This is a genomic window from Nonomuraea diastatica, assembly GCF_004349015.1.
GTDB lineage: Bacteria > Actinomycetota > Actinomycetes > Streptosporangiales > Streptosporangiaceae > Nonomuraea > Nonomuraea diastatica.
In genome coordinates, this window is sequence record NZ_SMKP01000010.1 from 55,233 (window position 1) to 97,313 (window position 42,081).

45 protein-coding genes and 1 pseudogene (1 of these 46 cut by a window edge) are annotated in these 42,081 nt (G+C 71.1%); 19 read left to right on the forward strand and 27 right to left on the reverse strand.

All coding sequences use genetic code 11. The features are described 5' to 3' along the window. Both E1294_RS05350 and E1294_RS05355 read left to right on the forward strand, forming a co-directional pair. Positions 1-399 carry the 3' portion of a sensor histidine kinase gene (locus tag E1294_RS05350; RefSeq protein WP_132505047.1) on the forward strand. It extends 747 nt beyond the left edge of the window, so 399 of the gene's 1,146 nt are visible here — the last part of the coding sequence; its start codon lies beyond the left edge, outside the window; the stop codon is at positions 397-399. A gap of 31 nt (positions 400-430) precedes the next feature. Next, positions 431-1,095, forward strand: a pseudogene (locus E1294_RS05355) (response regulator). On the opposite strand, the gene E1294_RS05360 reads toward E1294_RS05355, so the two are convergent. The 5 genes from E1294_RS05360 to E1294_RS05380 are packed head-to-tail and all read right to left on the reverse strand — an operon-like array spanning position 1,092 to position 6,811. Further along, positions 1,092-2,096: an ABC transporter ATP-binding protein gene (locus E1294_RS05360; protein WP_132505049.1), complete on the reverse strand. Its 1,005-nt coding sequence runs from the start codon at positions 2,094-2,096 to the stop codon at positions 1,092-1,094. The pseudogene E1294_RS05355 and the gene E1294_RS05360 sit on opposite strands and share 4 nt — an antisense overlap. Further along, entirely contained in the window at positions 2,093-3,067 is a 975-nt protein-coding gene (locus E1294_RS05365; RefSeq protein WP_132505051.1) for an ABC transporter ATP-binding protein, read from the reverse strand. The genes E1294_RS05360 and E1294_RS05365 overlap by 4 nt, the downstream gene beginning before the upstream one ends. Then, the gene (locus tag E1294_RS05370) at positions 3,064-3,945 is read right to left on the reverse strand and encodes an ABC transporter permease (protein WP_132505053.1); all 882 of its coding nucleotides are present in this window, start codon (positions 3,943-3,945) and stop codon (positions 3,064-3,066) included. Before E1294_RS05370 ends, E1294_RS05365 begins: the two co-directional genes overlap by 4 nt. Beyond that, positions 3,942-4,997 (reverse strand): ABC transporter permease, encoded by a 1,056-nt coding sequence (locus E1294_RS05375; protein ID WP_132505055.1) that lies wholly within the window; start codon positions 4,995-4,997, stop codon positions 3,942-3,944. The genes E1294_RS05370 and E1294_RS05375 overlap by 4 nt, the downstream gene beginning before the upstream one ends. Next, a complete protein-coding gene (locus E1294_RS05380; protein WP_132505057.1) occupies positions 4,994-6,811 on the reverse strand; it encodes an ABC transporter substrate-binding protein in 1,818 nt (605 codons plus the stop codon). The genes E1294_RS05375 and E1294_RS05380 overlap by 4 nt, the downstream gene beginning before the upstream one ends. A 241-nt stretch (positions 6,812-7,052) precedes the next feature. On the opposite strand from E1294_RS05380, the gene E1294_RS05385 reads away from it, so the two are divergent. From E1294_RS05385 to E1294_RS05400, 4 genes are all read left to right on the forward strand, one after another. Continuing rightward, positions 7,053-7,595 carry a type 1 glutamine amidotransferase domain-containing protein gene (locus tag E1294_RS05385; RefSeq protein ID WP_132505059.1) on the forward strand — a complete coding sequence of 181 codons (543 nt, stop codon included), beginning with the start codon at positions 7,053-7,055 and terminating at the stop codon, positions 7,593-7,595. Positions 7,596-7,754: 159 nt separating this feature from the next. Further along, a complete protein-coding gene (locus E1294_RS05390; RefSeq protein ID WP_132505071.1) occupies positions 7,755-9,287 on the forward strand; it encodes an amino acid permease in 1,533 nt (510 codons plus the stop codon). Between the two features lie 65 nt (positions 9,288-9,352). Then, positions 9,353-9,580 (forward strand): FitA-like ribbon-helix-helix domain-containing protein, encoded by a 228-nt coding sequence (locus E1294_RS05395; RefSeq protein ID WP_132505073.1) that lies wholly within the window; start codon positions 9,353-9,355, stop codon positions 9,578-9,580. Next, positions 9,577-9,966: a type II toxin-antitoxin system VapC family toxin gene (locus E1294_RS05400; RefSeq protein WP_132505075.1), complete on the forward strand. Its 390-nt coding sequence runs from the start codon at positions 9,577-9,579 to the stop codon at positions 9,964-9,966. The genes E1294_RS05395 and E1294_RS05400 overlap by 4 nt, the downstream gene beginning before the upstream one ends. A 6-nt stretch (positions 9,967-9,972) precedes the next feature. Here E1294_RS05400 and lipB read toward each other — a convergent pair whose 3' ends face one another. Further along, positions 9,973-10,608 (reverse strand): lipoyl(octanoyl) transferase LipB, encoded by a 636-nt coding sequence (lipB, locus tag E1294_RS05405; protein WP_132505077.1) that lies wholly within the window; start codon positions 10,606-10,608, stop codon positions 9,973-9,975. On the opposite strand from lipB, the gene E1294_RS05410 reads away from it, so the two are divergent. Then, positions 10,607-11,047 carry an RNA polymerase sigma factor gene (locus E1294_RS05410; RefSeq protein WP_220447572.1) on the forward strand — a complete coding sequence of 147 codons (441 nt, stop codon included), beginning with the start codon at positions 10,607-10,609 and terminating at the stop codon, positions 11,045-11,047. The two genes, lipB and E1294_RS05410, sit on opposite strands and share 2 nt — an antisense overlap. On the opposite strand, the gene E1294_RS05415 is transcribed toward E1294_RS05410, so the two are convergent. Then, positions 10,950-11,696 (reverse strand): NAD(P)-dependent oxidoreductase, encoded by a 747-nt coding sequence (locus E1294_RS05415; protein ID WP_220447573.1) that lies wholly within the window; start codon positions 11,694-11,696, stop codon positions 10,950-10,952. The genes E1294_RS05410 and E1294_RS05415 overlap by 98 nt on opposite strands. A gap of 87 nt (positions 11,697-11,783) precedes the next feature. Here E1294_RS05415 and E1294_RS05420 point away from each other — a divergent pair, with 87 nt between their 5' ends. After that, entirely contained in the window at positions 11,784-12,350 is a 567-nt protein-coding gene (locus tag E1294_RS05420) for a TetR/AcrR family transcriptional regulator C-terminal domain-containing protein (RefSeq protein WP_132505079.1), read from the forward strand. Between the two features lie 17 nt (positions 12,351-12,367). Here the strand turns inward: E1294_RS05420 and E1294_RS05425 are convergent, their stop codons facing one another. The 3 genes from E1294_RS05425 to E1294_RS05435 all read right to left on the reverse strand — a co-directional run bounded on the left by E1294_RS05425 (position 12,368) and on the right by E1294_RS05435 (position 14,045). Continuing rightward, positions 12,368-12,559: a PspC domain-containing protein gene (locus E1294_RS05425; RefSeq protein WP_106243857.1), complete on the reverse strand. Its 192-nt coding sequence runs from the start codon at positions 12,557-12,559 to the stop codon at positions 12,368-12,370. Positions 12,560-12,621: 62 nt separating this feature from the next. Further along, the gene (locus E1294_RS05430) at positions 12,622-13,128 is read right to left on the reverse strand and encodes an HAD domain-containing protein (protein ID WP_165977100.1); all 507 of its coding nucleotides are present in this window, start codon (positions 13,126-13,128) and stop codon (positions 12,622-12,624) included. Continuing rightward, positions 13,125-14,045 (reverse strand): AraC family transcriptional regulator, encoded by a 921-nt coding sequence (locus E1294_RS05435; RefSeq protein WP_132505081.1) that lies wholly within the window; start codon positions 14,043-14,045, stop codon positions 13,125-13,127. Before E1294_RS05435 ends, E1294_RS05430 begins: the two co-directional genes overlap by 4 nt. Positions 14,046-14,120: 75 nt before the next feature. On the opposite strand from E1294_RS05435, the gene E1294_RS05440 reads away from it, so the two are divergent. Continuing rightward, positions 14,121-14,930: an NmrA family NAD(P)-binding protein gene (locus tag E1294_RS05440; RefSeq protein WP_132505084.1), complete on the forward strand. Its 810-nt coding sequence runs from the start codon at positions 14,121-14,123 to the stop codon at positions 14,928-14,930. Here the strand turns inward: E1294_RS05440 and E1294_RS05445 are convergent. From E1294_RS05445 to E1294_RS05470, 6 genes are read right to left on the reverse strand one after another with little or no spacing between them, the layout of a single operon-like run. Beyond that, positions 14,927-15,688 (reverse strand): ABC transporter ATP-binding protein, encoded by a 762-nt coding sequence (locus E1294_RS05445; RefSeq protein ID WP_132505086.1) that lies wholly within the window; start codon positions 15,686-15,688, stop codon positions 14,927-14,929. The genes E1294_RS05440 and E1294_RS05445 overlap by 4 nt on opposite strands. A gap of 1 nt (position 15,689) precedes the next feature. Then, complete coding sequence (locus tag E1294_RS05450; RefSeq protein ID WP_132505088.1) at positions 15,690-16,631, reverse strand: ABC transporter ATP-binding protein; 942 nt, start codon at positions 16,629-16,631, stop codon at positions 15,690-15,692. Then, entirely contained in the window at positions 16,631-17,473 is an 843-nt protein-coding gene (locus E1294_RS05455; RefSeq protein WP_132505090.1) for an ABC transporter permease, read from the reverse strand. The genes E1294_RS05450 and E1294_RS05455 overlap by 1 nt, the downstream gene beginning before the upstream one ends. Beyond that, positions 17,470-18,387: an ABC transporter permease gene (locus E1294_RS05460; RefSeq protein ID WP_220447574.1), complete on the reverse strand. Its 918-nt coding sequence runs from the start codon at positions 18,385-18,387 to the stop codon at positions 17,470-17,472. The genes E1294_RS05455 and E1294_RS05460 overlap by 4 nt, the downstream gene beginning before the upstream one ends. A 3-nt stretch (positions 18,388-18,390) precedes the next feature. Beyond that, positions 18,391-19,998 carry an ABC transporter substrate-binding protein gene (locus tag E1294_RS05465; protein WP_132505092.1) on the reverse strand — a complete coding sequence of 536 codons (1,608 nt, stop codon included), beginning with the start codon at positions 19,996-19,998 and terminating at the stop codon, positions 18,391-18,393. After that, complete coding sequence (locus E1294_RS05470; RefSeq protein ID WP_132505094.1) at positions 19,995-21,128, reverse strand: C45 family autoproteolytic acyltransferase/hydrolase; 1,134 nt, start codon at positions 21,126-21,128, stop codon at positions 19,995-19,997. The genes E1294_RS05465 and E1294_RS05470 overlap by 4 nt, the downstream gene beginning before the upstream one ends. Before the next feature lie 112 nt (positions 21,129-21,240). Here E1294_RS05470 and E1294_RS05475 point away from each other — a divergent pair, with 112 nt between their 5' ends. Both E1294_RS05475 and E1294_RS05480 read left to right on the forward strand, forming a co-directional pair. After that, on the forward strand, positions 21,241-22,122 hold the full coding sequence (locus E1294_RS05475; RefSeq protein WP_220447575.1) for a MurR/RpiR family transcriptional regulator: 882 nt from the start codon (positions 21,241-21,243) through the stop codon (positions 22,120-22,122). A 39-nt stretch (positions 22,123-22,161) separates the two neighbouring features. Then, positions 22,162-22,992 (forward strand): undecaprenyl-diphosphate phosphatase, encoded by an 831-nt coding sequence (locus E1294_RS05480; RefSeq protein WP_132505100.1) that lies wholly within the window; start codon positions 22,162-22,164, stop codon positions 22,990-22,992. On the opposite strand, the gene E1294_RS05485 is transcribed toward E1294_RS05480, so the two are convergent. After that, positions 22,961-23,272 (reverse strand): hypothetical protein, encoded by a 312-nt coding sequence (locus tag E1294_RS05485; protein ID WP_132505103.1) that lies wholly within the window; start codon positions 23,270-23,272, stop codon positions 22,961-22,963. The genes E1294_RS05480 and E1294_RS05485 overlap by 32 nt on opposite strands. 44 nt (positions 23,273-23,316) lie before the next feature. On the opposite strand from E1294_RS05485, the gene E1294_RS05490 reads away from it, so the two are divergent. Continuing rightward, positions 23,317-23,940 carry a TetR/AcrR family transcriptional regulator gene (locus E1294_RS05490; RefSeq protein WP_132505106.1) on the forward strand — a complete coding sequence of 208 codons (624 nt, stop codon included), beginning with the start codon at positions 23,317-23,319 and terminating at the stop codon, positions 23,938-23,940. Here E1294_RS05490 and E1294_RS05495 read toward each other — a convergent pair. Beyond that, positions 23,880-25,040, reverse strand: a complete 1,161-nt coding sequence (locus E1294_RS05495) for an MFS transporter (RefSeq protein WP_165977101.1) — start codon at positions 25,038-25,040, stop codon at positions 23,880-23,882. The two genes, E1294_RS05490 and E1294_RS05495, sit on opposite strands and share 61 nt — an antisense overlap. Before the next feature lie 87 nt (positions 25,041-25,127). Between E1294_RS05495 and E1294_RS05500 the strand changes: the two genes are divergently transcribed. From E1294_RS05500 to E1294_RS05510, 3 genes are read left to right on the forward strand one after another with little or no spacing between them, the layout of a single operon-like run. Continuing rightward, complete coding sequence (locus tag E1294_RS05500) at positions 25,128-25,451, forward strand: ArsR/SmtB family transcription factor (protein ID WP_132505112.1); 324 nt, start codon at positions 25,128-25,130, stop codon at positions 25,449-25,451. A gap of 10 nt (positions 25,452-25,461) precedes the next feature. Beyond that, positions 25,462-27,858, forward strand: a complete 2,397-nt coding sequence (gene hrpB, locus E1294_RS05505) for an ATP-dependent helicase HrpB (RefSeq protein WP_132505115.1) — start codon at positions 25,462-25,464, stop codon at positions 27,856-27,858. Then, positions 27,855-28,523 carry a hypothetical protein gene (locus E1294_RS05510; protein ID WP_220447576.1) on the forward strand — a complete coding sequence of 223 codons (669 nt, stop codon included), beginning with the start codon at positions 27,855-27,857 and terminating at the stop codon, positions 28,521-28,523. The genes hrpB and E1294_RS05510 overlap by 4 nt, the downstream gene beginning before the upstream one ends. Before the next feature lie 71 nt (positions 28,524-28,594). On the opposite strand, the gene E1294_RS05515 is transcribed toward E1294_RS05510, so the two are convergent. Then, positions 28,595-29,773, reverse strand: a complete 1,179-nt coding sequence (locus E1294_RS05515) for a threonine synthase (protein ID WP_132505118.1) — start codon at positions 29,771-29,773, stop codon at positions 28,595-28,597. Between the two features lie 56 nt (positions 29,774-29,829). Here E1294_RS05515 and E1294_RS05520 point away from each other — a divergent pair, with 56 nt between their 5' ends. After that, the gene (locus E1294_RS05520; protein ID WP_132505121.1) at positions 29,830-31,272 is read left to right on the forward strand and encodes an amidase; all 1,443 of its coding nucleotides are present in this window, start codon (positions 29,830-29,832) and stop codon (positions 31,270-31,272) included. Positions 31,273-31,282: 10 nt separating this feature from the next. Here E1294_RS05520 and E1294_RS05525 read toward each other — a convergent pair whose 3' ends face one another. Further along, complete coding sequence (locus E1294_RS05525) at positions 31,283-31,609, reverse strand: rhodanese-like domain-containing protein (RefSeq protein WP_132505124.1); 327 nt, start codon at positions 31,607-31,609, stop codon at positions 31,283-31,285. Between the two features lie 117 nt (positions 31,610-31,726). On the opposite strand from E1294_RS05525, the gene E1294_RS05530 reads away from it, so the two are divergent. Next, the gene (locus E1294_RS05530) at positions 31,727-32,275 is read left to right on the forward strand and encodes a TetR/AcrR family transcriptional regulator (protein ID WP_246082834.1); all 549 of its coding nucleotides are present in this window, start codon (positions 31,727-31,729) and stop codon (positions 32,273-32,275) included. Between the two features lie 100 nt (positions 32,276-32,375). Here the strand turns inward: E1294_RS05530 and E1294_RS05535 are convergent, their stop codons facing one another. The 4 genes from E1294_RS05535 to deoC are packed head-to-tail and all read right to left on the reverse strand — an operon-like array spanning position 32,376 to position 35,784. Beyond that, a complete protein-coding gene (locus E1294_RS05535) occupies positions 32,376-33,221 on the reverse strand; it encodes an aldehyde dehydrogenase family protein (RefSeq protein WP_132505128.1) in 846 nt (281 codons plus the stop codon). Then, positions 33,214-33,432: a hypothetical protein gene (locus E1294_RS05540; RefSeq protein WP_132505131.1), complete on the reverse strand. Its 219-nt coding sequence runs from the start codon at positions 33,430-33,432 to the stop codon at positions 33,214-33,216. Before E1294_RS05540 ends, E1294_RS05535 begins: the two co-directional genes overlap by 8 nt. Continuing rightward, positions 33,425-34,855, reverse strand: a complete 1,431-nt coding sequence (locus E1294_RS05545) for an aldehyde dehydrogenase family protein (protein ID WP_181958456.1) — start codon at positions 34,853-34,855, stop codon at positions 33,425-33,427. Before E1294_RS05545 ends, E1294_RS05540 begins: the two co-directional genes overlap by 8 nt. Beyond that, positions 34,855-35,784 carry a deoxyribose-phosphate aldolase gene (gene deoC / locus E1294_RS05550; protein ID WP_132505134.1) on the reverse strand — a complete coding sequence of 310 codons (930 nt, stop codon included), beginning with the start codon at positions 35,782-35,784 and terminating at the stop codon, positions 34,855-34,857. Before deoC ends, E1294_RS05545 begins: the two co-directional genes overlap by 1 nt. 197 nt (positions 35,785-35,981) lie before the next feature. Between deoC and E1294_RS52460 the strand changes: the two genes are divergently transcribed. Together E1294_RS52460 and E1294_RS05555 are read left to right on the forward strand one after the other, a co-directional pair. Then, entirely contained in the window at positions 35,982-36,128 is a 147-nt protein-coding gene (locus E1294_RS52460; protein WP_165977102.1) for a hypothetical protein, read from the forward strand. 123 nt (positions 36,129-36,251) lie between these two features. After that, positions 36,252-39,116 (forward strand): ATP-binding protein, encoded by a 2,865-nt coding sequence (locus E1294_RS05555; protein ID WP_246082835.1) that lies wholly within the window; start codon positions 36,252-36,254, stop codon positions 39,114-39,116. A 3-nt stretch (positions 39,117-39,119) separates the two neighbouring features. On the opposite strand, the gene E1294_RS05560 is transcribed toward E1294_RS05555, so the two are convergent. The 3 genes from E1294_RS05560 to E1294_RS52465 form a co-directional block, all read right to left on the reverse strand. Then, on the reverse strand, positions 39,120-39,686 hold the full coding sequence (locus E1294_RS05560; protein ID WP_132505140.1) for a TMEM165/GDT1 family protein: 567 nt from the start codon (positions 39,684-39,686) through the stop codon (positions 39,120-39,122). A 223-nt stretch (positions 39,687-39,909) separates the two neighbouring features. Beyond that, positions 39,910-40,947, reverse strand: a complete 1,038-nt coding sequence (locus E1294_RS05565) for a UDP-N-acetylmuramate dehydrogenase (protein ID WP_132505143.1) — start codon at positions 40,945-40,947, stop codon at positions 39,910-39,912. A gap of 187 nt (positions 40,948-41,134) precedes the next feature. Next, positions 41,135-42,081, reverse strand: a 947-nt coding sequence (locus tag E1294_RS52465; protein ID WP_165977104.1) for a hypothetical protein, incomplete at its 5' end; no start/stop codon positions are given.

Below are 42,081 nucleotides of genomic sequence, written 5' to 3' on the forward strand. Positions count from 1 at the left end.
GAGAGCGCGCTCCGGCCGCCGCCCACGCTGGACGACCTCGACCGGCTGCTCGACCAGACGCGCGCCCTGGGCATCGCGGTGACCAGGCACGACGAGGGCGAGACGCGGCCGGTGGAGGCGAGCGTGGAGCGGACGGCGTACCGCGTGGTCCAGGAGGCGCTCACCAACGTGCACAAGCACGCCGGGAACGCCGGCGCGGACGTGCGCATCCGCTTCGGGACCGACGTGCTGGAGGTGGAGGTGCGCAACCAGGCGCCGCGGTCGCCGCACGAGGAGCTGCCCGGCGCGGGCTGGGGCCTGATCGGGCTGCGGGAACGCGTCGAGCTGCTCGGCGGCACCCTGCGCACCAACGCCGAGGACGGCGGCGGCTTCCTGGTGAGCGCCAGGATCCCGGCATGACCCGCCCGTCCTTCAGCGCATTGAGGTGCCGGTGATCCGGGTGCTCGTCGTGGACGACGAGGAGCTCGTCCGGTCGGGGTTGCGGCTGATCCTGGAGGCCGCCGGCGACATCGCGATCGCCGGCGAGGCCCGTGACGGCGCCGAGGCCGTGGCGGCGGCGAGGCCGTGGCGGCGGCGCGGCGGCTTCGGCCTGAGGTCGTGCTGATGGACGTGCGCATGCCGGGCATGGATGGCCTGACCGCCGCCGCCCGGCTCCTGGCCGTGCCCGACCCGCCCAAGCTGGTGATGCTGACGACGTTCGACCTGGACGAGTACGTGCACGAGGCGCTCCGCCTGGGCGCGGTCGGGTTCCTGCTCAAGGACACCCCGCCGAGGGAGCTGGCCGCCGCCGTGCGTACGGTCGCGGGCGGCCAGGCCATGCTCTCCCCGTCGGTGACCAAGCGCCTGCTGGCCTCGTACGTGGAGCGCGCCCCTTCACGCGCCGAGGCCGCGCGCAGGCAGCTCGCCGGGCTCACCGGGCGGGAGGAGGACGTGATCAGGGCCGTGGCCCGCGGCCTGTCCAACGCCGAGATCGGCCGCGAGCTGCGCCTGACGGAGGCCACGGTGAAGGCGCATGTGAGCCGGGTGCTGGCCAAGCTGGGCCTGGCCAACCGGGTCCAGGCCGCCATCCTGGTACACGACGCCGACCTCGGTTAGCCGGCGGCGTCCGCGTAGTGGCAGGCGGCCTGCGCCCCGGGCACGGCCGGCAGGATGTCGAGCGGCTCCGAGCGGCACTTGCCGTCGACCCCGGTTTCGGCCGCCTTGCCGGAGGCGAGCACCTGGCAGCGGGCGTGGAAGCGGCATCCGCCGGGGATCCTGGTCGGGTCGGGTGGCTCGCCGGTCAGCACCACCCGCTCGGGCGACTCCGGCAACACCGACATCAGCGCCTGCGTGTACGGGTGGCGCGGCGCGGTCAGCACCTGCTCCACGGGCCCCGACTCGACGATCCTGCCGAGGTACATGACCGCGACCCGGTCGGCGATGTTCCAGGCCAGCCCCAGGTCGTGGGTGACGACCAGCGCCGACAGGTCGAGGTCCTCCCTCAGTTTGAGCATCAGGGCGAGGATCTCGCCACGTACGGAGGCGTCCAGCGAGGCGACCGGCTCGTCGGCGACCAGCACGTGGGGGTTGAGCGCGAGGGCGCCGGCGATCACCACGCGCTGCCGCTGACCACCGGAGAGCTCGTGCGGGTAACGCAGGAAGAACCGTTCGGGCGGGCGCAGCCCGGCTCTGGACAGCGCGGTGGCGACGGCGGTCTCCTCGTCGGCCAGGCCGTGGATGCGCGGCCCCTCCGCCACCGCCTCGTAGACGGTGTGGCGGGGGTTGAGCGAGCCCATCGGGTCCTGCAGGACGAGCTGCACCTGCCTGCGGTAGGCCTTGAGCGCCTTGGAGCCGTAGTCGAGCGCCGTGCCGCCGTACCGGACCTCGCCGGAGGTGGGCCGTTCGAGGCCGAGCAGGGTGCGGGCCAGCGTGGTCTTGCCGCAGCCGGACTCGCCGACCAGGGCCACGATCTCGCCCGCGCCGATCGCCAGGTTGACGCCGTCGACCGCGCGGGCGCGGCGGCCGCGCGCGACGAACTCCACGTGCAGGTCGCGAGCCTCCAGAAGGCTCGGCCCTGAGGTCGAGACCTTCTCCCTCGTGGCCTGGGTCTCCGTCATGAGGCATCCTCCTTCGCCCTGACGTGTACGCAGGCGGCCGTGCGGCGCTCGCCGGCCGGCCACAGCTCCACGTCGAGGGTGGCGCACTCGTCCAGCGCGACCGGGCAGCGTGGGTGGAACGAGCAGCCGGTCGGGAGCTGCATCGGGTCCGGCGGGTCGCCGCCGAGGCCCTTCGGCGCCAGCCGCGCGGCCGGGTCGCCCACCGTCGGGAACGCCGCCGCCAGCGCCTTGCTGTAGGGGTGCCTGGCGTCGTGGAACACCTCGCCTGACGGGCCCTGCTCGACGATGCGGCCCGCGTACATGACCGCGAGCCGGTCGCACACGTCGGCCAGGACGGACAGGTCGTGCGAGATCATGATGAGCGAGATGCCGTTCTCGGCGACCAGGTCCTTGATCAGGGTCAGCACCTGGGCCTGCACCATGACGTCGAGCGCGGTGGTCGGCTCGTCGGCGATGATCAGGCGGGGCGAGCAGGCCAGGGCCATCGCGATCATCACCCGCTGCCGCTGGCCGCCCGACAGCTCGTGCGGGTAGCTGCGGGCCCGCCAGGTGGGCAGGCCGACCTGGTCGAGCAGCTCGGTCACGCGCTTGCGGGCCGCTTCGGGCTTGGCCTGGCCGTGGACCAGCAGCGGCTCGGCGACCTGGTCGCCGATCTTGCGCACCGGGTTGAGCCCGTGCTGCGCGCCCTGGAACACGATCGAGGCCTCGGCCCAGCGTACGGCCCGCATGCGGCCCCACTTCATGGTGAGCACGTCCTCGCCGTCGAGCAGGATCCGGCCACCGACGCGCGCGTCCCGCGGCAGCAGCCGCAGCAGCGCCATGGCCAGCGTCGACTTGCCGGACCCCGACTCGCCGGCGACTCCGAGTGCCGCTCCGGAGTCGAGCGTCAGCGACACCCCGCGTACGGCCGGCACCTCGCCGGAGGCGATGCGGTAGGTCACCGAGAGGTCGTCGAGCTCAAGGAGGTTCATGCCGCCCTCCTCAGCCGGGGGTTGAGCACGGCCTCCAGGGCCCGGCCGACCAGGGTGAACGCCATGACGACGGCGAGGATGGCGAGGCCGGGGATGAGGATGTACCACCAGGCGCCCTCGTTGGCCGCGCCGAAGTCGTACGAGCCGCGAAGCATGGTCCCCCACGAGGTCTTGTTGGCGGAGGCGCCGAGGAAGGCCAGCGTCGACTCGGTCACGATGGCGCTGGCCACCTCCAGCGTGGTGCTGGCCAGCAGCAGCGGCGCCACGTTGGGCAGCACGTGGCGGGTCGTGATGTGCCAGTGGCCGGCGCCGAGCGCCTTGGAGCGCTCGATGTACGGCCTGGACTCCACGGCCAGCGTCTGCGCCCTGATCAGCCGGGCGGTCGACGGCCAGGTGGTGATGCCGATGGCCATGATGATCGTGAACGTGCTGCCGCCCAGGATGGCCGCCAGCACCAGGGCGGTGACCAGCGAGGGCAGGACGAGAAACCAGTCGGTGACGCGCATGAGCACGGCGCCGAGCCAGCCGCGGAAGTGCCCGGCGGCGATGCCGACGACCATGCCGATCACGATGCTCAGCAGGGCGGCGAGGAAGCCGATGAGCAGCGACGTGCGCGAGCCCCACCAGACCATCAGCAGGATCGAGCGGCCGGACTCGTCGGTGCCGAACGGGAACGCCAGGCTTGGCGCGTCGAAGTCGTCGCCGGTGGTGTCGACGACGCTGGTCACGCTCTCGTCGATGAACAGCGGCGCGATCAGGGCGAGCACCACGGCGATGACGAGCACGGCCATGCCGGCGACGCCGGCCCGGTGGCTGCGGAAGTCGGCCCAGAAGCGGCTCAGCGCCTGCCGCCTGCGGGTCGTGGCGACAGTGGTCATGCCGACCTCACTCTCGGGTCGAGCATGTGGTAGACCACGTCGGCCAGCGTGTTCATGACGATCACCGCCACCGTGATCAGCAGGAACGTGCCCTGCATGAGCGTGAAGTCGGGCACGCTGATCGCTTCGTAGAACAGCTGGCCGAGCCCCGGCCAGGTGTAGATCGTCTCGACGGTGACCGCGCCGCCGACCACGAACCCGACGCGCATGAACACCAGCGTCACCGTGGGCAGCAGGGCGTTGGGCACGGCGTGGCGGCGGCGTACGTCGTCGTCGCGCAGCCCTTTGGCCCTGGCCACGGTCACGTAGTCCTGGCTGACCTCCTCCAGCAGCGACGAGCGCATGACCAGGAGGTATTGGGCGTAGACCACGGCGACCAGCGTCAGGCACGGGAGCACCATGTGGGAGGCCACGTCGAGCACGTAGGCGAACCCGTCGGGCGCGTCCACGCTCTCGATGCCACGGAACGGGAAGATGCCGGGGATCGGCCCGATGCCCACCCCGAAGACCATCATGAGCAGCAGCCCGAGCCAGAACGTCGGCACCGACCACAGCAGCAGCGACGTGCCGGTGGAGAAGCGGTCGAACGGGCTGCCGCTGCGCCAGCCGGCCCGCGTGCCCTGCCAGATGCCGAGGCTGACCGCGATGACCAGGCCCGTTCCCGCGAGCAGCAGGGTCGGGCCGAGCCGCTCGCCGATCAGGTCGAGGACGGGCCGCTTGTACTCGTACGACATGCCGAGGTCGAGGCGGAGGGTGTCGCCGACGAAGTCGAAGAACTGCTGGATCAGCGGCTTGTCCAGGCCGAGGCGGCTGCGCTCGAGGTCGAGTTGTGCCGGGGTCATGTTGCGGCCCTGCGCCAGGCTGCGCACGGGGTCGCCGGGCAACATCCGGAACAGGAAGAACGTGCCGACGATCACCATGGCGATGCTGAACAGCGCCCCACCGGCCTTCGACAGCGCGTAGCGCAGCGTGCCGCTGCGGGTGGAACGCCCGTCACCAGGGCCCGCCGCCTGCGCGGCGGCGGGCTCTGCCGCTTCGAGCGGAGTGGTCATTCGCGCTCGTCTGCGACGCTCTTGCGCCGCCTGCTCAGGAGGAATCCGCCCAGTCCGATGACCACCACGGCGCCGACGATACCGGCGATGAGGCCGGTGTTTGAACCGCCGCCGTCGCCGCTCGTTCCGCTCGCCCCCGCGGCCTTGACGTCGACGGTGTAGAACGGCCAGTAGCCGCTGCCGCCGTACAGCAGGCCCTTGTTCTCGGGGATCGGGGTGATGCTGGTGATGCGGTCCTTGCGGTAGCCCTCGAGGTCGTTCGTGTAGTAGATCGCGATGACGGGAGCGTCGGTGTAGAGGCGCTCCTGCATCTGCTTGATGATCTCGGCGCGCTTGGGCCGGTCGAGCTCCTTCAGCTGGTCCTTGTAGAGCTTCTCGAAGGTCTCGTCACAGTAGAACGACTCGGTGCCGCCGCCCTCGCCGTCCTTGGTGGGCCGGCGCGAGCACAGGTGCGTGGCCAGCACCTCCTCGGGGTCGGGGTTGACCGACCAGCCGCTGATCGCGATGTCGAACAGGCCGGTGTAGCCCGTCTCCTCCGTGAACTTGCTGGATTCGAGCTTCTTGGTGGTCAGCGTGATGCCGATCTCCTTGAAGAAGCCGGTCAGGTATTCGGCGAGCTTGTCCTCGAGCGGGGTGTCGGTGTGGATGCTGAAGCGGAACTCCAGCTTGCGGTCACCGTCGGGCATCGTGCGGACGCCGTCGGGGCCCTTCTCGTAGCCGGCGTCGTCGAGGATCTGGTTGGCCTTGGCCGGGTCGTAGGTGACCTTGGTGTCGCCGGTGGCCTCCCAGAAGAAGTCTTGGTACATCGGCGGCACGATCGAGCCGTGGGCGGGCTTGGCCAGGCCGTCCCACACCTCGTCGACCAGCTTCTGCTTGTCGATCGCGTAGTGCAGCGCCTGGCGCACCTTGACGTCCTTCAGCGCGGGGTGGCCGTCGCCGAGGGGCTTGTCGTCGGTGGTGGTGGCGCCGTGGTTGATCTGCAGGTAGCTCGCCCGACGGCCGTCGGTGTTCCATGCCTCAATGTTGGGGTCGTTCTGGATGGCCTTGAACTCCGGCGGGTCCAGCCGGCCGATCAGGTCGATCTCGCCCTTCTGCAGCGCGGCGATCGCGGCCTGCGGGTTGTCGTAGAAGATGACCTGCAGCTCGTCGACCTTGGCCTTGCCCCGCCAGTAGTTGGGGTTGGCCTGCAGCTTGACGTACTGGTCCTTCTTGTGCTCGACCGCGAAGTACGGGCCGCTGCTCACCGTGGGGTACGTCTCGGCGTCGTGGTTGGCCATGTCGGTGACCGACTCCCAGACGTGCTTGGGCACGATCGGGACCGGGTTCTCCAGCATGGACGCCTGCGGCGACTTGAGCTTGATCGTCAGCTCCTGGCCGTTGGCCGTGACGCTCTCGAAGTTCTCCACGGCCGGGCCGTTGGCCGTCTTGGCCGCCTCGTCCGTCATGATCTTGTTGAACGTGAAGGCGGCGTCCTCGGCCGTGATCGGCTGCCCGTCGGACCACTTGGCCTCACGGATCGTGAACGTCCACGTGCGGCCGTCCTCCGACGCCGACCACGACTCGGCCAGGTCGGGGCTGGGCTGGAGCGTCTTGGAGTCGGGGACCGTGAGGAAGCCGTACATCCAGCGGTGGATCGACGTGGAGACCAGACGGACCGCCAGGAACGGGTTCATGGAGTCCATGGACTGCGTGGCGCCGACGCGAACGATCTTCTTCCCCGCCGTCGGTTCCTGAGCAAGGGCCGTTGTCGTACCCTGACCTGCTACTAAGAGCGCGACGCCCAGCGCAGCCAGGCGTGCGAACCATTTCCTCATACGTGCCTCACCTTCAGGCGGGGGGTTCCTGTGTAGAGAAAGGCACACCATACGGAGACCGTGTGTCAACGCGTGCCGGAAAATTGTTTCATTCTCGTTTCATTCGGCGGTGTAAATTTTCAGCCCGCTTGGCACACCTGTGACCTGGCATCCCTCCGCATACCCCTTGTCCGTAAGGGCGCATACATCCGAACCCATCGGATAGGGGGCGGGAAACAGCCGAAACCAAGGAGGAGATCGCATGATGCAGGGCAAGACCATCGCGTTCCTCGTCGCTCCTGAGGGAGTCGAGCAGGTCGAGCTCACCCAGCCATGGAAGGCGGTCAAGCAGGCGGGCGGCACGCCCAGGCTGATCTCCACCGCGTCCGGCCAGATCCAGGCGTTCAACCACCTGGACAAGGCCGACACGTTCGCCGTGGACGACACGGTGGACAACGTCGACGTGGGATCCTTCGACGGCCTCGTGCTCCCCGGCGGCGTGGCGAACCCCGACTTCCTGCGTACGGTGCCGCAGGCCGTGCAGTTCGTACGGTCGTTCTTCGACACGGGCAAGCCGGTGGCGTCGATCTGCCACGCGCCGTGGACCCTGGTCGAGGCGGACGTCGTACGCGGCCGCAGGCTGACCTCCTGGCCGAGCCTGCAAACGGACCTGCGCAACGCCGGCGCCACATGGGTGGACCAGGAGGTCATGGTGTGCACCGACGGGCCGAACACGCTGGTCACCAGCCGCAAGCCGGACGACCTGAAGGCTTTCTGCCAGGCCGCGACCGACGCGTTCGGGTAGGGGCGCGGAACCGACGCGGAGGGAGGGCGCCGACCTGGCGCCCTCCCTCCGGCGTGGAATGACGAGATCGAAACCCAGCCGTAACTCCTTGTCCCCTGGAGAGAAATGGTCTAGATGTAGACCAAATGGAGCGTCCTCCGTGCCCTCAGGGAGACCTCAGTGACCACTGAAGAGGATTCCAGGCGACTCGCCGAACTCGGCTACAAGCAGGAACTGGCCCGCACCTGGAGCGGATTCTCGAACTTCGCCATCTCGTTCTCGATCATCTCCATCCTCGCCGGCTGTTTCACCACCTTCGGACAGGCCTGGAACAACGGCGGCCCCATCGCCATCTCCTGGGGCTGGCCGCTGATCTCCATGTTCATCCTGATCATCGGCTTCTGCATGTCCGAGCTGGTGTCGGCGTACCCGACGGCGGGCGGAATCTACTGGTGGGCCGCCAAGCTGGGCAAGCCGATCCACGGCTGGTTCACCGGGTGGCTCAACCTGATCGGCCTCATCGCCGTCACCGCGTCCGTCGACTACGGCTGCGCGACGTTCCTCAACATCACCATCAACCGGCTGACCGGCGGAGCATGGGAGGGCACGCTCCCGCAGGCGTTCCTGCTGTTCGTGATCGTCCTCGCGCTGCACGCCCTCATCAACATCTACAGCCACCGGCTCATCTCGCTGCTGCAGAACGTCTCGGTCTGGTGGCACGTCGCGGGCGCCGCGATCGTCGTCGCCATCCTGATCTTCGCGCCGGACGACCACCAGTCGCTCGGCTTCGTCTTCGGCGGCACGAACAACAACTCCGGCTTCGGCGTCGGCTCGGAAGGGCTGCCCTTCTGGCTGTACGTGCTGCCGCTCGGCTTCCTGCTCACCCAGTACACGATCACCGGATTCGACGCCTGCGCGCACGTGTCGGAGGAGACGCAGGGCGCGGCCAAGAGCGCGGCCCGCGGGCTGTGGCGGTCGATCTTCTACTCGGCCATCGGCGGGTGGATCCTGCTGCTGTCGTTCCTGTTCGCCGCGACGAACGTGGACGAGCTCAACGCCCAGGGCGGCTTCGTCGGCGCCATCTTCGAAACGGCACTGTCGTCCCCGCTGGCCACCGCGATCTTCGCGATCTCCACGGTCGGCCAGTTCTTCTGCGGGATGAGCTGCGTGACGTCGATGTCGCGGATGACGTACGCGTTCGCGCGTGACGGCGCGATCCCCGGCTGGCGGCTGTGGTCGCGGGTCGACCGCAACCGCACCCCGGTCAACGCCATCCTCGGCGGCTGCGTCACCGCGGCGCTGATCACCCTGCCCGCCCTCTACGCCCCTCCCGGCCTGACCACGCCGGTCGCGTTCTACGCGGTCGTGTCGATCGCCGTCATCGGGCTCTACCTGGCGTTCCTCATCCCGATCTGGCTCCGCCTGCGCATGGGCGACGCCTTCACCCCCGGCCCGTGGACGCTCGGCAAGAAGTACAAAGCCCTGTGCTGGATCGCCTGCGTCGAGATCGTGATCGTGTCGATCTACTTCGTCATGCCGTTCTCGCCCGAGGGCGTGCCCGGCAACCCGGACTTCACCTGGACGTCCGTCAACTACGCGCCGATCGCGGTGGGGGTGGTGCTGATCGGCATCGCGCTGTGGTGGATGTTGTCGGCCCGCCACTGGTTCACCGGCCCCCGCCGCACGGTCGACGACGAGGTCCCCACCCCCTGACGCTCACCGTGGGTACGGCTCGCGCGGGCCGTACCCACCTGCTTGCATTCTGCTAGCATGTGTGCATGGCAACGCTCTACATCCGCGATGTCCCCGAGCCGGTCGCCGAGTCGTTGAAAAAGCGTGCGGCCGAAGCCGGCATGTCTCTGTCGGCCTACGTTGCCAGAGAGCTGGCCGATATCGCCGCCCGTCCGACCAACGCCGAGATAGTCAAGCGCCTGAAGGCGCGAGATCGCTCTCAAGGGCCTTCGACCGCCGACATTCTCGAAGCCGTCGCGGAGGGCAGGCGGTGATCGTCATTGACTCATCAGCGATGATCGAGGCACTGACCGGCCGCGAGGCGAGCATGGAGTTGCTTGACGCCCTTCAAGCAAGCGTCCATGCTCCACACCTGCTCGATGTGGAGGTGCTTTCGACTCTCCGGGGACTGGCACTGGGCGGCAAGCTGACCACGATCGCAGCAGAGCAGGCGCGGGCCGACTATCTCGCCCTCAGCGTCTCCCGTTACGAGATCAGGGGTGTCGCGGATCGGATTTGGGAGCTGCGGCACAACTACACCGCGTACGACGCCTCTTATCTCGCGCTGGCCGAGGCACTGGAGGCTCCCCTTTTCACCTGTGACGGCAAGCTGGTCGGAAGCGGGCACAACGCCGACGTGCAGGTGTTTCCGCGCGCCTGACCCCGGTCAGGAGGCTTCGAAGGCGGTGGCCACGGCCGCGCGGACGTCGCCCATCGAGGCGGCACCCAGCTCGCGCTTGAGCGAGGTCATGTCGACGTCGGGCATCCCGCAGGCGATCGCCCAGTTCCACGGCGACAGGTCGCCGTCGACGTTGAGCGCGAACCCGTGGCTGGTGACGCCCCGGCTCTGCCGCATCCCGATGGAGACGACCTTGCGGCCGGTCTCGGCCGTCCAGACGCCGGTGAGCAGCTCGGAGCCGGGCGGCGTGTCACGGCGCTCGGCCGGCAGGCCCAGCTTGCCCAGCGCCTCCACCATCCGCAGCTCCACCTCGCGGACGTAGTCGACGATGCCCTGGTCGTCGTCGAGCTTGACGATCAGGTAGCCGACGAGCTGGCCGGGCCCGTGGTAGGTGAGCTGCCCGCCACGCCCGGTCTCGACCACGGGGATGCCGCGCGTCGGGTCGGGCAGGTGGTCGAGCGGGGTGCGGCGGCCGACCGTGTAGACGGAGGGGTGGCTCAGCAACCAGAGCGTGTCCGGTCGTTCGTCCCGCTGGCGCTGCCCGACCAGGTCGGTCATGCGCTCCATAGCCTTGTCGTAGTCGACGAGCTCATCCTCGATGAGCGTCAGCGGCCTTGCCCTCATGACTTCGAGGATATGCCGCCGCCGAAGCCACACAGCACGCCCCCGATCGTCCATCCTTGTAACCCTTTGGCCGCTTCTCACCAAGCAGGGGTGTCAATCGACGAAGGGAGCATGGCCGGTGCGTCGCAAACAGCCGAAGATCGCCACAGATCCTGTGGCTTTCGAGGCCTTCTACCGGCGACATGTCGATGCGGTCACCCGCTTTCTCGCCCGCCGCGTCGACGACCCGCACACGGTCGCCGACCTGGTGGCCGAGGTGTTCGTCGCGGTTCTCGACTCGGCCCACACCTACCGGGCCGACCTGGGCACGGAGAGCGGAGCCGGGCCGCCGGCGCACGGGGTCACGCGGGCGGGCGGGTCAGGCCGGCTGCGTACGCACGCGCCGAGGGCGTCCGGCAGCCGACGATCGCCGGTGCCTCGTGGACCAGTTCGTCGTTGACGAGCGCCTCCACCATGAACAGGGCGAAGTCCACCCGGCGGGTGAGGTTGCTCTTGAGGATCGGGTCACCGACATGCCGGCTCCACACCGGCAGTCCCTGGCTCTCGCCCTCTTCCAGGTCGCTGCCCCGCACGACGGTCCAGCGGGTGTTACTGGCGAACACCCGGCGGCACGCCTCCACCTGGTCGTTGATGTCCACGGCGCGAACCAGCCGGGCGAGCCGGCCGAAGATCTTGACGAACGCCCGGAACCTGAGCCCGTACACGTCCTGCCCGTCGCGCGTGATGTGCCACCCGCACGAGAAGACCAGCCGCGCCGCCGCGGGCGCGTGGTCCATGACCGCCTGGGCGGTCCCGGCCGAGTATCCCTTGACCCCCCAGGGAACCAGCACCGTCAGCACCCCGTCGCACCCGGCGACCGCGCGCCTGATGACCTCGCGGTCGTCCGTCGCTCCTGGGACGACGGTGATGCGCCCCGCGAACTCCCCGAGTTTCCCGACGCTCCGCTCGCGGCACACGCCCACCACTTCGTAGCCGCGGTCCAGGGCGTGCCGGACCATGTAGCGTCCGAGCTTCCCGGAAGCACCGACGACGCAGACCTTCATGGTGCGCCTGTCGCCGGCGCCCGCAGATCCTTGGCGTGCGTCCATGACCTCCCCTTTCCCGCGGACACGGCGCCGCCCTCAGAACGATGCCCACCCGCGAGCCGCCGGGCCGAGCACCTCAAGGTCGAGGCCATGTCGCTCTATCACCACGTGGCCAACAAGGACGAGATCCTGGACGGAATCGTCGATCTGGTCTTCAGCGAGATCGAGTTGCCCGCCGGCGATGTCGGCTGGAGGACCGCCATGCGCCGGCGCGCGGTCTCCGCGCGCCACGTGCTCTCGCGTCACCCCTGGGCCCTGGGCCTGATGGACTCACGGCGAAATCCCGGCCCCGCGACGTTGCGGCACCACGACTCGGTGATCGGGACGCTGCGCGCGGCGGGCTTCTCGATCGCGATGGCGGCTCACGCGTTCTCCGCCCTCGACAGCTACGTCTACGGGTTCGTCCTGCAGGAGTCGAGCCTGCCGTTCAGCACGCCCGAAGAGCTCGGGGACGTGGCGGAGACGATCGTCGAGCTGATGCCCGCGGGCGTCTATCCGCACCTCGCCGAGATGGTCGCGGACCACGCCCTTCAGCCGGGCTACGCGTACGCGGACGAGTTCGACTTCGGGCTCGACCTGATACTCGACGGCCTCGAGAAGATCCCCGGCCGCAGCGGCTCCCACCGGCCCACCGTCCAGCCGGGCATCGGACAGTGAGCCGGGGTCGTCTGCGCTTAAGCCGCCCGGTAGCCCTTCGGCTCCTCGGGAACGAGGATCCACATCGCCACGTAGACCACCCAGAGCGGCCCCGGGATGAGCGAGAGCAGCAGCCAGAGGATCCGGACGAGGGTGGGAGGAAGGCCCATCTTGTCGGCGAGACCGCCGCAGACGCCGGCCAGAATCCTGTGCTCTCTTGAGCGGTACATGCTGTGCCTCCGTGTGGTTACGACTTACCCGTACAACGACCGATCGGCCCGACGGGCTCCCGTCAGGAACCCTGAGAAAACCCTGTAAGGGTCAGCCACTCGTGGGCCATGCCCAGATGTCGGCTGGTCAGGCCCCGCATCGGGTCCACATGGATGAGCAGGAAATCGGCCAGTCCCTGACGCACCCTGAGATATTCCTCATCCTCTGCCCACACCTGGTCGTCGAACCACACGAACGGCCGCCGGCCGGCGTAGGCGGCCACGTGCGGGGTCTTGAACATCTCGCCGTGCTCGCTCGGGGGGTCGGAGGTCAGCGGGATGACGGGGAGCGAGGGCAGGCCGATCCTGGGCGCGATCCAGTCGTTGGCGTACTGCTCCCACGTGGTCGCCCAGACCAGCTCGGACCCGGTGGCGATGGCCAGGTCGAGCAGCCTGCGACCGTGCCTGGGGTTGAGGTGCACGGTGTAGACCTCGCCGCCGATCGTGCACCGGTAGCGCCGGTAGTCGGGCGTCGGCCGGCCCATCGGGTTGAGCACGCCGTCGACGTCGAGCAGCAGCAGCGGTTTCACTGCAGGGCCCCGGCCCGATGTTCCTGCGGGCTGACGCCGTGGACACGTTTGAACGCCGCGCTCAGCGCGAACGGGCTGCCGTAGCCGACCTTCCTGGCGACCGAGCCGATCGTGGCGTCGGGCTCGCGCAGCAGGTCGGCGGCCAGGGCCAGCCGCCAGCCGGTGAGGAAGGCCATCGGCGGCTCGCCGACCAGCTCGGTGAAGCGCCTGGCCAGCGACGCCCTGGACACGCCCACCTCGGCGGCCAGCGCGGCCACCGTCCAGGGATGGGCGGGGTTGTTGTGCATCATCCGCATGGCCCGGCCCACCACCGGGTCGCCCATGGCGCGGAACCAGCCGGGCGCCTCGTGGGTGGCGAACCACGCCCGCAGCACCGCGATGAGCAGCAGGTCGAGCAGCCGGTCGAGCACCGCCTCCTGGCCGGGCTCGTCCTTGACGATCTCGTCGGTGAGCAGCGGGATGATCGGGCCGCCGGGCTGCACGATCAGCAGGGGCAGCGCTTCGAGCAGCCTTCTGCTGACCGCGCCCTCCAGGTTGTAGGTCCCGGTCAGCAGGACGGTGCCGCCGTCGGGGTTGTTGCCCCACGTGCGCACGCCCAGGCCCATCGCCTCGAAGAGGGACTCTCCGTCGAGAGAGGCACAGTGCTGGCCGGGGTGGATGACGACCTGCGGCTCGGTGGCGGGGTGGTCGGCCACGGTGTACGGCTCCGGCCCGCGGGTGACCGCGACCTCGCCCGGCAGCAGGCGCACCGGGGCGCGCCCGTCGAACACGATCCACGACTCGCCCGACACCTGCGCGATCACCGACAGCGGGGCCTCGTCCTGGATGCGCAGCGACCAGGGCGGATCGAGGACCGAGCGGAGCAGGAAGGCGCCGCGGGCACGCGGGCCGTCGAGGAGCGCCGCGAGCTGGTCCATGGGGTAGACGATCGCATATGGGATTGCGCTTCTCAACCATGGAGAGTCTTATGTATATGGCCGCTTATTAGAAGCATGACAATTCTGGTATTGGGCGGCACGGGCAAGACCGGCCGCCGGCTGGCCGACAGGCTCGCCGCTCTCGACCGGCCCGTCCGGATCGGGTCGCGCTCCGCCGTACCCAACTTCGACTGGCACGACCGCTCGACGTGGCCGGCCGCGCTCGACGGCGTCACGGCCGTCTACCTCTCCTACTATCCCGACCTGACCTTCCCGGGCGCCTACGACGACATCAAGGCCTTCACCGAGCTCGCCGCGCGCGGGGGCGTGCGGCGCGTGGTCCTGCTGTCCGGCAGGGGCGAGCCCGCGGCGCAGGCGAGCGAGCGGACCGTCGAGGAGTCGGGCATGGAGTGGACGGTGCTCCGCTGCAGCTGGTTCATGCAGAACTTCAGCGAGGACTTCCTGCTCGGGCAGGTGCTCGACGGCGTCATCGCGCTGCCGGCGGCGGACGTGCCGGAGCCGTTCGTGGACGTCGAGGACATCGCGGACGTGGCCGCGGCCGCGCTCACCCAGGAGGGGAACGCGGGCCGGGTGTACGAGCTGACGGGGCCGAGAACGCTGACGTTCGCGGAGGCGGCGGCCGAGTTGTCGAAGGCCACCGGCAGGGAGATCTCGTTCGTCCGGGTGACCCGCGCCGACTATCTGGCCGCGGCCGTCGCCCAGGGCCTGCCCCGGGAGGAGGCCGAGGGGATGGCCGCGTTGTTCACCGAGGTCCTGGACGGCCGCAACGCCTCCCTGGCCGACGGGATCAGGCAGGCGCTCGGCCGGCCCGCGAGGGACTTCACGGACTTCGCCACGGCGAACGCCGCGGCATGGCGGGTCTAGCGGACGACCTTGGCGGGCTCCCAACCGGGCCTGGGCACCGAGTCGAGCAGCAGCCGGGTGTAGGGGTGTTCGGGCTCGGCCAGCACCCGCGCGACCGGCCCGTGCTCGACCACCACCCCCCGGTGCAGGACGAGCGTGTCGTCGCAGAGGTGGCGCACCACGGCCAGATCGTGGCTGACGAACAGCAGGGCGACGCCCGAGTCGCGGCGCACCTGGGCGAGGAGTTCGAGGATCTGCGCCTGGATCGACACGTCCAGCGCGGCCACCGCCTCGTCCAGCACCAGCACCGACGGCTCGACCGCCAGGGCCCTGGCGATGGCCAGGCGCTGGCGCTGCCCGCCGCTGAGCTGGTGGGGCCGCGCCTCGGCCTCGCGGGCGCCCAGCCCGACCTGGTCGAGCAGCTCGCCGGCGCGTGCGCGGTCCTTGCCATGCAGCCTGAGCGCGGTGCGCAGGCACCCGGCCGCGGTGAGCCGGGGATCGAGCGAGATGTACGGGTCCTGGAACACCATCTGGATCTCGCGGGCCCTGCGCAGCCTGGCGGCCCTGCCGCGCTCCCTGACGGTGCGGGCCCTGCCGTCCACGGTGATCGTGCCCGAGTCGGGGGTGACCAGGCCGACGAGCATGCGGGCGATCGTGGTCTTGCCCGACCCCGACTCCCCCACCAGTCCGAGCGAGCCGCCCGCGGCCAGCTCGAAGGAGATGTCGGCGGCGGCCACCGCGCCGTCGAACGACTTGCACAGGGCGTGTACGGCGAGCATGTCAGACCTCCACCAGGCGGCAGGCGGCCGAGCCGCCGGACACGGTCACGGGCTGCGGCCGCCACTGCTCGCAGGCGTCGGTTGCGTGCGGGCACCGGGGTGCGAAGGGGCAGCCGGTGAACGCGTCGTCCAGCGAGGGCGGCCGGCCGGGGATCGGGCGGATCGGGCGGGGGTCGTCGAGCTCGGGCGTGCAGGCCAGCAGCCCCGCGGTGTACGGGTGGCGCGGGTCCTCGAACAGTTCCTTGGCCGGCCGCGACTCGACCATCGTGCCCGCGTACAGCACGTGCACCCGGTCGCAGAAGGCGGCGGCCAGGTGCAGGTCGTGGGTGATGAACACCATGCCGAGTTCGCGTTCGGCCTGCACCCGCCGCAGCAGCGCGAGCGTCTCGGCCTGGGTGGTGACGTCGAGCGCGCTGGTCGCCTCGTCGGCCAGGAGCAGCGCCGGGTCGGCGGCCAGCGCGGCGGCGATGACCACACGCTGCAACATGCCGCCCGACAGCTCGTGCGGGTACTTCCGCATGTGCCGTTCTGGCTCGCGCAGGCCGGCCGCGGCCAGCAGCTCCAGCGCCCGCGCGCGGGCCTCGGACTTGGGCCGGCCCAGCGTGAGCACCATGCGCTCGGTGAGGAAGTCGCCGATCCTGCGGACCGGGTTGAGCGACGAGCGCGGGTCCTGGTAGATCATCGACACCTGGGTGGCGCGCAGGTCGCGCAGCGCGTCCGGGTCCATCGTGAGCACGTCGTCGCCCGCGACCAGCACCCGCCCCGACACCGTCGCGTGCTGGGGCAGCAGGCGCAGCACCGAGCGGGCGAGGGTGGACTTGCCGGAGCCGGACTCGCCGACCAGGCCCACGATCTCGCCCCGGCCGACGGTGAGCGAGACGTCGCTGAGGATCGGCCGCCGTCCGCCCGCCTCGATCGTCAGCCCTTCGACGGAAAGCACCATCACGTCCCCCTCACGCCCATGCGGTCGGCCAGGCGCACGCCGATCACGTTGAACGACACGACCACGAGCGCGATGGCCGCGCCCGGCACCAGCACTGGCAGGAACGCGCCCTGCACGATCGCCGGCTGCCCCTCCTTGACCATCAGCCCCCAGTCGGAGGACGGCGGCTGCGCCCCGAACCCGAGGAAGCTCAGCGTGGCCAGGCTCATCAGCCCCTCTCCGAACAACACGACCAGGTAGCCGACGATCGAGCGCGCCATGTTGGGCGCCAGGTGCCGCACGCAGATCGTGAAGCCGCCCATGCCCTGCACCCGGTAGGCGTCGATGTACGGCTTGGCGCACTCGCCCAGCGCGACGCTCCTGGTGTAACGGGCGATCGTCGGCGTGTAGGCCAGGCCGAGCGCGATGACGGCCGTGGTCATCCCGTTGCCGAACACGGCCACGATCAGCACGACGAACAGCAGCCCGGGGAAGGCGTACATGACGTCGGTCAGCCTGGCCACGATGGTGTCGACCCAGCCACGGTGCCAGGCGGCCAGCGTGCCGAGCGCGACGCCGAGGACCGAGGCGATGGCGAGCAGCAGCAGCGGGCCGATGAGCGAGGTGCGGGCGCCGTACATGACTCTGGTGAGCAGGTCGCGGCCCGACTGGTCGGCGCCCAGCGGATGCCCGGGCGACATCGGCGCGAGCGTGGCGGCGAAGTCGACCCCGTCGGGCTCGTACGGCGCCACCAGCGGCGCCAGCAGCGCCGCCGCGACGACCACCCCGAGGAAGGCGCAGGCCAGCCAGTAGCCGAGGGGCCGCGCGGGCCCGGGCGAGAGCGTGGAGACGACGGTGGTCATGCCCGCCTCCGCACCCTGGGGTCGATGAGCGGCTGCAGCAGCTCGACGAGTATGGTCACCACGATGTACGCGGCGACCATGAACAACATCACCGCCTGGGTCACGGGGAAGTCGTGCGTGTTGATCGCCTTGACCAGGAGCGAGCCGATCCCGTTGAGGCTGAACGCGGTCTCGACGACCACGGTGCCCGCCAGCATGCCGGCGGTGACCAGCCCGCACATGGTCACGATCGGGCCGAGCGCGCCGCGGAGGACGTGCCTGGTGACGATCAGCCGCTCGGCCAGCCCCGACGCGCGGGCCACGGTCACGTGGTCGAGCTCGCGCTGCTCGACCATGGCCTGCCTGGTCACCCGGCTGATGATGGCCAGCGCGCCCAGCGCGAGCGTCACGGCGGGCAGCGTCAGGTGCCACAGCGACCCGCCGCCCATGACGGGGAACCAGCCGAGTTGCACGCCGAACAGCGAGATCAGCACGGCGGCGGTGACGAACGACGGCACCGAGGTGGCCAGCGTGGTGCCGGCGACGACGGCGGAGTCGGTGCGGCCGCCGCGGACCGCCGCCAGCACCCCGAGGGCGACGCCGAACACCACGAACAACACCGACGCGTACGCCACCAGCCCGAGCGTGCTCGGCAGCCGGGCCAGCATCAGGTCGAAGACCTGGTCGTTGTACTGCATCGAGCGCCCGAGGTCGCCGGTCACGGCGTCGCCCAGCCACCGCGCGTACTGCACCAGGAACGGGTCGTCCAGGTGGTATTGAGCGCGGATGGCGGCCAGGTATTCGGGTGTCAGGTTCTCCTTGCCGCCCGCCAGGAACGTGACCGGGTCACCGGGCGCCGCGTACGACGCCCCGAAGATCACGAACGAGGTGGCGAGCAGGGTGGCGACCAGCCCGGCCAGCTTGCGGACCGCCACGGCTCAGCCCTTGGCCCCGAGGTCGGCCGCCCACGGGTAGCTCATGTGCACCTGGGAGGCGGGCGGTCCGGTGACCTTGCCACCGAGCACGACCGCGTTGGGCACCTCGACCAGCGAGATCCACACCATGTCGGCGGTGAAGCGGCGCTGCAGCTCGATGATGTCCTTGGCGCGGGCCGCGTCGTCGGTGGTCTCCAGCGCCCTGGCCACGAGTTCGTCGTACTCGGGCGAGCTGAACTTGACCCAGTTGTTCGCCGAACCGGTCAGCCCGTTGTCGTAGAAGCCGATCGGGTCGGACTTGGTGATGTACCAGTCGTCGGGCACCAAATCGACCTGGGCGCGCAGCGACTTGTCGGTGTAGAAGCTACCGAACTCGGACGCGGGCACGGTCTTGATCTGCGCGGTGAGCCCGATCTTCTTGGCCGCGTCGACCACCGCGTTGGCGATGACCGTGCGGGACTGCTCGCCGTTGGTGGCCACGATGATCGGCTCCTTGGGTGAGCCCGCCTCCTGCACGAGCTTCTTGGCCTCGTCGAGCCGTGGCTGGTCCGGCGCGCCCTGGAGCTGGTCGTAGGCCGCCTGGAACGCCTCCTTCTCGTACGACCAGGCGCCGGCCCCGACCGGCACCTTCCACGGCCTGGCCAGCCCGGCGAAGCCCGACTTGGCGATGCCCGCGCGGTCGATGGCCAGCGACATCGCCCGGCGGATCTTCGGATCCTTCATCACGCCACGGTCGGTGGGCAACAACACGTACACCCGCGTGGTGGCCCCGTAGGAGACGGTGACCGCCTGGTTGGCCTGCAGAGCGACCGCGGGCCCCGTGTCGGACAGATAGGCCCCCTGCGCCTCGCCGGTGACCAGGCTGTTGACCAGAGCCGTGTCTTCGGCCCACTTGAAGGTGATGCTCTTGGTGAGCGGCTTGACGTCCTTGTTCCAGTACGCGTCGTGGCGGGTGATCGTGAGGTGGCTGCCCGACTTCCACTCCTCCACCTCGTACGGCCCGCTGCAGGCGTCGTCGTGGCCCGGCGTGCCGAACTCCTCGCCCTGCTTCTCGACGGCCTCCTTGTTCAGCACGATGCCGGCACCGCCCGCGATGGCCTGGTCGAACAGCGCGTTGGGCTTCTTGAACGCGATCGTGACCTCGTGGTCGCCGGTCTTGCTGACGGATTCGACGTCCTCGAACTCGTCGGACTCGTCCATGCCCTCGCCGGCGTGCCGCTTGAGACTCCACACGACGTCGTCGGCGGTGACCGGCGAGCCGTCGTGGAACGTGGCGTCCTGGCGCAGCGTGAGCACCATGGTCTTGGGGTCGGGCCGCTCGGCCTTCTCCGCCAGCCAGGGTTTGACCGTCATGTCGGGCTGGGTCTGCATGAGGCGCTCGCAGACGTTCGCCATGATCGTGCGGTTGTTGGTGCCGCCGTCGGTGTCGAGGTCGAGGGTGCCCGGCTCCTCGTCGATCAGCCAGACGGCGGAGTCGAGCGGGCCCGCCGCCTTGGCCGTGCGGTCGACCAGGGTGAGCTTGGCCGGGTCGGGTGGCTTGGTGGTCGCGGCGGGGCCGCCGCAGGCCGCGGTGAGACCGATGAGCCCTAGGAGGGCGAGCGTCTTCTTCACGGGGTCACTTCTCCATGCGGTCCGTCGTAGAGGTTCCAGGGCACGCGCTCGTACTCGTGGTCGCAGGGCGTGCCCGCCGCGATCAGGTAGTCGCCGGTGGTGAGGTCGACACAGCTCGACAGCAGGGTCGCCCACCGTTTCACGGCGGGCTGGGCGAGGTCGGGGTGGGTGCAGAGGGACTCGGGGTAGCCGAGGTGGTCGGACATGGCGAGCCTGATGCGCTTGCGTGCCTCGTCGGTGCCGGACGCCTCGGCCACGGCCCGCAGCCCGCCTTCGGCTCTCGGCACCCGGAACAGCGAGTCGGCCGAGCCCGGCCGGTAGGAGGCGGCCAGTTGCGGCGGCACGAACGCCTGGTAGTGGTTGCCGTGGACGAGCAGCCCGTCGGTCGGGTACATCCAGCCGACCGCACCCGGGGTGGTCTCCAGGTCGATCGCGAAGCCCTCGCGATGGGTGACGAGCGCGTTGCTCGCGATGTGGGCCCGCGACTTGGTCAGCGCCTCCAGCGCGGAATTGAGGTTGTCGCTGTCGAGCACCCTGCGCCTGATCAGCGTCTGCGGCACGCCCACCGAGTCGTCGAAGCGTCCTCCGAGCCCGTTGGCGTTGAGCGCGATGCCCGCCGAGTTGGCCCCCTGCCGCCCGACCTGCCCCGCCTCCACGTGCATGATCGCCGTCGGCTTGCCCGGCTGGACCACCCTGAGCACCATCAGCGTGCCGGACACCCCGTCACGCCAGTCCCAGTTCTGGCCCGCGTAGACGTGGCCGTCGCCGGCGGCCTCGCCCATCAGCGCGAACGACGTGCACCCGTCGGGCTCCATGGAGCTGAACGTGGTGTCGTAGATGATCTCGCCGCGCGCGTTGAGCGCCAGGACGTCGAGGAAGTCCACCCCCGCGCCCTCGGCGATGCCCTCCATCTCCTCGACCAGGTCGGGCGCGAACGCCCTGCTCGGCTCCACCCAGCGGGCCGCGCGCTGCACGACCTGCTCCCATGTCAGGCCGCTGGAGTGCCCGAACGCCTCGGCGTAGTAGGTCATCGCACGCTGGACGCGATCACGGGCCTGCTCGCCGTACTGGCGTCCCCGCTCGCGCGGAGCGCCGGAGATCTCGACGAGGGGCAGGGAAGTGAGGCTCAATGGTGCTCCTTGGACCGACCGGGCCTGTAACGTTCATTTCAGGAAGCGGCGAGTCTGTAGCGGTCGTTTCCAAGAAAGAGTAATGATCGCTACAGAGGAGTCAATAGCTGTAATGGAAAATACACACGGTCCGGTCGAGCAGCTCAGAGCCAAGGTCAGGCAGTTGTGGGACGAGCTGTCACCGGCCGAGCGGGCGGTGTGCCAGTTCCTCGTGTCCGCCTCGCCCGAGCAGATCCTGTTCGCCAGCGCCCAGGAGCTGGGCGCCGCGACCGGCACCAGCAACGCCACCGTCGTGCGCACGATGCAGCGGCTCGGCTTCGGCGGGCTGCCCGGATTGAAACGTGCGCTGGCGGCCGAGTTCACCTCGGCGGTGGCCCCCGACATACGCCTCAAGCAGCGCATCAGCCACGTCGGGCAGGACCTGTCGGGCATCTGGGAGCGGGTCTTCGACGAGGCCCGCGAACGCATCGACCACTGCCGACGCCTGTTCGACGCCGAAGCGTTCAAGAAGGCGGTCGAGCTGCTGGTCAACGCGCCGGGCGTGCTCGTCTTCGGCACCGGCGCCTCCGACCCCGCCGCCCGCCACCTGGCGCTCAAGCTGGGCCGCCGCGGCCATCGCGCCCGCGCCACCTCGGCGACCGGCTTCGCGCTGGCCGACGACCTGCTCGCGCTGGGCCACGGCGACGTGCTGGTCATCTTCCAGCCGGGCCGCCGGCTGAAGGAGATCACGGTGCTCATCGACCGGGCCCACGCGGTGGGCGCGGGCATCGTGCTGATCTCCGACGAGCTCGGAGGCGAGTTCGCCGACCGCGTGGACGCGGCACTCGCGGCGCCGCACACGCCCACGGGCATCACCGGCGAGCCCCTGACCGGCATCATCGTGGCTGACGCGCTGCTGCTGGCGCTCGACTCCCTCGACCAGACCCGCTCGGTCGAGCACTCCCATCAGCTGAGCGCACTACGCGAGCAACTGCTCGGCCCTCGTTTCCGCTAACCTCACCTCGTCACTCCCGCTTTCTCGGAAGGTTTCGTCGTGATCGGCTGGCTAGAAGCGGTGGTGCTGGGGCTGATCCAGGGGCTCACGGAGTTCCTGCCGATCTCCTCCAGCGCCCACATCCGTGTGGTCTCCGCTTTCGCAGGCTGGCGGGATCCGGGCGCGGCGTTCACCGCGGTCATCCAGCTCGGCACGGAGACGGCCGTGCTGATCTATTTCCGCAAGGAGATCTGGGACATCATCTCCACCTGGACGCGCTCCCTGTTCGTCAAAGAGCTGCGCGGCCACTGGGCGGCCCGCATGGGGTGGTACATCATCGCCGGCTCGCTGCCCATCGGCATCCTCGGCGTGCTGCTGAAAGACCAGATCGAGACCGTCTTCCGCGACCTGCGGCTGGTCGGCACCACGCTGATCGTCTTCGCCTGCATCCTGTGGCTCGCCGACCGCACCGCCCGCAACAAGCTCACGCTGGAAAAGCACCTGAGCCTCCCCCACGCCCTCGTCTACGGCTGCGCCCAGGCGCTCGCCCTGATCCCCGGCGTGTCCCGCTCGGGCGGCACGGTCACCGCGGGACTGCTCCTCGACTACCGCCGCGAGGACGCCGCGAAATACTCGTTCCTGCTGGCGATCCCCGCCGTCCTCGCCTCAGGCGTGTACGAGCTGCGGGAGATCGGCGAGGGCCCGGCCCCCGCATGGGGGCCCACCATCCTGGCCACGATCATCTCGTTCGCCGTCGGCTATCTGGCCGTGGCCTGGTTCCTGAGATACATCAGCACCCACCGCTTCACGCCGTTCGTGATCTACCGGATCATCCTGGGGTTCTTCGTCATCCTGGCGGTCACGTTGGGGTGGATCCCCGCCAACGGCTGAGGGTGCGGGGATAGCGACTGCACAGGGCGAAGACGGCGGCGAACAACGTCCAGGCGGGGACGTACGCGATCGGGTGGCCCCAGGTGCCGCCGACGAGGTCGGCGAGCGCGGCGCGGCCCTCGAAATAGCAGACCAGGCCGCCGATCGCGCCCGGGATCGCGCCCCACCAGCGCTGCCACCACACCTCGCGCGTGACCACCTCGAAAATCACGAGGGCGATCGGGCCGCCGAGGAGGAGGCTCATTCCCGGCGGGTCCGACATGAGCGTGGAGATCACCATGACCGCCACCGCGGAGCCGGCGGCGTCCCTGATTGAATGGCCCCATGGCCGGAGAACGGGGCAGGCGTCCGGGAAACCCGCAGACCAGGGAGCCGATCCTGGCGGCGGCGATCGCGTCGTTCGTGTCCCGGGGATATCCGGGCACGACGATCAGGGGCGTGGCCCGCGAGGCGGCCGTGGACCCGGCGCTGGTGATGCACTTCTTCGGCAGCAAGGACGGTCTCTTCGACGCGGCGATCAAGAAGAGCCTGCCGGTCGCACTGCTGGTCGAGGCCATGGAGGGCGACGAGGAGCACCTCGCCGAGCGGCTCGTCACGCGCTACCTGGAGTTGTGGGAGGACCCGTCGCACGGCCCCGCGCTCGCGGCCGTGCTGCACGCGGCGGCGGCCACCCCGGCGGCGGCCGACCTGCTGAAAGAGCTGATGCGCAAGGACCTGCTGACCCCGCTCGCCGGGCGTCTGTCCCGCGACCATCCCGAGGTCCGCGGGCTGTTCGCGGCCTCGCAGATGATCGGCGTGGCGATGATGCGCTACATCCTCAAGGTCGAACCGCTCGCCTCGATGCCCGCCCCCCTGGTGGCGGCCACGGTGACGCCCGTCATCCAGCGCTACCTGACGGGCGAGCTCTCCCTGGAGGAGATCACGGGCGCCGCGACGGCCCTCCTGTAGGTGGCCAGCGTGAACAGCAGTGCCGCCAGCCCCAGCCCGGTGGACAACACGATCACGCCCGTCCTGCCGTACCAGCCGAGTGCCGCGCCGCCCGCCAGCCCGGCCACGAACAACCCGAAATACTGCGCCGACGACAGCAGGCCCAGCCCGACCGAGACGTTGTCCGGCAGCGCGGCGACGGTCCTGAACTGCTGGGCGGGCGCGATCAGCCAGCCGAGCGCACCCCACAGGAACGCCCACACCAGCGCGACGGGCAACGCCAGGTTCGCGACGGGCACGAGGGCCAGGAACACGGTGGACGCGCCCAGCCCGGCCAGGATCATCCGGCGCGGCCCGTACGCGTCGGTGAGGCGCCCGCCGAGCTGGTTGCCGACGACGCCGCCGAGCCCCCACGCCCACAACACGGCCGGCAGCGGCAGGTCGAACAGCGACCCGATGTAAGTGTAGGCGGTGAACCCGGCGGCGAACACCAGCAACTGCGTGCCCAGCACCGCCAGCACCCGCCGGTCGGCCAGCGGCACGAACCGCTCCTTCAGCCGCCCCGACACCGGGATCCTGACGTCGGGCACCAGGGCGGCCACCCCGGCGAGCCCGACCACCCCGAGCCCGGTGACCAGCCAGAGCGTGGCCCGCCAGTCCGCCGCGCCGCCCAGCCAGGTGCCGAGCGGCACGCCGATCGCGGACGACACGCTCAGCCCGCCCATCACCAGCGCCAGCGCACGGCCGCGACGCTCGGGAGCACTCAGCGCGCTCGCCACGGCCGACGAGGTGGGCGTGAACATCGCGGCGCCCGCGGCGGCGAGCACGCGGGTGACCATGACCAGCGGGTACGTCGGCGCCAGCGCGGTCAACGCGTTGCCCAGGACGAACACGCCCATCCCCGTCAGCAGCAACGTCCTGCGGGACAACCGCGCGGTCACGGCGGCGAGCAGGGGCGACAGCACCGCGTACGCCAGCGCGAACACGGTCATGAGCTGACCGGCCGCCGCCGTGGAGATCTCGAGGTCCGCCGAGATGGGCGGCAACAGTCCGGCAGTGACGAACATGCCAGTGCCGATCGCGAAGTTTCCGGCAGCCAGCGGATAGAGCCGCGTGCCCAAGAGAGCCTCCCAAGAAAGTTGGACGCACATCAAACTGTCCTATAGTTTTATCGTTGTCAAACATTGCGACTGAGGTAGGGTCAGGACATGCGCCTGCTTCCGCACCCCGCGACGGAGGACATCGAGCTCACCGAGGTCCTGCGGGCGCTGTCCGACCCCATCCGGCTGGAGATCGTCGCCCGCCTGGCCGCGGTCGGCGAGATGACGTGCGGCGACGCCGGCGACCACCTCGGCGTGCACAAGTCGACGGCCTCACACCACTACCGCACGCTCAGGGAGGCCGGAGTGGTCTGCACCAAGCAGGAAGGCCGGCTCAAATACATGAGCCTGCGCCGCGACGACCTCGACGTCCGCTTCCCCGGCCTGCTCGACTCGGTCCTGGCCGCGTCCGGCGCCCTGGCCCGGCGCTGACCCGATCGTCATGAACGGCCCCGACCTGCCCATCCGTCACGTCCTGCCCGAGCTGCTCGGCACGCTCGACCGGCACCGCGCCACCGTCCTCACCGCCCCGCCCGGCACCGGCAAGACGACGGTCGTCCCGCTCGCCCTGGCCGAGACGGGGATGCGGGTGTTGGTGGCCGAGCCGCGACGCCTGGCCGTGCGCGCGGCGGCCAGGCGAATGGGGGCGAGCTACACGATCCGCGGCGAGCGCCACACGGGTGCGAACCCCATGGTCGAGGTCGTCACCACCGGCGTGCTCCTCCAGCGCCTCCAGCGGGACCAGGAACTGGCCGGGGTCGACGCGGTCATGCTCGACGAGTGTCACGAACGCCACCTGGACGCCGACACCGCGCTGGCGTTCCTCCTCGACGTACGCGACACGCTCCGGCCCGACCTGCGGCTCCTGGCCACGTCCGCCACCGCCGACGCGGGGCCGTGGTCGCGGCTGCTCGGCGGGCCCGTCGTCGCGGCCACCGGCTCCACGCACCCGGTCGAGACCGTGTGGGCGCCGCCGCCGCGCCCGGTCACCCCGCCGCACGGCCTGCGCGTCGATCCCGCCCTGCTGTCCCACGTCGCCGCGACGGTGCGCGTGGCGCTCGCGGAGCGGGACGGCGACGTGCTGTGCTTCCTGCCCGGCGTGGGCGAGATCGCGAAGGTCGCCGGGCTGCTGGCGGGGGCCGGCGTGGACGTCCTGCACGTGCACGGCCAGGCTCCGGCCCGCGTCCAGGACGCCGTGCTGTCGCCCGGCACGGCCCGGAGGGTGGTGCTGGCCACGTCGGTCGCCGAGTCGAGCCTGACCGTCCCCGGCGTCCGGGTGGTGGTCGACTCAGGGCTGGCCCGCGAGCCGCGCACCGACCACGCCCGCGGCCTCGGCTCGCTCACCACGGTCAGGGTCTCGAAGGCGTCCGCGAACCAGCGGGCCGGGCGAGCGGGCCGCGAGGCGCCCGGCGCGGTCTACCGTTGCTGGCCGGCGGCCGACCACGAACGCCTCGCCGACCACGCCAGGCCGGAGATCGTGCTGGCCGACCTGACGGGGTTCGCGCTGCAGGCGGCCTGCTGGGGCACGCCGGACGCGTCCGGCCTCGCGCTCCTTGACCCGCCGCCGGCCGCCGCGATGTCCGCCGCCGCCCGCGTCCTGGAGGCTCTCGGGGCCGTGGAAGGGCGGCGGGTGACCGGCCGGGGACGACGGATGGCGCTCGCCGGCGTGCACCCGCGCCTGGCCCGCGCCCTGCTCGACCTCGGGCCGCGCGCCGCGGAGGTGGTGGCCCTGCTGTCGGAGCAGCCTCCCCGCGAGGCGGGCGACGACCTGGTGGAGCTCTGGCGTACGGCCCGGCGCGGCGGCACCCCGTACGCGGCCCGCTGGCGCCAGGAGACCGCCCGCCTGCGCCGCACCTCCACGGGCGGCGAGACCATGGCCGTGACGGGCGGGTCTGATGACGCGCTGGCGGGGACGGCGGTGGCGCTGGCGTTCCCCGAGCGGGTGGCGCGCAGGAGCGGCGACGGCTACCTGATGGCGTCAGGCACCCGCGCCGAGCTGCCCGAGGGGTCGAGGCTGGCCACGGCTCCCTGGCTGGCCATCGCCGTCGCCGACCGCCCGACGGGTTCGGCGTCGGCCCGCGTCCGGCAGGCAGTCGTCATCGACGAGGCCACGGCCAGGCTGGCGCACCCCGTCACCACGGAGGACGAGGTGGCCTGGGTTGTCCCGCCGGGCGAGCGCCGCGGCGACGTGTCCGCCCGCCGGGTCGAGCGCCTGGGCGCGATCGAGCTCTCCTCGGCCCCGCTCAAGGACGCCGACGTCCGCGCGGCCATCCGGTACGGCCTGCGCACCGAAGACGTGCTGACCTGGACGAAACCGGCCAGGGAGCTCAGAGACCGCCTGGCCTTCTGCCACCGCGCGATCGGCCCGCCGTGGCCCTCGATGGACGCGCTCGTCGGCCTGACCGACCAGTGGCTCGAACCCGAGCTGTCCAGGGCCCGCCGCCGCGCCGACCTCGAACGCATCGACGTGGCCTCGGCGCTGCGGCGCCTGATCCCGTGGAGCGAGCGCCTGGAGCGGGCCGCTCCCGAACGCATCGAGGTCCCGAGCGGCTCCCACATCCGCGTGGACTACTCGGGCGAGCAGCCGGTGCTGGCGGTGAAGCTGCAGGAGCTGTTCGGCCGGCAGGAGACGCCGGAGATCTCCGGCGTGCCGGTCCTGGTCCATCTGCTCTCCCCAGCGGGCCGGCCGGTTGCCGTCACCGCGGACCTGGCGTCGTTCTGGCGGGACGGCTACCGATCCGTACGCGCCGAACTCCGTGGCCGCTACCCCAAACACCCGTGGCCCGAGGACCCTCTCACCGCGCCGCCGACCCGGCGCGTGAAAGGGAGCGCATCGTGACCGACCCGCTGGCCGCGGCCGTCCGCGACAACGCCGGGTGGTGCGACCTGATGTGCCGCGCCCACGGCTCCCCAGGCACGTTCACCGGCCGGGCCTGGACCAGCCGCGCCAGGACGCCGATCTTCTACCCGGACGCCGTCACGCTCTCGCCCGACGCGACGGCGGCCGACGTGCTCGGCCGCATCGACGCCGGACCCGGCGCGTCGGTCAAGGACAGCTACGCGGTGCTGGAGTTGCCGGGCTTCGAGGTGCTGTTCGAAGCCCAGTGGATCCACCGCCCCGCCCCCGAGCGGGCGGGCGCCGCGATCGCGTGGGAGGTCGTCGGCGACGCGGACACGTTGCGCGAGTGGGAGCGAGCGGCCTTCACCGGCGAGGTGACGGACCTCTTCCTGCCTGCGCTGCTGAAGGAGGCGCAGATCCTCTGCGCCAGGATCGACGGGGACATCGTATGCGGCTCGGTGCTCACCGCGAGCGGCGGGGTGGCGGGCGTCTCCAACGTGTTCGCCTCCGGCTGCGACCTGGACACCGCGTGGGCGGGCACGCTGGCCATGGCGGCCGAACTGCTGCCGGGCCGCCCGCTGGTCGGCTACGAGAGCGACCCGGAGGTCGCCCTGAGCCACGGCTTCACCCCGATCGGCCCGCTCCGCGTGTGGCTCAACCGATGAGCGCCGTCGCACCGGTGTGAACGCGCCGACCGGACGGCTCGCGTGCGGCGGTCAGGTCCGTAGGCGGGGGCTCAGCGCAGGAGATCGTCCAGGGTCGGGTTCGGGACGGCGGGGAAGCTCTCCGACCCGACTCCCACGTCCTTGAACCCGCTCGACGTGGCGATGCACACCACGGGCCCGTCGAAGTCGCGCCCGAGCCGCCGGCATCCGGCCACCCCCGCCGCCCCCGACAACTCCTGCCACATCCCCTGCCCGGCCAGGTCGCGCTGCGCGTCGCGCAGCTCCTCGTCGGTCAGCAGCACCGCCTCGCCGCCGCTGTCCCGCACGGCCAGCACCCCCCGGTGCCCGCCGACCGGCCCGGCGATGCCGTACGCGTCGCTCCGCCCGAGCTCGACGATCGCGGCGGGCGCACCGGTGGCCAGCGCCCTGGCGTGGGGGCCGCCCGCGGCGGTCTCGCAGGAGAACATCCGCGGCACGGTCTCGGCGACCCCGAGCCGCCGCAGCTCCCTGAACCCCTTCCACACCCCGTAGAGCAACTCGGCGTAGCCGGTGGGCACGAAGACGGCCGCGGGCGGCCGTCCGAGCTGCCGGAACAGCTCGTACGCGATCGTCTTGTAGCCCTCGGGCCCGAACGGGTGCCCGGTGTGCGTCACGGTCTGGTTGCTGACGGGGTGGTAGCCGAGCCGGTCGACGACCTCGCGCAGCAGCGGCCAGCGCGCCTCGATGGGCACGGGCACGACCTTGGCCCCGTACGCCCGCGCGAACGCCTGGACGGCGGGCGGCGACGTGGCGGAGGTCAGCACGATCGCGGGCAGACCGGCCCTGGCCGCGTACGCGGCGGCGGAGGCGCCGTGGTTGCCGGAGGAGGCCACGACCACGCCGGGCGCGCCCGAGGCGAGAGCGGCGCTCACGGCGACCCGGTTGAGGCGGTCCTTGTGCGACCAGGTGGGGTTGCGCGACTCGTCCTTGACGTACACGCCGTCGAACGCCACCAGCGGCGTCCCGCCCTCCCCCAGCGTGGGCGCCTCCAGGGGAGGCAGGAGCGGCGACCAGCGCGCGATGTCGGTGCCCGGCTCCTGCGCGAAAAGGCGAGGGTCGACCTGGTCGTAGTCGTAGTCGACGTCGAGCGGATAGGCGATCTCGGCGGTGCTGGTCTGCGGGCAGCCTCGGGTCAGCGGCGGGAACAGCGGATATTCGGCCGAGGGGTCACCGAGGGAGCGCTGGCGGCGGGCGAGAGACGGTCCGTTCACGCGTACGGACTCTATCCAAGCTCGCAACTCCTAGGGAAAAGCTGCACACTCTAGTCATGTTGTGGGCAGGCAGGTCCGCTGTCGAGATCGCGACGGCCGTCAGGAGCGGGGACGTCACGGCCGCGACCGTCGTCGAGGAGCATCTCCACGCCATCTCGGAACGCGATCCCAGATTACGGGCGTTCCGGCTGGTCAGAGAGCGGGCGGTGGACGAGGCACGGGCGTTGCAGAAGCGGCGCGACCTCGCGGAGCTGCCGCTCGCCGGCGTGCCGGTGGCGGTGAAGGACAACCTGGAGGTGGCCGGTGAGGCCATGCGCGTCGGTTCCAGGGCGACGCCGGACGTTCCCGCGCGGCAGGATCACGAGACGGTGGCGCGCCTGCGCGCGGCGGGCGCGGTGGTCGTCGGCCTGACGAACCTGCCCGAGCTGGGGCTGGTCGCGTTCGGCGACAGCGCCCACGGCATCGCGCGCAACCCGTGGGATCTGGCGCGCACGCCCGGCGGCTCGTCGGCGGGCAGCGCCGCGGCCGTGGCGGCGGGCATGGTGCCGCTGGCGCTCGGCAACGACGGCATGGGCTCGGTACGCATCCCGGCGGCGTGCTGCGGGGTGCTGGGCATCAAACCGGGCACCGGGCTGGTGCCGCCGCCCTCCGACGACTGGGACCGGTTGTGCGAGAACGGCCCGCTGGCCCGGACGGCGCCCGACCTGGCGCTGGCGCTGTCGGTGCTGGCCGCGGACCCGTCGCTGGCTCAGGCGTGGCGGTCGGGGCGGCGGGAGGAGCCGAGCCCGCCCATGTTGCGCTCGGTCTGGGCCGACGACGACAAGGTGTGGGAGCCGCAGCCGCCGTCCGACGGCCCGGAGCCGTTCGACCTGCGGGTGGCGTACGCCCCGCAGCCGCTGCCCGCGGGCTTGACCGTGGACAAGGAGTTCCAGGCCGCCGTACGCGCGGCGAGCGAGACGCTGCGCGTGGCCGGGCACACGGTGGTCGAGCACAGCCGCAAGCTGCCCGGCTGGCTGGGCCCGGCGTCGGTCGCGGCGTGGCTGGTCAGGGCCGCGGCGGCGGCGGACGGCCTGGACAGGGCCAGGCTGGAGCGGCGTACGCGGGCGCTGAGCCGGGCGGGCCGGGCCCTGGGCGCGCTCAAGCTGGACGGCGCGCGCGGTCGCGAACGCTGGAGCGGCTACGGCGCCGACCAGTGGTTCGGCAACGCCGACGCCGTGGTCATGCCGGCCCTGGCCGCGATCCCGCCCCTGGCCGACCGCTGGGGCAGGCGCGGATTCGTGCGCAACACGGTGACCAACGTCAGGTACGCCCCCGCCACCGGCGCGTGGAACATGTGCGGCTGGCCGGCGATCACCGTGCCGATCGCCACGCATTCGACCGCGCTGCCCATCGCGGTGCAGCTCGTCGCCCCGCCCGGCGGCGAGCCTCATCTGCTCGGCCTGGCGGCCCAGTTGCAGGCCGCCCATCCCCCGCTCAGGCCGCCGGGCCTCGGTTTCTGACGGCAGGTGGTCAGGCGGATTCGGTGGCGAGGCCGGCGCCGACCCAGTCCTCGATGCCTTCGCGGTACTTGCGGACGTTGGTGTAGCCGAGGGCGGTGAGCCGGTCGGCGACCTGTCCGCTGTTGGGGCACGCCGGGTTGGAGCAGTAGGTGACGATCGCGGCGTCGAGGTCGGGGAGCAGGGAGGGCGCCAGGTCGTCGACATCGTCCCTGACCAGTGCGACGGCGCCGGGCAGGTGCTGCTTTGCGTAGTAGTCTCCGCCCAGCGCGTCGACAACGGTCACGGTGCCCGCGTCGATCGACGCCTGCAGCTCGTTCCGGGTGATGAGTGCGGTCATGTCGCTACCTCCAGAAAATCGGACTATAGTCCGGTTGTGGCTCACGACAATATCGGACCGCAGTCCGGTTCTGCAATCCCGTTGGAACTCCTGCGCACACCACCCCCCAAGGAACGGGTGGACGCGGCACGCAACCGGGCTGCGGTGCTGGAGGCCGCCGCCCGGCTGTTCACCGAACACGGCGTGCAGGCGGTGTCGATGGACCAGGTGGCCGCGGCCGCGGGCGTCGGCAAGGGCACCTTGTTCCGCCGGTTCGGCGACAAGTCCGGGCTGGCCGCCGCTCTGCTGGACGCCCGGGAGCGTGTGCTGCAGGAGGCGATCCTGCATGGAGCGCCACCACTCGGCCCCGGCGCAGCAGCCGACGAGCGGCTCGCCGCGTTCGTCGATGCCTACTTCGCCTACCTGCTGGAGCACCTGGATCTGGTCCGGATGTCGGAGACCGCGGCGCCCGGTGCCCGATACCGGATCGGGGCCTACCGGTTCTGGCACCGCCACGTGGCGATCCTGCTCGACTCCACCCCTGACCCCGAACACACCGCCCATGCCGTGCTGGCCGCCCTGTCAGCCGAGCACGTATCCGCACTCCTGCCTGAGCTGGGCGCCGAACGGATGCGCGCCGGCCTTTTCCGCCTCGCGCGTTCAGCGATGCGACTCTCCGGAGAGTGAGCCAAGGCGGCACGGCGTGCCCGCCCTCGCCCGCCCGGCGGGACCGGCACCTCACCACGGTGTCCCCCGGCTTGAACCGGGGGGACACCGTGCATCACTGTCAGATGCCGATCGGGTGCCAGACGGTCTTGGTCTCCAGGAAGCGGGTCATCCGCCCGATCCCGGGGTCGGCCGTCCAGTCCTCCGGCGCGGGGCGCAGCACGCGCTTGAGGTTTTCCGCCGCGGCCCGCTCGCACCGCAGCGCGAGGTCGGCGTCGCCGACCCCGGTCAGGTCGAGCCCGTTGACGTCCATGTGGGCGGCCAGCCAGGGCGCCAGCTCGGCCTGCGACCCGGTGAGGATGTTCACCACCCCGCCCGGCAGGTCGGACGTGGCCAGCACCTCGGCCAGGGTGATCGCCGCGAGCGGGGACGGCTCGGAGGCCACCACCACGCAGGTGTTGCCGGTGACGATCGCCGGGGCGACCACCGACACCAGCCCGAGCAGCGGATCGGCGGGCGCCACCACGGCCACCACGCCGGTCGGCTCGGGCGACGACAGGTTGAAGTACGGTCCCGCCACCGGGTTGGCCGCACCGTGCACGGCGGCGATCTTGTCGGACCACCCCGCGTACCAGACCAGCCGGTCGACCGTCGCGTCGACCCGCTCGGCCGCCGCCCGCTTGCCGCCGCCGAGCTCCTCGGCGAACTGGCCGCGCCGGCCCTCCAGCATCTCGGCCACGCGGTAGAGGATCTGCCCCCGGTTGTAGGGGGTGGCGCCCGACCAGCCGGGGAACGCCTTGCGGGCGGCCACCACGGCGTCGCGGGCGTCCTTGCGCGAGGCGCGCGAAGCGTTGGCGAGGAAGTCGCCCTTGGCCGAGGTCACAGGGTAGGACCTCCCACTCTCCGAGCGCGGGAACGCCCCTCCGATGTACAGCTTGTAGGTCTTTCTGACGGACAACCTACTCATCGCCGCGCCCCCTCCACGTGGACTCCTGCGACATCTGGACGGGCACGAAGACCTGGCCGCACCGGCTCACGCCGCAGCGGTGGGCGAACCAGCCGGTGCGCACGGGACGCCCGACCCTGGCGAAGGCGTGCCCTTCTGTGGCCTGCGCGCGACGGGCGCGGCGCAGCCCGCACCTGGAGCCGGGCCGGCCCGGCTGGCGACGCTCACACATCGAGGTACGCCTCCAGCCCGTGCAGCCCGCCTTCCCTGCCGTACCCGGACTCCTTGTAGCCGCCGAAGGGCGAGGCCGGGTCGAACTTGTTGAACGTGTTGGCCCAGACGACCCCGGCCCTGAGCCGGTCGGCCATCCACAGGATGCGCGAGCCCTTCTCCGTCCAGATGCCGGCGGACAGCCCGTACGGGGTGTTGTTGGCCTTCTCGACGGCCTCGGCAGGCGTGCGGAAGGTCAGCACGGACAACACGGGACCGAAGATCTCGTCCCTGGCGATGCTGTGCGACTGCGCGACCCCGGTGAAGACGGTCGGCGGGAACCAGAACCCCTTGTCCGGCAGCTCGCAGGCGGGCGACCAGCGCTGCGCGCCCTCGCTCTCGCCGAGGTCGCTCAGCGAACGGATCTTCGCCAGCTGCTCGGCCGAGTTGATCGCGCCGATGTCGGTGTTCTTGTCGAGCGGGTCGCCCAGCCTGAGCGTGCTCAGCCGCCTGCGCAGCGACTCCAGCACCTCCTCGTGGACGGACTCCTGCACCAGCAGCCGCGACCCGGCGCAGCACACGTGGCCCTGGTTGAAGAAGATGCCGTTGACGATGCCCTCGACGGCCTGGTCGACGGCGGCGTCCTCGAACACGATGTTGGCCGCCTTGCCGCCCAGTTCGAGGGTCAGCTTCTTGTCGGTGCCCGCCACCGCGCGCGCGATGATCCGCCCCACCTCGGTGGAGCCGGTAAAGGCCACCTTGTTCACGTCGGGGTGGCCCACCACGGCGGCGCCGGTCTCGCCCGCGCCGGTCACGATGTTGACCACGCCGGGCGGCAGGTCGGCCTGGCGGCAGATGTCGGCGAAGGCCAGCGCGGTCAGCGGCGTCGTCTCGGCCGGCTTGAGCACCACCGTGTTGCCGCAGGCCAGCGCGGGAGCGATCTTCCAGGCCAGCATGAGCAGCGGGAAGTTCCACGGGATGACCTGTCCGGCCACGCCCAGCGGCCTGGTGCCGCCGAGCCCCGCGTAGGCCAGCTTGTCGGCCCACCCCGCGTAGTAGAAGAAGTGGGCCGCCACCAGCGGCACGTCCACGTCGCGCGACTCGCGGATGGGCTTGCCGTTGTCGAGCGACTCCAGCACGGCCAGCTCGCGAGCGCGCTCCTGGATGATCCGCGCGATCCTGAACAGGTATTTCGCGCGCTCCGCGCCGGGCAGCGCGCTCCAGACCCCGAACGCCTTGCGCGCGGCCTGCACGGCCCGGTCGACGTCGTCGGAGGACGCCGTGGCCACCTCGGCCAGCTTCTCCTCGGTCGCCGGGTTGATGGTCTTGAAGGGGGTGCCGGAACCGTCGGCGAACTCACCGTTGATGAACAGTCCGTACGACGGCTTGATGTCGACGACGTCGCGCGACTCGGGCGCGGGGGCGTACTCGAAGATCGCCATCATCAGTCCAGGGTGAAGTAGTCGGGGCCGGCGTAGCGGCCGGTGGCCAGCTTCTGGCGCTGCATGAGCAGGTCGTTGAGGAGTGACGACGCGCCCAGCCTGAACCACTCCGGCGTGAGCCAGTCGTCGCCGGCCGTCTCGTTGACCAGCACCAGTTTCTTGATGGCGTCTTTGGTGGTGCGGATGCCGCCGGCCGGCTTGACCCCCACCTGGCGGCCGGTCGCGTCACGGAAGTCGCGCACCGCCTCCAGCATGATCAGCGTCACCGGCGGTGTAGCCGCCGGTGACACCTTGCCCGTCGAGGTCTTGATGAAGTCGGCTCCGGCCAGCATCGCCAGCCAGGACGCCCGCCGGACGTTGTCGTAGGTGGCCAGCTCCCCGGTCTCCAGGATCACCTTCAGGTGGGCCGCCCCGCAGGCGGCCTTCACCGCGACGATCTCTTCGTACACCTTCATGTAGCGGCCGGACAGGAACGCCCCCCGATCGATCACCATGTCGATCTCGTCGGCGCCCGCCGCCACCGCCGCCGCGGTCTCGCCGACCTTGACCTCGAGCGAGGAGCGGCCGCTCGGGAACGCGGTCGCCACCGAGGCGACCTTGACCCCAGCGCCGCCGAGCGCCTCGACCGCGACCGGGACGAGGTCGGGATAGACGCAGACGGCCGCCACCTTGGGCGCGTCGCCGCCGGGCCGCACGGCCTTGGTGCACATCGCGCGCACCTTGCCGGCCGTGTCGGCCCCCTCCAGCGTGGTCAGGTCGACCATCGAGATGGCCAGGTCGATGGCCTGCGCCTTGGCCGTGGTCTTGATCGAACGGGTGCCCAGCATGGCCGCCCGCTGGTCCGCGCCGACCCGGTCGACACCGGGCAGGCCGTGCAGGAATGCTCGCAACGCGGTGTCGGACGAAGCGACGTCCGTGAGCGAGGTAGTCACAGTTGACACCCTCACAGCATCGCCGACCAGGGCCTCCAGCTCCAAACCAGACCACCTTAGGGCGGTCGTGCCCCAGGTCCTAGGTACGCCTGGCGTGTCCGCGCACCAGAGATAAGGCATCCACCCGATGTGGAGGGCCGGGCCTTAGGACGAGTCTTGAGGGTGTCAGGAATAAGCACGAAAAAGCAGGAGACACCATGAATCCCGAGATCGAGTACGAGCTCATGAAGAACCACGCCAGCGAGCTGCGCAGGACGGCCGCCGAGCACCGGCGCGTACGCGAGGTGCAGCGGGCGAACAAGGCCGGGCGCCGCTCGATCTTCGGCAAGCGCCGTTCCTCATGACCGCCCCACAAGCGCCCGGCCACATCCTCCCTCGTGGCCGGGCCTACGCACCCCCGTAGCAGGGCCTCCGCAGCCCCATAAAGGCGTCGAAAGCAACCGATAAGGCATGACATGCTGGATGACATGCGGGGACGATCGGTCAGTCCCGTCTTCGTCGGGCGGCAAGAGGAGCTCAAGGCGCTCTCCGAGACGTTCGACGAGGCGCTCAAGGGCACGGTGACGGCCGTACTCATCGGCGGTGAGGCCGGGGTCGGCAAGACCCGGCTCGTCTACCGCTTCGCCGAGCACTGCGCCGCCGGGGGCGCGCACGTGCTGTACGGCGGCTGCGTCGAGCTGTCCACGGAGGGTCTGGCCTACGCGCCCTTCACCGCCGCGCTCCGGCAGCTCGTCAGGGAGCGGGGGCCCGACACGGTGACCGGGCTGCTGCCCGACGGCGCCGAACGCGATCTCGCCCGGCTGCTGCCCGAGTTCGGAGAGTTCAACGGCGACGGCGAGACCGACGCCGGCCGGGCGAGGCTCTTCGAGCAGTTCCTCACCCTGCTCGAACGCCTCGCGGCGGGCCGCCCCACCATCCTCGTCATCGAGGACATCCACTGGGCCGACAGGTCCAGCCGTGACCTCATCGCCTTCCTCAGCCGCAACCTGCACACGCCGCAGGTCCTCATCGTCATGACCTACCGCTCCGACGACCTGCACCGCCAGCACCCGCTCAGGCCCGTGCTGGCCGAGCTGGGCCGGGTCAACGGCGTGCACCGGCTCGACCTGCCCCGCCTGTCGAGGGACGAGGTCGCCCAGCAGATGACCGGCATCCTCGGCGAGGTCCCCCAGTACGCCAAGGTCCAGAAGGTCTACGAGAGCAGCGAGGGCATCCCGCTGTTCGTCGAGGCCCTGCTGGACGGCGGCGAGGACTGCACGGTTCCCGACTCCATGCAGGACCTCATCCTCAGCGCCGTCGAACGCCTGCCCGAGGAGACCCAGCGCGTGCTGCGCGTCGCCGCGGCCGGCGGCACCAGGGTCAGCCACGCGCTGCTGGCCGCCGTGAGCGGCCTGTCCGACATCGAACTGGAGACCGCGCTGCGCCCCGCGATCGCGGGCAACGTGTTGCAGATCGCCGACAACCGCGCCTACGTCTTCCGCCACTCCCTGATCCGCGAGGCCGTCCACGACGAGCTGCTGCCCGGCGAGCACCAGCGGCTGCACGCCAGGTACGCCGAGGAGATCTCCAAGGACCGCAGGCTGGTCCCGCCCGGCCGCGCCGCCGTCGAGCTGGCCCACCACTGGTACGGCGCCCGCGACGACCACTGGGCGCTGATCTCCGCCTGGGAGGCGGCGCAGAAGTCGTTCAAGGCGTACGCCTACACCGAGGCCGTCCCCCTGCTCGAACGCGTCCTCATGTTGTGGGACCGCGTGCCCGACGCGGCCGAGCTCATCGGCGCCGACCACACCGCCGTGCTGGAACGGGCCTCCGAGGCCGCCAACGCCGGCGGCGACGTCGACACGGCACTGAAGTTCGTCAAGGGCGCGCTGTCCGACCTGGACGAGGCCGTGGAGCCGGCGCGGGTGGCCCAGCTGATCGTGCGGCGGGCCGGCATCAAGAACTCCAAGGGGCATCCGGGGGTCATCGACGACCTCAGGCACGCGCTGCGGCTCGTCCCCGAGAACAGCCTCGACTGGGCCGAGGTCGTCACGCCGCTGAGCCGCCACCTCATGCTGAGAGGCGCGATCGCCGAGGCGAGCGAGCTGATCACCGACGGCCTGCGGCTGGTCAGGGAGCACGGCGAACGCAGCCTCGAAGCCGACCTGCTGATGAACCTGGCGCTCGGCCACTCGCTCAACGGCGAGCTGGAGTCCACGATCAAGGTCAACGAGCAGGCCCTGGAGCTCGGCAGGACGGCGAACGCCGGCCGCATCATCGCCAGAGCCATGGGCAACAACATCGACGCCCTGACCGACATGGGCCGCGACGACGAGGCCCTGCGCATGGCGGAGGACGGCTGGCGGCTCGCCAAGCAGTACGGCAGGCTGCGCGGCAGCGGCCTGTTCATCCTGAACAACCGGGCCGAGGTGCTGGAGTCGCTCGGCCGCTGGGACGAAGCCGTCGAGGCCGTCGAAACCGCGCTCGGCCACGGGCCCGTCCTGCGCACCCGGTACGCCCTGCTGCGGGTGCGCGCCGACATCGCGCTGGCCAGGGGCGAGCTGCAGCTGGTCGAGGGCATCCTGTCAGAGGTCGGCATCCTGAAGGAGCGCCCCGAGGACTTCGTCCAGGACGTCACCAACAACGCCCGCCTGCTCATGCGATGGCACCTCGCCAAGGGCGAGCCAGTCGCCGCCCTGGGCGTGGCCGAGCGGGTTCTGTCGCGTCCCCAGCAGTCGAGCAAGGCCATGCTCGGCTGGCGGCTGCTCGCCCTCCTGCGCACGGTCTGCGACGCCGCCGAGAGCGCCGAACCCGCCGCGGCCGAGGGGATCGCGGCCGTGCGCCGGCACGCCGCCGAGGTGGCGGCCGAGCTGTCGGTCATCGGGCCGGTCGTGGAGGCGTACCGGCTGTCGTACTCGGGTGAGTTCGACGCCGCTGCGGCGGCCTGGGAGCGGCTCCGGCGCCCGCACAACCAGGCCAAGGCACTGCTGCGGGCGGCCACCGTGGTGGCGCGCGGCGGCGACCGCGAGGGGGCGGCGGCGCGGCTGAAGACGGCGCTGCCGCTGGCCGAGGCGCTGCGCGCGACGCCGCTCGTCGAGGAGATCGAGGCGCTGTCCCGCCGGGTGGGCGGGCGCTCACCGGGGCAGGAGCAGTCGGAGCTGCTGACGCCGCGCGAGCTGGAGGTGTTGCGCCTGGTCACCCAGGGCCGGACCAACCGGGACATCGCGGTCGAGCTGTTCATCTCGGCGAAGACGGTGAGCGTGCACGTGTCCAACATCCTGGCCAAGCTGGGCGTGACCACCCGGGGTGAGGCGGCCGCGGCGGCCCACCGGCTGTCGCTGCTGTCACCGTAGCCTTCAGAGGAGCGGCTCGACCAGGAGCACGACGCCGAACACCGCGAACGCGGCGGCGGCACCATACCTGATGACCTTCTCGGGCAGGTGCCTGCCCATCAGCCGCCCCACGACGATGGCCAGCGCGTCCGCCGCCACCATGCCGACCGTCGAGCCGATCCAGGTGCCGACCCAGCCGTGCTGCGTCGCCAGCGTGATCGTGGCCAGCATCGTCTTGTCGCCCAGCTCGCTCAGGAAGAACGCCACCGTCACCGCGACCAGGGCGTTCCTGGTGGTGCGCCGGGCCTTCTGCGCCTCGTCCTCGGTCAGCTCGTCACCGCGCAACGTCCACGCCGCGAACCCGAGGAAGGCCAGCCCGGCCACCACGGAGATGGCCGTCGTCGGCAACGCGTCGCCGATCAGGCCGCCCACGGCGACGCTGAGCAGATGCACGACGGTCGTGGCGATCGTGATGCCCAGGAGCACGGGCCACATCTTGAAACGGGTCGCGAACGTCATCGCCATCAGCTGGCTCTTGTCGCCGAGCTCGGCCACGAAGATGACGCCGAGACTGATCCAGAACGCTTCCAACGGTCCTCTTCCGCGCGACCGGGCCGGAAGCGGAAACCCGGGGAGATGCGGGCACGACTTCGGCCCGGCAGCGACTTGTCGCATGGCTGCCAGGCCGAAGGTCTCGTCCGCCCGTCTGAGGCCCGTGTGACCGGGCGCGGTGAAGCGCCAGTGTGTCGATCACACGATTGGGACTACTCCCCTTCGGTAACTCCGAGACACCATAACAGACCAGAATGGGCCGCTATTCCCCGAGGGCGCAGCCGACCAGCACCGGCTCGTTGACCAGCGTGACCCCGAACTTCTCCCGCACCCCGTCGCGCACCTGCCTGGCCAGCGCCAGCAGGTCGGCGGTGGCGGCGCTCCCCGTGGGGTTGGTGAGGGCCAGCGTGTGCTTGGTCGAGATGCGTACGGGCCCGAGCTCGTAACCCTTCGGGAAGCCGGCCTGCTCGATCAGCCAGGCGGCGGGCACCTTGACCGATCCGTCGGGCATGTCCCACTGCGGATGGCCGGGAGCGCGCACGGCCAGCGCTTCCGCCTGCTCGGCCGTCAGGACCGGGTTGGTGAAGAACGACCCGGCGCTGCGCGTGTCGGGGTCGCCGGGGTCGAGCACCATGCCCTTGCCCCGCCGCAGTTCCAGAACCGCCTCACGCGCCCGGGCGAGCGGCACCCGGCTCCCCGGCTCGGCCCGCAGCCGACCGGCCAGCTCCGCGTACGCCAGCGGGCCGGACAACTCGGAGACGTCCAGCGCGTACGTCACCCCGAGCACCACGTGCCGCGCCAGATCGCGCTTGAAGACGCTGTCGCGGTAGGAGAAGCCGCACTGCCGCGCCTCCAGGTCGACCACCTGCCGGGTGCGCCGGTCGTAGGCGCGCACGCACCTGATGGTCTGGGCGACCTCCTGGCCGTACGCACCGACGTTCTGGATGGGTGTCGAGCCGACCTGCCCGGGGACGCCGGACATGCACTCCAGGCCCGACCAGCCCTCTGCCACGGCGCGGGCGACCAGCGGATCCCAGTCTTCGCCCGCCTCGACGGTGACCAGCACCTGCTCGCCGTCGCGCGAGACGGTCACGCCCTGGGTGGCGACCTTGATGACCAACCCGTCGAAACCCTCGTCGGCCACCACGACGTTGCTGCCCCCGCCGAGCACCAGGGTGGGCACGGCGTTCCTGTCGGCCTCGGCCACGAGGGAGACGAGTTGCTCCGCCGTGGACGCCTCGGCGAAATCGCGTGCGGGCCCGCCCAGGCCCAACGTGGTGTACGGCGCGAGCATCTCCATGGGCCCACAGCTTACTAACGGGAAATCCGCCCAAGAGACTGCCGCTACGTCCCGAAGCAGCGGTGACGGCGGGCGGGCGACGAGACCCGGGCCTCCCGCCAGGACACGGCCCCGCAGCGAAGCTCCCGGTCCGGCGAACGCCCGCAGCAGGGCTCACGCCAGACCAAGGCGCGCAGCAGGACTCCCGTCAGGCGGAGGCGCGCAGCAGGCGCAGCACCCCGTCATAGTTGCGCCGCGACTCCCGCTCCAGATAGCCGTCGGGCAGGTCGTGCCGGCCCAGGCGCTCTACGGGCGGCCGGTCGCGGGGCACGACCAGCGTGCCGTGCAGGGCCAGCGAGAGCTCCAGGTCGGCGTTCGAACCGTGATGGGCGTCCTCGGGCAACGCTCCGAGCGCCGCCGACCGGCGTACCGCCATGAGGTCTCCGGTGAGCGCCCGCACCCGGCCCGGCCCTGCCTCGCGCCAGCTCCGGCCGTCGTCGAGCGGTTCCGCGCCCCACCAGCCGGCCGCGACCGCGCCTTCGGCGACGGCCGCGATCAGCGGGGTCAGCCCGTCGCCGCGCAGCACGGTGGTCGTCTCCATCAGTACATGGACCTCGGACAAGTCGAGCCGCAGCAGCTTGGCCCGGCTTTCGCCCCAGGTGGCGGTGCCGCCGCGCCAGTGCGGCCGCTCCGCGACGTGCCAGGCGACGATCCGGTCGGGACAGCGGCGGGCCAGGTCGTCCAGCACGTTCCCGGCGCCGTCGACGTTGCCCAGGTCGAGGGCGAGCACGCCGGCGCGCGTGTGGTCGATCAGCGACTGCACGCACCGCTGCACGTCCTCGGGCCACCCGTCCACGAGCAGGCCCACGCTCGTGGTGATGTCCGCGGTCTCGACGCGCTGCCGCTCGGTGGTGACGCCCAGGTCGTCGAGGCGGCTGGTGGCCAGCGAGGCGTCCCAGATGCGCTGGGCGTGCAGCATGCCGTCGCCGTCGTCGCCGTGCTGGCCGGGGTCGCCGGAGAAGCCCAGCTCGGCGGCGGGGTTGAGGCGTGCGTGCGTGTCGCGCGGCTTGGCTCCGGCCGTGCCGACTCCGGTCGCCGCCTTACGCGCCGCGCCGGAGCCGGTCCCCGCGCCACCGGCCCTGCCCCCCGCAGCGC

What these genes read in the sequence shown, in the direction of transcription:
- E1294_RS05385 (WP_132505059.1), top strand. Translation starts at nt 7,053, where the DNA reads ATGATGCAGGGCAAGACCATCGCGTTCCTCGTCGCTCCTGAGGGAGTC.
- hrpB (WP_132505115.1), top strand. Translation starts at nt 25,462, where the DNA reads ATGAACGGCCCCGACCTGCCCATCCGTCACGTCCTGCCCGAGCTGCTC.
- E1294_RS05365 (WP_132505051.1), bottom strand. Translation starts at nt 3,067, where the DNA reads ATGAACCTCCTTGAGCTCGACGACCTCTCGGTGACCTACCGCATCGCC.
- E1294_RS05540 (WP_132505131.1), bottom strand. Translation starts at nt 33,432, where the DNA reads ATGTGTGAGCGTCGCCAGCCGGGCCGGCCCGGCTCCAGGTGCGGGCTG.
- E1294_RS05360 (WP_132505049.1), bottom strand. Translation starts at nt 2,096, where the DNA reads ATGACGGAGACCCAGGCCACGAGGGAGAAGGTCTCGACCTCAGGGCCG.
- E1294_RS05395 (WP_132505073.1), top strand. Translation starts at nt 9,353, where the DNA reads ATGGCAACGCTCTACATCCGCGATGTCCCCGAGCCGGTCGCCGAGTCG.
- E1294_RS05535 (WP_132505128.1), bottom strand. Translation starts at nt 33,221, where the DNA reads ATGAGTAGGTTGTCCGTCAGAAAGACCTACAAGCTGTACATCGGAGGG.
- E1294_RS05485 (WP_132505103.1), bottom strand. Translation starts at nt 23,272, where the DNA reads ATGGTGATCTCCACGCTCATGTCGGACCCGCCGGGAATGAGCCTCCTC.
- E1294_RS05455 (WP_132505090.1), bottom strand. Translation starts at nt 17,473, where the DNA reads ATGACCACCGTCGTCTCCACGCTCTCGCCCGGGCCCGCGCGGCCCCTC.
- E1294_RS05555 (WP_246082835.1), top strand. Translation starts at nt 36,252, where the DNA reads ATGCGGGGACGATCGGTCAGTCCCGTCTTCGTCGGGCGGCAAGAGGAG.
- E1294_RS05375 (WP_132505055.1), bottom strand. Translation starts at nt 4,997, where the DNA reads ATGACCACTCCGCTCGAAGCGGCAGAGCCCGCCGCCGCGCAGGCGGCG.
- E1294_RS05545 (WP_181958456.1), bottom strand. Translation starts at nt 34,855, where the DNA reads ATGATGGCGATCTTCGAGTACGCCCCCGCGCCCGAGTCGCGCGACGTC.
- E1294_RS05380 (WP_132505057.1), bottom strand. Translation starts at nt 6,811, where the DNA reads ATGAGGAAATGGTTCGCACGCCTGGCTGCGCTGGGCGTCGCGCTCTTA.
- E1294_RS05445 (WP_132505086.1), bottom strand. Translation starts at nt 15,688, where the DNA reads ATGCTCGCCGTACACGCCCTGTGCAAGTCGTTCGACGGCGCGGTGGCC.
- E1294_RS05475 (WP_220447575.1), top strand. Translation starts at nt 21,241, where the DNA reads ATGGAAAATACACACGGTCCGGTCGAGCAGCTCAGAGCCAAGGTCAGG.
- E1294_RS05500 (WP_132505112.1), top strand. Translation starts at nt 25,128, where the DNA reads ATGCGCCTGCTTCCGCACCCCGCGACGGAGGACATCGAGCTCACCGAG.
- E1294_RS05410 (WP_220447572.1), top strand. Translation starts at nt 10,607, where the DNA reads ATGACTTCGAGGATATGCCGCCGCCGAAGCCACACAGCACGCCCCCGA.
- E1294_RS05525 (WP_132505124.1), bottom strand. Translation starts at nt 31,609, where the DNA reads ATGACCGCACTCATCACCCGGAACGAGCTGCAGGCGTCGATCGACGCG.
- E1294_RS05490 (WP_132505106.1), top strand. Translation starts at nt 23,317, where the DNA reads ATGGCCGGAGAACGGGGCAGGCGTCCGGGAAACCCGCAGACCAGGGAG.
- E1294_RS05520 (WP_132505121.1), top strand. Translation starts at nt 29,830, where the DNA reads ATGTTGTGGGCAGGCAGGTCCGCTGTCGAGATCGCGACGGCCGTCAGG.
- lipB (WP_132505077.1), bottom strand. Translation starts at nt 10,608, where the DNA reads ATGAGGGCAAGGCCGCTGACGCTCATCGAGGATGAGCTCGTCGACTAC.
- E1294_RS05435 (WP_132505081.1), bottom strand. Translation starts at nt 14,045, where the DNA reads ATGGACCAGCTCGCGGCGCTCCTCGACGGCCCGCGTGCCCGCGGCGCC.
- E1294_RS05565 (WP_132505143.1), bottom strand. Translation starts at nt 40,947, where the DNA reads ATGGAGATGCTCGCGCCGTACACCACGTTGGGCCTGGGCGGGCCCGCA.
- E1294_RS05440 (WP_132505084.1), top strand. Translation starts at nt 14,121, where the DNA reads ATGACAATTCTGGTATTGGGCGGCACGGGCAAGACCGGCCGCCGGCTG.
- E1294_RS05420 (WP_132505079.1), top strand. Translation starts at nt 11,784, where the DNA reads ATGTCGCTCTATCACCACGTGGCCAACAAGGACGAGATCCTGGACGGA.
- E1294_RS05450 (WP_132505088.1), bottom strand. Translation starts at nt 16,631, where the DNA reads ATGGTGCTTTCCGTCGAAGGGCTGACGATCGAGGCGGGCGGACGGCGG.
- E1294_RS05370 (WP_132505053.1), bottom strand. Translation starts at nt 3,945, where the DNA reads ATGACCACTGTCGCCACGACCCGCAGGCGGCAGGCGCTGAGCCGCTTC.
- E1294_RS05425 (WP_106243857.1), bottom strand. Translation starts at nt 12,559, where the DNA reads ATGTACCGCTCAAGAGAGCACAGGATTCTGGCCGGCGTCTGCGGCGGT.
- E1294_RS05415 (WP_220447573.1), bottom strand. Translation starts at nt 11,696, where the DNA reads ATGGACGCACGCCAAGGATCTGCGGGCGCCGGCGACAGGCGCACCATG.
- E1294_RS52460 (WP_165977102.1), top strand. Translation starts at nt 35,982, where the DNA reads ATGAATCCCGAGATCGAGTACGAGCTCATGAAGAACCACGCCAGCGAG.